Below are 57,671 nucleotides of genomic sequence, written 5' to 3' on the forward strand. Positions count from 1 at the left end.
CACCTGGCGATCCGGATACCGTTGAGACCTGGAACAACCTTGTTCGAATGCATGCAGAACTGAATAAAGCCCGCCATCCGCCCGTTGCCATGATGATCTGCTGGGACTCCATCATTGATAAAAAGACCTATGAAACACAGATCATCTTCAAACCGTCGTTACGTGAAATCATGCTGACCCCGACAGGAAAAGACAGAAAAGGAGAAACCGCCTGGTATAAAACGATGCTGTTCGGTCTTGCGCCGGAGGGGAAGGTGAAGATCTGGCTTCAGAACAGTGCCGGAGGGAAAAATGTCCCTGTAGAGCCAAAACGCATGGTGACGCTTTCAGGCGATCGGCTGGATATCTGTAAGGGAGTGCCCACCCGAATTGATTTTAATTACAGCATTCCAGATGGATATGATCAGTTCATAAAGGATTTTATCAAGGGTAAAACTTATCCTTACGGCAACTGGTAATTGTTATCAGACCACCAGCCGAAGCGGCTGGTGGTTTTCGCTACTCCTTGTAGCGTCCAGGAACTTAGCGCGTCCGCGCCCGCGTAGCATACCAACACAACAACGACCCCGCGCACACCATCATCGCCCCCTGCCAGAAGCTAAACGACAGGGGCGCATTCAGTAACACCGCCGCCAGCGCCGCTGACAGTACCGGCGTAAAATAGGACGCCACCGCCAGCAGCGTCACGTTGCCGTGCAGAATGCCGATGTTCCATGAGGCATAGCCAAACCCCAGCGCCACGCCGCACATCAGGAGTTTAATCACCACCGGCACGCTGAAGACCATTTCCGGTTGATCGCTGAAGGCATATTTCACCCACAGAGTCAGGGCCGTCAGCAGCACAAACAGGGTGATGCCATTCTGGCCCCTGGCATATTTACTGGTCACGGTGCAGTAAGCGGCCCAGATAAAGGCCCCGACAAAGGCCAGGCCGTAACTCAGCGGATTCGAGATAACGTTTTGGGCAATGTCCGCCAGACTAAGCCCCTTATCGCCCCCGACGACCCAACTGACACCCAGCAGCGAGATAAGCAGCCCCGGGATCACCCACAGCGTCGATTTCTGGCGATTAAACAGAATGGCAAACACAATGGTCAGGCTTGGCCAGAGGTAGTTGACCATCCCCACCTCAATGGCCTGGTGACGGGTGGTGGCGTAGCCTAACGACAGGGCCAGACAGATCTCATAGCTGACAAACAGCACGCTACCCGCCATCAGGTAGCGGGGCGAAAAACGCCGCAGGTTGGGCAGCCCGACCGTGACCAGACAAAGTAAACCGCTGAGCGTGTAGATCATCGCCGCGCCCCCTACCGGGCCTAGCCCCTCGCTGACGCCTCGGATCAGGCCTACCATCGTGCTCCAGAGCACAATGGCCGCCAGCCCTGTCAACGTCGCTTTTTTTCTGTCCATCATTTTTCCATTGCCATGACATTTTCCGGGGCAAATTTATAGCACTGTTTCAGTACCTTCCGCGAATTAATCTCCCCGCGGTTACCCCCTTAGCGGTAACAAAACCGCGACCCGCTGACTATTAAGAGGGCGAAAAATAGCGATATTGATTTGCCGCAAAAAAAACAGGGGCTTTGCTGTTAGTTTTCCGCCGGAATTCTCATTGAGTTAACGAGGACAACGATGGACGTCAGTCGCAGACAGTTTTTTAAAATCTGCGCGGGCGGTATGGCCGGAACCACAGTGGCTGCTTTAGGGTTCGCTCCTAAAATGGCGCTGGCTCAGGCGCGCAACTATAAATTGCTGCGTGCGAAAGAGATCCGTAACACCTGCACATACTGTTCCGTGGGATGCGGGCTATTGATGTATAGCCTGGGAGATGGCGCGAAGAACGCCAAAGAGTCGATTTATCATATTGAAGGCGACGCGGATCATCCGGTCAGCCGTGGGGCGTTATGCCCGAAAGGGGCGGGCCTGCTGGACTATGTTCACAGCGAAAACCGCCTGCGTTACCCGGAGTACCGCGCACCGGGTTCCGACAAATGGCAGCGACTCTCCTGGGATGAGGCCTTCTCCCGGATTGCGAAACTAATGAAAGCCGACCGCGACGCCAACTTCGTCGAGACCAATGCGCAGGGCGTGACGGTAAACCGCTGGACCTCCACCGGGATGCTGTGCGCCTCGGCGGCCAGTAATGAGACCGGCATGCTGACGCAGAAATTTGTGCGCTCCCTCGGCATGCTGGCGGTAGATAACCAGGCGCGCGTCTGACACGGACCAACGGTAGCAAGTCTTGCTCCAACATTTGGTCGCGGTGCGATGACCAACCACTGGGTTGATATCAAAAACGCCAACGTCGTTATGGTCATGGGCGGTAACGCCGCTGAGGCCCATCCCGTGGGATTCCGCTGGGCGATGGAAGCGAAGAACAACAATGATGCGACGCTGATCGTCGTCGATCCGCGCTTTACGCGTACGGCATCGGTGGCCGATATCTATGCGCCAATCCGCTCCGGCACGGACATTACGTTCCTTTCCGGCGTGCTGCTGTACCTGATTGAAAACAACAAAATTAACGCTGAGTACGTTAAGCATTACACCAACGCCAATCTGCTGGTGCGGGAAGACTTTACCTTTGAAGACGGGCTGTTCAGCGGCTACGACGCGGAAAAACGCCAGTACGATAAGTCTTCCTGGAACTATCAGTTCGACGAAAATGGCTATGCGAAACGCGACGACACGCTCACCGATCCGCGCTGCGTGTGGAACCTGCTTAAACAGCACGTTTCCCGCTATACGCCGGAGGTGGTGGAAAACATTTGCGGTACGCCGAAAGCCGACTTCCTGAAAGTGTGCGAAGTGCTGGCCTCCACCAGTGCAGCAGACAGAACCACGACCTTCCTGTATGCGCTGGGCTGGACGCAACACACCGTCGGGGCGCAGAACATCCGTACCATGGCGATGATCCAGCTGCTGCTCGGCAACATGGGCATGGCCGGTGGCGGGGTGAACGCCCTGCGCGGGCACTCCAACATTCAGGGCTTAACCGACTTAGGCTTGCTGTCGACCAGCCTGACCGGCTACCTGACGCTGCCGTCCGAGAAACAGACGGTTCTGCAAAGCTATATGACGGCGAACACGCCAAAAGCGACGCTGCCTGATCAGGTGAACTACTGGAGTAATTATCCGAAGTTCTTCGTCAGCCTGATGAAGTCCTTCTATGGCGATGCGGCGCAGAAGGAGAACGACTGGGGCTTTAACTGGCTGCCGAAATGGGATCAGTCCTACGACGTCATTAAGTATTTCAACATGATGGCGAAGGGCGAGGTCACAGGTTACATCTGCCAGGGCTTTAACCCGGTGGCGTCGTTCCCGGATAAGAACAAGATTGTCGCCAGTCTCAGCAAGCTGAAGTACATGGTGGTGATCGATCCGCTGGTGACGGAAACCTCTAACTTCTGGCAGAACCACGGCGAAATGAATGACGTGGATACCGCCTCGATTCAGACCGAAGTGTTCCGTCTGCCGTCCACCTGTTTTGCCGAAGAGGATGGCTCCATCGCCAACTCCGGCCGCTGGCTGCAGTGGCACTGGAAGGGGCAGGATGCGCCGGGCGAAGCGCGTAACGACGGCGAGATCCTGGCGGGGATTTACCATCGTCTGCGTGAGATGTACCGCACGGAAGGCGGCAAAGGCGCTGAGCCGCTGCTGCGGATGAGCTGGGATTACAAACAGCCGGATCACCCGGAATCGGAAGAGGTGGCGAAAGAGAACAACGGCTATGCGCTGGCGGATCTCTATGACGCCAATGGCGTGCTCATCGCGAAGAAAGGCCAGTTGCTGAGCAGCTTTGCCCAACTGCGTGATGACGGTACCACGGCATCCTCGTGCTGGATCTACACCGGCAGCTGGACCGAGCAGGGTAACCAGATGGCTAACCGCGATAACGCCGACCCGTCAGGGCTGGGCAATACGCTGGGCTGGGCCTGGGCGTGGCCATTGAACCGTCGCGTGCTTTACAACCGCGCGTCGGCGGATATCAACGGCAAGCCGTGGGATCCGAAACGGATGCTGATCCAGTGGAACGGCACGAAGTGGGCTGGCAACGATATCCCGGACTTCAACACCGCCGCACCGGGCAGCAACACCGGGCCGTTTATCATGCAGCCGGAAGGGCTGGGACGTCTGTTTGCCATCGACAAGCTGGCGGAAGGGCCGTTCCCGGAACACTACGAGCCAATGGAAACGCCGCTCGGCACTAACCCGCTGCACCCCAACGTGGTCTCCAGTCCGGTGGTACGTGTTTACCAGGAAGATGCCGTGCGCATGGGCAAGAAAGATAAGTTCCCGTACGTCGGTACGACCTATCGCCTGACCGAGCATTTCCATACCTGGACCAAACATGCGCGACTGAACGCCATCGCCCAGCCGGAACAGTTTGTCGAGATCAGCGAGACCCTGGCGAAGGCCAAAGGCATCGCTAACGGCGATCGTGTCAAGGTCAGCAGCCAGCGCGGGTTTATTCGCGCCGTGGCGGTGGTCACCCGTCGCCTGCAGGCCCTGAACGTTCACGGCCAACAGGTGGAAACCGTCGGGATCCCGCTGCACTGGGGCTTTGAAGGGGTGGCGCAGAAAGGTTATATCGCCAACACCCTGACGCCTGCAGTGGGGGATTCCAACTCGCAAACGCCAGAGTACAAGGCGTTCCTGGTCAACATCGAGAAAGCATAAGGAGCGAATCAATGTCGATGGAAACACAAGACGTCATCAAACGCTCCGCCACCAACGACTTTACCCCCGCGCCTCGTGCGCGGGATTACAAAGCGGAAGTGGCAAAGCTTATCGATGTCTCCTCCTGCGTGGGCTGTAAAGCCTGCCAGGTGGCCTGTTCCGAGTGGAACGATATCCGCGACGAGGTGGGGCACTGCGTCGGGGTTTACGATAACCCGGCGGACCTGAGCGCCAAATCCTGGACGGTGATGCGCTTTAGCGAAACCGATCAGAACGGCAAGCTGGAGTGGCTGATCCGCAAAGATGGCTGTATGCACTGCGAGGATCCGGGCTGTCTGAAAGCCTGCCCATCAGCCGGGGCGATTATTCAGTACGCCAACGGCATCGTCGATTTCCAGCAGGATAACTGCATCGGCTGCGGATACTGCATCGCGGGCTGTCCGTTCAACGTGCCGCGTCTCAATAAAGAGGACAACCGGGTCTACAAATGCACCCTGTGCGTGGATCGCGTCAGCGTTGGTCAGGAGCCAGCCTGCGTGAAGACCTGTCCGACCGGGGCCATTCACTTTGGCACCAAGAAGGAGATGCTGGAGGTTGCCCAGCAGCGGGTCGATAAGCTGAAAGCGCGTGGCTATGCCAACGCGGGTGTCTACAACCCGCAAGGGGTGGGCGGGACGCATGTCATGTACGTGCTGCACCACAACGACCAGCCGGAGCTGTATCACAATCTGCCGAAGGATCCGGCGATCGATACGTCCATTAACCTGTGGAAAGGGGCGCTTAAACCGCTCTCCGCGGCAGGCTTTATCGCCACCTTTGCCGGGTTGATTTATCACTACATTGGTATCGGGCCGAACAAAGAGGTGGATGACGACGAGGAGGAACACCATGAATAAGTCAAAGATGATCGTGCGCACGAAGTTTATTGACCGTGCCTGTCACTGGACAGTGGTGATCTGCTTCTTCCTGGTGTCCTTATCCGGGATCTCGTTCTTCTTCCCGACGCTACAATGGCTGACCGAAACCTTCGGTACTCCGCAGATGGGGCGCATTCTGCATCCGTTCTTTGGGGTGCTGATTTTCTTGGCGCTGATGTTTATGTTCGTGCGTTTCGTCCATCACAACATCCCGGACAAGCAGGATATTCCGTGGCTGAAGGGCATTGTTGAGGTACTGAAAGGCAACGAGCACAAAGTCGCGAAGGTGGGGAAATACAACGCCGGACAGAAAATGATGTTCTGGACCATCATGAGCATGATTTTCGTGCTGCTGGTGACCGGGGTGATTATCTGGCGTCCCTATTTTGCCCACTATTTCCCGATGCAGGTCGTGCGCTACAGTCTGCTGATCCACGCGACATCGGCCATTATTTTGATCCATGCCATTCTGATCCATATGTATATGGCGTTCTGGGTCAAAGGTTCGATTAAAGGGATGATCGAAGGAAAAGTGAGCCGCCGCTGGGCGCAGAAACACCACCCGCGCTGGTATCGGGATGTGGAGCGTCTGGAAGCGCAGAACGAGAGTCGGGAAGGGATGAAGTAATCTCGTCGCTTGTGACACCCGGTGGCGCTGCGCTTACGCGGCTCTGAGGGTGAAGTACCCGCTCCGGGAAGGGATCCGGAGCGGGTTTTATAGGATGTCAGGTGTTCTCATGTTCTTTCCGGGGGATTACGGTAACCGTTATATTGAAAGCATGACCGGGTCGCCTGGTAATACAGGTATTGCGAGCACGCTTCCAGATAAAAGCAATCGGATGAAATCAGGTGAAATTACGCTGAACCGCCCTCGCAATAAATAATTAAGAGGGCGGTAATCGTCAGAACTTCTCGTCAATATAACGGAACGGGTAAGCAGTCGGTTTAACTTTGCCGATTTTACGTTTCGGTAATTTAACCTCTTCTTCCGGCAGGTCTTTATAGGGAATTTGGGACAGCAGATGAGAGATAATATTCAGCCGCGCGCGCTTTTTATCCTCGGAACGGGCAACAAACCAGGGTGCCCAGGCGGTGTCGGTGGCGGCAAACATCGCATCACGGGCCTTGGTATAGTCATCCCAGCGGTTGAAGGATTTCACGTCCATTGGTGACAGTTTCCAGGTTTTGCGCCCGTCGTTAATGCGGTCGCGCAGGCGACGCTCCTGCTCTTTGGGGGTGACTTCCAGCCAGTATTTGATCAGGATAATGCCCGCATCGACCATCGCCTTTTCGATGATAGGTGCCCCGTCGAGAAACTTCTCTACCTGTTCTTCCGTACAAAATCCCATGACGCGCTCGACGCCCGCGCGGTTGTACCAGCTGCGGTCGAAGATGACAATTTCCCCGGCGGAGGGCAGATGTGGAACATAGCGCTGGAAGTAGAGCTGGCTTTTCTCTTTCTCGGTCGGGGCTGGCAGCGCCACTACCCGGAACACACGCGGGCTGACGCGTTCGGTCAGGGCCTTGATGGTGCCCCCTTTACCGGCGCCGTCGCGCCCTTCAAAGACGACGCACACTTTCAGGCCCTTGCTGACCACCCACCGCTGCAACTTAACCAGCTCCACATGCAGGCGGTGCAGCTCTTTTTCGTACTCCGTGCGCTTAAGCGGGGCGGGGGGCGCGATCTTCGTAACGGGTTTGCTTTTCTTCTTATCTTTATCTGCCATGATGCCTTCCTTTACGGGGTGATTCTGATAGTACGGTGAGACATAACACTTTGAAGTGTAATCAGGCCTGAGCATCCTGGCGGAAAATATTCACAGCCTGCCCGAATTGATGGAGGAATCGGCCAGCGGCGCGATTTGAACTGGCTCACCATACCAGTTTGGTCGATAATGGCTGTTGCAATTATTTAACAAGTGGTCGCGGTATGAAAAAGACGGTGTTTTCGTTAGCACTTGGCACCTTTGGCCTGGGCATGGCCGAATTTGGCATTATGGGCGTGTTAACCGAGCTGGCACGGGACGTGGGGATCACCATTCCTTCTGCCGGCAATATGATTTCGTTTTATGCCTTTGGGGTAGTGATTGGGGCACCGATCATCGCTATTTTTTCCGGGAAGTTCTCTTTAAAGTCGATCCTGCTGTTCCTGGTGACGCTGTGCCTCATCGGCAACGCCATTTTTACTTTCTCCACGTCGTACACCATGCTGGCGATCGGGCGGCTGGTATCTGGCTTTCCGCACGGCGCGTTTTTCGGCGTCGGCACCATTATCCTCTCGCGTATTGCGCCGCCGGGTAAGGTTACGCTGGCGGTGGCTGGCATGATTGCCGGGATGACGGTGGCTAACCTCGCGGGTGTGCCCCTCGGCACCTGGCTGGGGCATGAGTTCAGCTGGCGTTATACCTTCTTCCTGATCGCTGCGTTTAACCTGCTGGTCATGGTGTCGATTGCCCTCTGGGTGCCGCAGACATTTGATAAATCCCAGACACGCCTGAGCGAGCAATTTCATTTCCTGAAAAAGCCGGAACCCTGGTTTATCTTCGCCGCCACCATGTTCGGCAACGCCGGAGTCTTTGCCTGGTTCAGCTTCGTCAAACCCTTCATGATCAACGTATCGGGCTTCTCCGAAGGGGTGATGACCGCGATCATGATGTTAATGGGACTCGGCATGGTGCTGGGCAACCTGTTCAGCGGCAAACTTTCCGGGCGCTACAGTCCGCTGCGAATTGCGGCACTCACCGATCTGGTGATTGTTTTGTCGCTGCTGCTGTTGTTTGCCTTCGGTGCGCTGCCTGTGGCCTCGCTGGTGATGGGCTTTATCTGCTGCGCCGGGTTGTTTGCGCTGTCGGCCCCGTTGCAGATCCTGCTTCTGCAAAATGCCCAGGGTGGGGAGATGCTCGGTGCAGCGGGGGGCCAGGTGGCCTTTAACCTCGGCAGCGCCATTGGGGCGTACTTTGGCGGGATGATGATTACCCTTGGCTTTAGCTGGAGTTACGTGACCCTGCCTGCGGCGGTACTGTCGTTCTGCGCGATGTCGTCGCTTCTGATCTACGGTTATCTGAAAGCCCGCCGGACACAGGCTAACGCACAGGCGCTAGCCTGAAAAAAACCGCGCCGGGGGCGCGGTAAGCAAACGCTAGACAAATTTCGCCAGCGGATCGGCGGCAGCAAAAGCGACGGCGCGATCGGCAGCGGGTGGGTAGATTAACTCGTTGGTGATGGCGATTTTGATTTTCTTTGCGTCATCGCGAACGGATTTCACCTTCTGATCCCAGCCTTCGCTGTAGACCGCGCCCCAGCCGCCCAAATCGAGACAGGTGACATAGTTCACCTGGCGATAGGGATAAGGCGCCACGTCTAACAGGCTGGCCGCGGCGTTATGTCCCGCAAACTTGCCCAACTGAATGGCGTGCTGACAGGTCATGAGCGCCGTATTGCCGCGGTCGTCAGTGTGGGCATGAGCCATATCCCCGGTGGCATACACGTCCGGGTGCGCCGGTACTTGCAGGCTTTCGTTGACCTTTAAGCGCCCCTGGGGATCTCGCTCGCCCGCAATCTGTTGGCTGAGGGGATGGGCTTCCACGCCTGCCGTCCAGACAACGGTGGCGGCCGCAATGCGCTCGCCATTTTTAAGCGTGACGCCGTGGGGATCGATGGCGCTGATTTCACTGTTCAGACGCCACTCCACACCCAGCGCGAGGCTTGCCTCTTCAATGGTGCCACGCAGTTCTTCACTGTAACGACCGCCAATGACCGATCCGCGTTCAACTACGATAACTTTTGTCTGTGTATCATCACCAAAACGGGTACGCAGACGCGCAGGGAGTTCGGTAGCCAGTTCTATGCCGGTGAAACCGCCACCGCACACCACCACGGTATTACGTTCCGGCGTCGAAGGGCGTGTCGCCAGTGAATCAAGGTGATTTTCGAAATGTTGGGCGGATTCCAGTTGGTCGATATCAAAGGCAAATTCTGCCAGACCAGGGATCGCCGGGCGGCGCGTCTGACTGCCTGTTGCCACAATCAGACGGTCGTAAGCGACCAGCGTCACGTTGCCCTGGCTGTCGCGATACCAGACGCTTTTCTGTTTCGCGTCAATACGTTCAGCGGTTCCGGCAATAAAGTGAACATTCAGTTCAGCAAAGAGATCGCTTAGCGGGGCGGCAAAGGTTGCTACCTGCTCTTCATAAAAGCGCGGGCGGATACGCAACTCCGGGCGGGGAGCCAGAACGGTGATCTGCAGGTCGTCACTTCCCGTTAAATCGGCCAGACGTGCCGCACTCACCGCTGCCCACATACCCGCAAAACCGCTGCCTACAATTAAAATTTGCTTCTTCATCTTCGATCCTTTTTCGCATCAGGCCCTGTGGCTGACGTGACTGCAACTATACTTGTCGGAGTTAACTGCGACAACTTCTTTCTGAGTTTGTTTGCTGCGGGTCGTAAAAACAGAAGGTTAGTGGCACAGAGGATTGCGGCTGTCTTTCTGTCGCGGAACGCGGCTATAATGACCTGGAATAATAACTTCGGAGTTAAGCATGGCTTTTTACAGTTCCGGTGTGGAGTACGGCATTCATAGCCTGATGACCATGGTGGATGCGAAAGGTAACGACCGTGAGATGAGCGTTAGAGAAATGGCGGCCTTGCAGGGCGTTCCCTATGACTACCTGGGCAAGATCTTCACACGTCTGTCACGCGCCGGGCTGGTGAGCAGCACCGAAGGAAAGGGCGGCGGTTTTCGTCTGGCACGGCCTGCTGAACTGATCACCGTGCTGGATGTGGCGCATGCTATCGATGGCGAGAAGAACATGTTCGAGTGTCGGGAAGTGCGTCAGCGGCTGGCCGTGTTTGATGAAACGCCGCCTGCCTGGGTTTGCGACGGGCCGTGCGGTGTGCGCTCGGTGATGGACAGCGCCCAGCAGCGAATGGAAGAGGAGCTGGCGCGGCATACGATCCTCGACCTGGCGCGCAAAATGTACCGTAAAGCGCCAGATACTTTTCAGATTGAGGTGCAGGAGTGGATTGCGGATCGGCGGAACGCGTAGGCCCGACAGCGCAGCGCCGCCGGGCGTTCAACCTATGAGCGGAAATCAATTACCATGCGGCCGCGGATCTGGCCTTGCTCCATCTCTTTAAAGATGGCGTTGATATCCCCCAGCGGACGCAGCGCCACTTTCGGCACCACCTTACCCTCAGCGGCAAACTGGAAGGCTTCGGTCAGGTCCTGACGGGTGCCCACCAGCGAACCCACCACCTGAATCCCGTCCAATACCAGACGCGGAATATCCAGACTCATTGCTTCTGGCGGCAGACCGACCGCCACCACGCGGCCCCCGGCACGAACGGCATCTACCGCAGAGTTAAAGGCCACTTTCGCCACCGCCGTCACGACCGCGGCGTGGGCGCCACCGGTTTTATCCTGAATAAATTTCGCGGCATCGTCGCTGCGGGAGTTAACCACCAGATCGGCCCCCATACTTGAGGCCAGTTTCAGCTGTTCATCGTTAACGTCAACGGCGATCACTTTCGCGTTAAAGACATTTTTGGCGTATTGCAGGGCCAGGTTACCCAGTCCGCCCAGGCCATAAATAGCAATCCACTGGCCAGGTTTGATCTCTGATACTTTCACCGCTTTGTAGGTGGTCACCCCGGCGCAGGTGATGCTGCTGGCGGCGGCGGATTCCAGTCCATCCGGCACTTTTACCGCGTAATCGGCGGTGACAATACACTCTTCCGCCATACCGCCGTCCACGGAATAGCCGGCGTTTTTCACGGTGCGGCACAGGGTTTCATTGCCGGAGTTACAGTATTCACAGTGGCCACAGCCTTCGAAGAACCAGGCTACGCTTGCCCGATCGCCCGGTTTCAGCGAGGTCACGCCCGGCCCGATCTCCTTGACCACGCCAATCCCTTCATGGCCGAGGATAACCCCGGTCTTATCACCAAAATCGCCGTTCTTCACGTGAAGATCGGTGTGGCAAACGCCACAGCACTCCATCTTCAGCAGCGCTTCACCGTGCTTCAGCGGGCGCAGGGTTCTCTCGGTTACTTCTACCTGATGGTCTTTGGTCACGACAGCAGCTTTCATATGTTTCTCCATTTTCATAATGAGGGATCTGCGAGGCAGGTATGGCGCTTGATGGGGCACGGCATACCCCTTAAGGATTAAAGTTTTTGAACTGTCTGGCAAGTCTGTTGCAATACAATTTATTCATTTATTTGATATTTAAGGCGTATTGATTGCCGAAAATATCAATAACCATGATGATTAAGGGTGGAATATTTCTGTAGGAAATTTGTCATTATTCTGACATTTCAGCCCCGTAAGGTGTGGTCTTCTTAAAAACCGAAGAGTTAACAAGACAATGCATCTGGTAAAAAAACTTCTCGCAGTGAGCGTCCTCCTGTCAGCTTCTGTGCAGGCGCAAAATATCCTCGAATTCCCACAGCCTGATAACAACCCGGAAGAGTTTTACGCCGTCACCGAAATTCCGGCGGGCGGGATTATTAAGTATGAAACGGATGCCAAAACCGGCTTTATCGTGGCCGATCGCTTCCAGTCGATGCCGGTAGCCTACCCGGCAAACTACGGCTCGCTTACCCAGTCTCTGGCGGGGGATGGCGATCCGCTGGACGTCATTTTCTACACCCGCGCCCCGATGGCACCGGGCACCCTGATTAAACTGCGCGCCATTGGCGTGCTGAAGATGATCGACGGCGGTGAAAAAGACGACAAAATCGTGGCGGTGCCAGCCAGTAAAATTGACCCGACCTATGACGACATCAAAGAGCTGAGCGATCTGCCGAAGATTGAACAGCAGCGTCTGGAGTCGTTCTTCCGCGTTTACAAACAGCTGCCGGAAGGGCGCAAGTCGGTGGAACTGAACGGCTTTAACGATGCCGCCACCGCTAAACAGGAAATCAAACAGGCATGGGATGCCTGGAAAACGAACCAGCCGAAGTAAAAAGATGCCCGGCGGCGGCTACCCGCCGGGCATTTTCCTACAGCTGCGCCGTCAGCGCGGCAATCTCCTCCTGCCACTGTGCCTGAAGCTGCGGCTTCTGATGTTTCGGCTTACGCAGCCGATCTTCTTCCAGCAACCTCTCCAGCAGCACCAGCCGCTCCAAAAGATCTTCCGCGGGGTTTGCCCGATCGTCATCCTGTGCAACGGGCGCGGGGTGAGTGCTCTGGCCATTGCCGTCGCGAAGACGGGCAAACACCGCGTCGGCGTCATGCCATTCGCTGAGCAGGCCATTTTCAATCAGCCAGAAGCGGTTACAGCTCTGACTGATTAACTGCCGGTCATGGCTGACCAGCAGCACACCGCCCTCGAACTGTTGCAAGGTGTCGGCCAGTGCCTCTTTACCTTCCATGTCCAGATGGTTGGTCGGTTCATCGAGCATCAGCAGGCTGAAGCGGGCCAGGGTCAGGCCGATAAACAGCAGCCGTGAACGTTCCCCGCCGCTGAGCGTACTGACCTTTTGCCCGTGCCGCGCCCAGGCGAACCCGGCAGAAATCAGCGCCATTTTGCGATCCTGCGGGTTGGGTGCGAATGGCTCCAGGGCATCAATCAGCGTGGCGTCATCCGCCAGCTGATGCAGGGTCTGGTCGTAATACCCCATTGCCACACGCGGATGGATCTTCAGCCCCGCATGCAGTTCCCGGGCGATGAATTGCTGCCAGATAAGCCGCATCAGAGAGGATTTGCCGCAGCCGTTACGCCCGACAATCGCCACCCGGTCGCTGCTTTTAAGCCGGACATTTTCTATCGCGAACAGTGGCGCAAGGCCGGGTGCAGGCGGAACGCCAAGCGCGTCAATCTCCAGCAGTCGGTCGGCCCTCAGCGCATCGCCGCGCAGGGTTAAAGTCCAGGGACTGCCGGTGGTCAGCGCCGTCTGGCTCTCCTTCAGCCGCTCCACCTGGCGTTCCATCTGTTTGGCTTTGCGGGCCAGATCTTCGTTATCGTAGACCTTACCCCAGGTCGCCAGCCGTTTTGCGCTAGCGGTGACCCGGTCGATCTCCTTTTGCTCGGCTTTATGGCGCAGGGCGTCGCTTTCGTCTTTCTCTACCAGCGCCTGACGCGCGCGGGTACAGGGAAGGGCGAAGTAGTGCAACGTTTTGTCCCGCAGGATCCAGCTGCCATTGGTGACGGCATCCAGTAACTGCCTGTCGTGCGAGACCAGCACAAAGCTGCCGGACCAGTTTTGTAGAAACTGCTCCAGCCACAGCAGCGTCGGCAGGTCGAGGTGGTTACTGGGTTCATCCAGCAGCAACAGATCCGGCTCGTTTATCAACGCCCGCGCCAGCAACAGACGGGTGTGCTGCCCGCCGCTGAGGGTGGCCGATTGCAGAACCGTGTCCTGCGGGGTAAACCCCATACCCGCCAGCAGAGTTTCTGCCCGCCAGCGCAGGCTTTCGCGCTCGGCCACAGGCAGCTGCGCCAGAACCGCGTCGATCATGGTCAACGGATAAACAGATTCAGGAAGATGTTGCTCCACCCGCGCCATCAGACAGTGCCCGGCCAGCGCTACCGTGCCGGAGAGGGGCGTGTCAGTGCCGTCGAGGATCTTCAGCAGGGTACTTTTGCCGCAGCCGTTATCGCCCAGCAGACCAATGCGGTCGCCTTTTTTGAGGCTAAAGGTGAGATCGTTGAACAGCGTGTCAAAGGCAGTATCAACACGAAGAGAAAGTGCAGTCAGTAATGTGCTCATTTGCTTACTCAAGAGTTACAGGCATGAAAATGCCTCGTCAAACATCGCTGACGATAACCCGGTAAGCCCGAGAGAAGGGATTCAGTCTTGGGTGTCTTCGCTCAAGCCAAAGTTATCGCAGCACGAAACCGATAACGCTTGAGCTGACGCGATCGCCAAGGTGAAGTGAAATATCAAAGATTTCACAGCACAGCATAATTAGCCTCCTTTTATATTCAGTGGGTTGATGGATGAAAGGAGTGTAGCGGGGTTTGGTATCTCCGGCAAGCAGGCGTGATTTTCGCCGGGTAGCGCTGCGTTCACCAGGGGGAAAATCCTCACCCTGAGTATGTGGTTGCATTTTAAAACCATCTGACCTACCCTCTAAATGGTTTTATTATGGAACCACATCGAGAGAGGCTGACAGCATGAATGTGCAACTGAGAACGGGTGTATCAACCAGCCTGGCGTGGCTCTTCGCCATCGCCAGCGGCCTGAGCGTGGCAAATGTCTATTACGCCCAGCCGCTCCTCGACGCCCTGGCCCGGGATTTCGGTATCAGTCACGCGGCGGTCGGCGGGGTTATCACCGCCACACAGTTGGGATGCGCGCTGGCGCTGCTGTTTCTGGTACCGCTGGGTGACAGGGTGGATCGCCGTCGTCTGATGGCGATGCAAATGCTGGCCCTGACGTTCGCACTGGTTGCAGTCGGCATGGCGCAGTCCACGCTTGCCTTGCTGGCGGGAATGCTCGCCGTCGGGCTGCTGGGCACGGCGATGACCCAGGGGCTGATCGCCTATGCTGCCAGCGCCGCGGCCCCTCATGAACAGGGGCAGGTAGTGGGCACGGCGCAGGGTGGCGTCTTTATCGGTCTGCTGTTGGCACGGGTTTTTGCCGGGGGCGTCAGCGACCTGGCGGGCTGGCGCGGGGTCTATTTTTGCGCCGCGCTCCTAATGCTGGGGATTGCGATCCCGCTGTGGCGACGACTGCCCATCTTGCCGCCGGCCTCACGCACGCTCAGTTATCCGCGCCTGCTGGCCTCCATGCTGACGTTGCTGCGTCAGGAGAAAGTCCTGCAGGTCAGAGGAATGCTGGCGCTGTTGATGTTTGCCGCTTTTAACATCTTCTGGAGTGCGCTGGTGCTGCCCCTGAGCGCACCGCCTTACAACTTTTCCCATACCCTGATTGGCGCATTTGGCCTGGCGGGAGTGGTGGGTGCGCTGGCCGCCGCGCGGGCCGGGCAGTGGGCCGACAGGGGGTATGCCCGGCAAACCAGCGGATTAGCGCTCCTGGTGCTGCTGTTGGCCTGGTGGCCGCTGTCGCTGATGGACGTTTCACTCTGGGCGCTGGTGATGGGGATTGTGCTGCTGGACCTGGGCGGCCAGGCGCTGCACGTCACCAATCAGAGCCTGATTTTCCGCACCCGCCCGGACGCGCATAGCCGGCTGGTGGGGCTGTACATGATGTTTTATGCCGTCGGCAGCGGACTGGGCGCCATCAGTACCACCGTCACCTATGCCCGTTTCGGCTGGCAAGGGGTATGCCTACTTGGCGCATCGGTCAGTTTGCTGGCGCTGGTGTTCTGGTGGGTGACGCAGCGCCAGCACGCAGAAACACGGGATTGCGCCAGTGAACGCAGGTGAATTCTCACGCGCACTGTCGTAAAATCAGGTTTTTGCCACAGGTAACTTCACAATGGCTCTGATCCCTAAAAACTACGCGCGGCTGGAAAGCGGCTACCGCGAGAAAGCATTAAAAATCTATCCGTGGGTATGTGGGCGCTGCTCCCGTGAGTTCGTTTATTCAAACCTGCGTGAGTTAACGGTTCACCATATCGATCACGACCATACCAATAACCCGGAAGATGGCAGTAACTGGGAACTGTTGTGTCTGTTTTGCCACGATCATGAGCATTCCAAATACACGGAAGCGGATCAGTACGGCACCACCGTGGTGGCTGGCGAAGACGCGCAAAAAGACGTGGGCGTGGCGACCTATAATCCGTTTGCCGATTTACAGGCGATGCTGAATAAGAAGAAGTAATTTGCGAGAGAGGGGATGTGCGGTTTGATGCCCTCATCCCAACCTGAACGCGCAAATAGAGCAAAAAAAGCAATTTACGTTGTAATGCCAGTCAGTTAAACACTTCGTTATTTCTCAATGACTGAAGTGGAAAAGTTCCGTTCACTAAAGCCCCTCTGCTTTATGCCCCCTCCGCTGCGGTGAACGTGCCAGGGGGGCTCGCCGCCTCCCCCCTGGCGACCCCGGCTCCCGGCCAGGAAAATCGCCGCTTCGCGGTGCCCTCAGCTTATTCCTTCAGGCTTTCGGGTCGGGCGCGATCCTACATCCATGTAGGTCGCGCCCTCTCGGCGCGTCCCTGCGCCTCGCCCCGGCCTTACGGAAACGCTTCGGCGATTTTCAGCCGGATTCACGCTCCCTCAAGCTTCTCTGCGGTTTGAATGTGGCACGGGGGTGGAGTCCCCGCTGAAACCGGCGAACCGGAGACCGGATGACAAGGGCTGGACGCCAGGGATGGCGGCCAGAAGTGAATCGAGACAGGATGTCGAGGTGAGCGCAGTGCGAAGCACCGGTTTCATTGCGGGGCCGCGGGGATTGACAAGGGGGGCCGGTGGCCCCCCTTGTCACGTTCACGGGTGGTGTAATGCCATGTTCTAATGAACATGAGGTGAACGGAACAATCCGCCGGGCTTAACTGACTGGCATTACAACTTACGTTGCCTTTTTGCTTTTAGATTGAGGTCCTGCGGTAGCTGCGGTATTCCGGCTGCCAGAAGTTCTCGTCAATCGCCTGCTGCAACGCATCGGCAGAGGTTTTCACCGCCACCCCTTGCTGCTGCGCCATTTTACCTACGGCAAAGGCAATCGCCTTTGACACCACGTGAATATCTTTCAGCTCCGGCAGAACCAGGCCTTCACCGTTATTCACCAGCGGCGAGTGTTTAGCCAGGGTTTCGCTTGCAGACATCAGCATCTCATCGGTAATGCGCGAGGCGCCCGAGGCGATCACCCCCAGACCAATCCCCGGGAAGATGTAGGAGTTGTTGCACTGGGCGATGGGGTAGGTTTTATCCTTCCACACGACCGGGGCGAACGGGCTGCCGGTAGCGACCAGCGCATTGCCCTCGGTCCAGGCGATGATGTCCTGCGGGGTGGCTTCCACGCGGGAGGTCGGGTTCGACAGCGGCATCACGATAGGACGCGCGCAGTATTTATGCATCTCGCGGATGATCTCTTCGGTGAACAAGCCGGTCTGCCCGGAGACGCCGATCAGAATGTCCGGCTTCACGTTGCGCACCACATCCAGCAGAGACAGCACTTCGTTGTCGGTATCCCAGTTTTTCAGGTTCTCGCGCTTTTGCACCAGTTTGGTCTGGAACGGCAGCAGGTTCGGCATGGCATCAGTCAGCAGGCCGAAGCGATCCACCATAAAGACGCGCGAGCGGGCCAGCTCTTCGCTTAACCCTTCCCGCTGGGTCTGGGCGATGATCTGCTCTGCGATGCCGCATCCGGCAGAACCGGCACCCAGGAAAACAATCTTCTGATAGCTTAACTGGTTGCCTGCCGCGCGGCTGGCGGCAATCAGAGTGCCGACGGTGACCGCAGCGGTGCCCTGAATATCATCGTTAAAGGAGCAGATTTCGTCGCGATAGCGATTCAGCAGCGGCATGGCGTTTTTCTGGGCAAAATCTTCAAACTGCAACAGCACGTCCGGCCAGCGATGTTTCACCGCCTGGATGAAGTCGTCCACGAACTGGTAATACTCGTCGTCCGTGATGCGCGGGTGACGCCAGCCCATATACAGCGGATCGTTAAGCAGCTGCTGGTTATTCGTACCGACATCCAGCACAACCGGCAGGGTGTAGGCCGGGCTGATGCCGCCGCAGGCGGTGTACAGCGACAGCTTACCGATTGGAATGCCCATCCCGCCGATACCCTGGTCGCCAAGACCAAGAATACGCTCGCCGTCGGTCACCACGATCACCTTGATGTTGTGGTTTGAGACGTTCTGCAGAATGTCATCCATGTTGTGGCGGTTCTGATACGAGATAAACACGCCGCGTGAGCGACGGTAAATTTCAGAGAAGCGTTCGCAGGCAGCACCGACCGTCGGGGTGTAAATCACCGGCATCATCTCGTCGAGATGGTTTTGCACCAGTCGGTAGAAGAGGGTTTCGTTGGTATCCTGAATATTGCGCAGGTAGATGTGCTTATCAATTTCGGTTTTGAAACCCTGATACTGGATCCACGCCCGCTCGGCCTGTTCTTCGATGGTTTCGACCACTTCTGGCAGCAGGCCCAGCAGGTTGAAGTTGCTGCGCTCTTCCATGCTGAACGCGCTGCCCTTGTTCAGCAGGGGGAATTCCAGCAGAACCGGTCCAGCATAAGGGATATAAAGGGAACGATGTCGGGTTGATTTGTTGTCCATGTCACTCACTTAATTTTGGGAAATCCGTCCCTGGCACTGGTATTGATCATTGTCGCTATTGTGCCCGCAGGGGATGTCAGGGGCATAGTATAAAGGAGGTGAATGTTAAAAACCGCAACGTACAAATAAAAACACCACCGGCAATGCCGATGGTGTCGGGGATCCTGTAGCGAACTTACTTAGGTTCGTGGCGTTTTCTGCCAGTAGCGTGGGTGACCTGCGTTTCGCTGTCGCCCTCAATCACCACTTTACGCTGGTTAGAGAGTTTGTAGTTCAGTCCCAGAATATGGCGTGCCTGACGGTTCGATTTCATAGTAGCTCCTCATTCCTGTTGATAGTGATAAGGCGAACGAAATGTAACCCCTAAGGTTGCAGATCCAGCATAGCAGGTTTTCAGAAACTGGCGTGCTGACCGCTGACGACGTAATTAATGGTCTGCTGGTAGATGTCACTGAGGATGTCATTGTCTGAGGCTTCAACCCACTTGGTGAGTTCCATCAAAATGTCATCTTCGGTGACAGCGCCCAACTCTGCGCGTAAACCCTGTGCAATTGCATTCACCAGCTCTGGCTGTGCGGATGGGGTAGTTGCTGATGTATAAGTAAACATAGTGCCTCCGTGTCGTTTTCTGTTTAATGTTCCGGTTCGCAATGACTTAACGCACATTCAGAATGGCAAAATTTTATTGCGCTGTGTGTAAGACTCGTCCTGGAAATAAAAATATCATAATCCTCGTCTTTTTAAGGATATATCACGGCTTCCAGCGACGCCGGTCTGTATATTTCTCATAAGGCATGGGTGAGGGCCAGGATATCAGTTCAATGACGCTACCCCAGGGCGTTTTCCCGTAGCAAAAAGCATTGCCTTCTCCCTGCTCGGCCGGAAAGGAGAGCGCCTTAGGCTCGGTAAACATCTCGCCACCTGCCGCCGTAAAGCGTGCTATCGCCTGTGCGAAATCATCAACATAGACGGCAAAGTGTTGAAGACCAAAGTCGCTTGCTCGCGCGGGTGGTTGCTGTTCCGGCCCATGCATTTCGAAAAGCTCAATCCCCGGCCCATGTGGCATGGCCAGCATACGTATTGCGCGAACTTCTGTGCCGGGTACCAGGCGTAATGTCTTCTGCTGGGCATCGGGATCAATATTTCCGTCGCCAGGCTCTACGGATCGATATATTTCTTTGGCGTGAAAGGCCTGCTCAAAAAATAGCGTGGCCTGATTAATGTCCGGTACGGTAATACCAATGTGGTCGATACCTCGGGCGGGTGAATTCATGCGCGACTCCTTTTTAGAAAAACAAAATATAGCAGGCTGACAGAGGACGTTATATTTTTGCGGCGGGTGAATAACTGCACAATGTCATGAGACTCTTCTGTCTTTGAGGCAATACTGAATCTCTCTTCTATACTTAACCCCTTGTAAGCCAAAAGGAGAACACTTATGACAATTCACAAACACGGTTCGGCACATTGGTCTGGCGATATTAAACGCGGCAAGGGTACGGTTTCTACCGAAAGCGGCGTCCTGAATCAGCAACCTTATGGTTTCAATACCCGCTTTGAAGGGGAGAAAGGCACTAACCCGGAAGAGTTGATCGGCGCAGCGCATGCAGCCTGTTTCTCAATGGCCCTGTCCCTGATGCTGGGCGAGGCGGGTTACACGGCCGACAGCATTGATACCACCGCCGATGTGTCGCTGGATAAAACTGATAGTGGCTTTGCGATCAGCAAAATTGCCCTGAAGAGTAAAGTGACCGTCCCGGGCATTGATCCCCAGCAGTTTGACGGCGTTATCCAGAAGGCCAAAGCCGGCTGTCCGGTTTCACAGGTGCTGAATGCCGAGATTACGCTCGACTATACCCTGAACTGATCCTTCCGCCGGGCATTATGCCCGGCTATCCCTTCACCGCCTCTGGAAACACCTCCACCAGCCACTCAATAAAGACTCTTAAACGCTGCGTCACATGCCGGTTTTGTGGATACACGACATAAAACGGATAGTGCGGTGGCCGCCACTTTGCCAGAATCTCCACCAGCGTCCCTGACTCCAGTAAGGCCCCCGCGGCGTAACGAAAGGTCTGGATAATGCCCATCCCGGCAACCGCTGCCGCCAGATGCGCGTTGCTCTCATTTACCCCGATATGGTGGCGCAGGGTGATTTCGTGGGTTTCATCGTTGTACGTAAAGCGGAAAGGGAACGCGCGACCGGTCGCCGGGGAGAGATAACTCACCAGCTTATGACCATTACGTAGCTCCTCCGGGTAGGCGGGGATCCCGTGCTGCTTCAGATAGTCCGGGGTGGCGCAGGTGACCATCTCTGCATTGCCGATATGCCGGGCAATAAGCGTGGAGTCCCCCAGCGCGCCGCCGCGGATCACGCAGTCTACATTGCCACTGATCAAATCCACCGGACGGTCGGCCACCCCCAGGTCGATGCGGATGTCGGGATAACGGCGCATGAAGTCTGGCAGCAGCGGGATCAGCACGTCCCGCGCCGTCGAACCACCCACATCAATACGCAAATGACCCTGCGGCTGTTGTTTGATCGCGCTGAAGGAGGTGTCGATATCTTCGATGTCAATTAATACCCGCCGGGCTTTTTCGTAATAGTCCTGTCCTTCCGGGGTGGGCGTCACCCGTCGGGTGGTGCGCTGTAACAACCGCACGCCCAGATGCGCCTCCAGCGCCTTGACCAGTTTACTGAGCGTGGCGATGGGCATGTTCAGCGAGTCTGCTGCCCGGGTAAAACTGCCGGTTTCCACGACGCGCGTAAAGGCGCGCATTGCCATTAACTGATCCATCGGGAGGCGCTCACGAACGGGTGGATTATTGCCACAGGGAAAAAGTGATTTCCATTTTTGCTGATTTTTCCCTAATCCCGCAAGCGGTACAGTGCATCCACACCCACAACAGACAAGGTAAATCAGATGAACAGAGTATTAGCAGGTAAAGTCGCTCTCGTCACCGGTGGTACCAGCGGTATCGGTCTGGCAACCGCCAAAGAGCTGGCCGCTCAGGGCGCGAAGGTATACATCACCGGGCGTCGCCAGGCAGAGCTGGATAACGCCGTCGCCAGCCTGGGCGGGCAGGTCACCGGCATCCGCGCCGACGCCTCACGCCTTGAGGATCTCGATACCGTTTATGCGCAGATCGCGGAACATGCCGGGCGGCTGGATGTGTTGTACGCCAATGCAGGGGGTGGCGATATGCTGCCGCTGGGTGCCATCACAGAAGAACATTTTGACCGTATCTTTGCCACCAACGTACGCGGTGTGCTCTTTACCGTGCAGAAGGCTCTGCCGCTGCTGGTTTCCGGGTCGTCGGTGATCCTTACCGGCTCGACTGTCTCCATTAAAGGCACCGCTAACTTCAGCGTCTACAGTGCCAGCAAGGCGGCAGTGAGGAATTTTGCCCGCTCCTGGGCGCTGGATTTACAGGGGCGCGGGATCCGGGTCAACGTGGTCAGCCCTGGCCCGATTAAAACCCCGGGTCTGGGAGAGCTGGTGCCGGAAGATCAGCGCCAGGGGTTGTTTGATGCGTTAGCCGCGACTGTCCCATTGGGACGCATTGGCGAAGCGGAAGAGGTAGCAAAAGTGGTGGCGTTCCTCGCCTCCGATGCCGCCAGCTTTATCAACGCCGCCGAGCTGTTTGTGGATGGCGGGATGGCGCAGATTTAACGCTGATAAAGTAGGGTAAGGTTGCCGCCGAGGCGGCGATCCTGTAACGGACGGCTGGCATCCAGGCGTGACAGTGTCACTGAACTGCAGTGAGACAGGGCGCACCAGGGTTCCAGCCATTCGAGATCGGCATCCTTCTGCTGCAACACATAGTTCACCAGCCGCGCCAGCGCGCCATGGTTCTCCTGCATTACATCCACCTTATTCGCCGCGGCAAAACTGGCGATCATCACCAGCGGCTGCAGGGCATAATTATGATAGGCCAGCGCCCGCTCGCGACGGCGTTGTTCGTTTGCCAGCGTGCCGTCGGCGGCAATCTGTCCGGCGGCGATGCGGTACTCTTTCAACGACCAGGCGAACAGATCCCGACGGTCGAGCGCCACGGCGCTGGCCATGACCGCCCATGCCGCCCAGTAGCTGTGGTTATTGGTGCTTTTGAGCGGCAGGCCATCCCACTCCTGTACCACCCGATCCGCCAGCTGGCCCAGCCAGCGTTCAGTGGTCTGCTGCCCGGCAAGGGAAGTTCCGGGGGTAAACTTCAGCTCCAGCCAGCTGCTGGCCAGCGTCGCCAGCGCCCATTTACGCATTGCACGGCCGGTGTGGCTGGTTTGCCCGGAGAGTAACGCCCCGGCGTTGGCCCATGTCGCGTAGCCCTCCAGAATACATCGCAAGGTTCGCGGATCCCCGCTCTGTTTATAGCGCCAGACCATGTTCGAGATCCCACGTTCAAAGCCGACGATGGGCTTAGTCGCGGCACGGAATGCCTGTTCGGCCTGCGGATTGAGCGTGGCGCGGGCGCTGTCAGACCCTTCATATTTACTGCGCAACGTCAGGGGGGCGGTGTAGGGCGCGGGCAGGGTCACGCAGCCGCCCGATGCCGTGTGCGGTAACGGCTGGGTAAAACCAACGGGAGGCACCAGCGGAGCGGCCAGCGCATACCCCGGCAAACAGAGCAGCAGCCACAATGTTCGTTTCATCAACACCTCCGCCGACATTTAACCGGCACTTTGATTATTTTTGAGCCGAATCGTTTCTTTGCTGATATATCTTTTTAATACTATTAGTCCATGAATGTAATGTATGCTAAACAAGTGTTTAAAAAGCCTAACCATCTTTCGGGAACAATAGCTGTGCTGACCACTCTCATCTACAAAAGCCAGTTAAATCCGTCCTGTAAATCCTTATCCCTCCTCGCACTTGTTGAAAAGGCCAAACAGAGCAATACCTTGTTGGATGTCACGGGCATTCTGCTGTTTAACGGGAGCGATTTCCTGCAGATCCTCGAAGGGTCTGAAGAGGTCATTGAGACGTTATTCGCACGCATCAGCAAGGACAAGCGTCACGACAGCGTGGTGGAGCTGATGCGTGATTACGGCCCGCGCCGACGCTTCGAAAACGTCGGTATGCTGCTGTTCGATCTGCGGGTTGACACGCCAAAATCGGTCCTGTCTTCGGTATTGCGCTACAGCAAGCTGGACAATTATCTGGCGGCGCAAGACCGGGTATTTAAATTCATTCAGACTTTTATTATCCAGCCCAAAAAGACGGCGGGTGAGTTGAACTTCCGGCCTGAAAAATGGACGATGGTCCCGGAGCATATGCCTTTCGGCAAAACCATCAACGGGCTGATTGAGAATCAAATTTGCCAGTTTGCCCTGCAGCCGATCGTGGAACCTACCGAGGGAAAAATCTCCTCGCTCGAGGCGCTTATTCGCGGTAACGACGGCGGCAGCCCGGAGCGGTTCTTCAACGCTCTGGATCAGGACAAAGTGTACGAGGTCGATCTGCTGACCAAAGCCTATGCCTTTGCGCTGGCAGAGAAGATCGACATTGGCGATCATAAAATTGCCATTAACCTGCTGCCGATGTCGCTGGTGAATGTGCCCCACGCCGTCGATTTTCTGATGGATCAGATCCTCGCCCACGGTTTGCAGCCGGAGCAGGTGGTGATTGAAGTGACCGAAAACGAAATGATCTCCGGGTTTAACCAGTTTAATAGCGCCATCAAGCAATTAAGGGCGGCGGGGATCGGCCTGGCCATTGACGATTTTGGGTCAGGCTATGCCGGGCTGTCGCTGCTGACCCGTTTCCAGCCGGATAAGCTAAAAATCGATCGCGAGATTGTCAGCAACATTCATTTAAGCGGCCCGAAGCAGGCGATTGTGAAGTCGATCATCAGCTGCTGTACCGATATGGAGATAGCGCTGGTGGCAGAAGGCATCGAGAAAATCGAAGAGTGGTGCTGGCTGGAGTCGGCAGGCATCAAGCGTTTTCAGGGCTTTTTATTCGCCCGGCCTAAATTAAATGGTGTGGGAGAAATTCACTGGCCGCAATTTACCCGTGATGAATATTTGAGCGATTAACGCTGCAAAAGATAATCAAGCGCTAAACAGATAAAAAATCTCAATGTTTAACAGGGCCGAAATATCCGGCCCTGTTGCGCAATATAATGATTTAAATAAGTATTAACGACATTATTGATGTTCGCATAAATAAATAACTTTAATTCAATATTAAGGGGTAAATGCCGATAACACTTCAGACCGTTTTATTTCTGAGGTAGTTATGTCGTTAAAAAAGTCGTCCCTTGCCATTCTTCTTGCCTTACTGTTTTTCTTTGTTGCCAGTGCCGCAACCAACGTCTGGCTGGCCATTAAAAGCAATGATTCTCTGGATAACGTGAATAAAGAGATTCAGGTGGTGTTATCCATCATCGATCCCATTAACCACAGCCGTACCCTGCGCGTGCGGGTGATGGAGTACATGAAGCAGGTCGAGAGTGGCGATACTGCGGGTCTTGCGGAGAAGCTGGACTCGGTAAAACTCGCGCTGACCAAAGCGGATGGCGCTTTCGCCGCCTTTAACGACGCGCCGCGCCTGGCAGATGAGGCCCCGTTAGTGAAGGACTATGACGATGCCTGGCTCGCCTATCGCAATGAAGGCCTGTCCCCGCTGATCGACGCGGCCTCAGCGCACGATGCGGCAAAATTCAATGCCCTGATCCCGCAGATTTCCCGGCTCGACCGCCAGTATGAAATCGTTCTCGATCAGGTACTGTCTGTGCATCAGAAATATGCGAAGCAGCTGAATGACGATGCGCGCACTCATTTTGCATCCGGCTTAACCATTATTGCCGCCTTTGCCGCGCTCTTTGTGGTGGTGATTATCGGGGTGAGCGTCCTGATGAAGCGGTATGTGTTTGCTCCAATCAACCTCGCCCGGGAACACTGCAGCCAGATTGCCGCCGGGCAACTGACGGAAGCCGTGCCGCAAAAGGCGGGTTCGAATAACGAAATCGACCTGCTGATGGGGTCGATGGAGCAGATGCGTCTGGCCCTGCTGGAGACCATCTCTCAGGTGCGCGAAGCCTGCCGTACCGTTAACTACGCCTCGCAGGAAATCGCCTCGGGCAACATCGACCTGGCCTCACGTACCGAGCAACAAGCTTCAGCCCTGACGGAAACCGCCGCCAGCATGGAGCAGTTGAGCGCCACCGTTGCCAATAACACCGACAATGTGTATCAGGCTGGTAAGCTGGTGCAGGATGCGGTGAACAACGCCCGCACCGGGGAGGCGGTAACCCGCGAGGTGATCGAGACCATGAACACCATCGCGGCCAACTCCCAGCGTATCGAAGACATCACCAGCGTGATCAACAGCATTGCCTTCCAGACCAATATCCTGGCGCTGAATGCCGCGGTTGAAGCCGCCCGGGCCGGCACACAAGGGCGCGGTTTTGCAGTGGTCGCGACCGAAGTCCGTACCCTGGCGCAGAAGAGCGCCGTGGCGGCGAAGGACATTGAAAACCTGATCGCCCAGTCGGTCTCCAGCGTGAAAAACGGTTCTCAGCTGGTGAATCGCTCAGGGGAAGTGATTCATGCCATCATTAACTCGGTCAATAAAGTGAACGCGCTGATGGAGCAGATCTCGGTGGCCTCGGAAGAGCAAAGCCGTGGGATTGGCCAGGTCGGCCAGGCGGTGACCGAGATGGATGGCGTGACCCAGCAAAACGCCGCCCTGGTGCAGGAGTCTGCGGCCGCTGCTGCCTCGCTGGAAGAGCAGGCGAAGCATCTTACCCAGAGCATCGCCAGCTTCAGACTGCCGGAACCGGCATAACATAAGAGCACTGCTTCCGGCTTGCGGGTGCGGCCGGTTCTCCCTCGCCCTGACCCTCTCCTCAACGGGGAGAGGGGATTTATCTCCCTCCTTCTGTTCCTGTCGAAGTGACTCATCTCACATTACTTTCCTGGTCTATGCTTGAAGTTCATGCGCGGCGTCATGCCTGCGCATTTTCTCTTTTTCCCTCTGCTTAGTGATAAACGCAGGTAACCCGAGGATCACGGGTCAAACGAGGTGATGGAATGACTGCTAAATCTATTAGGTATTGGGGTTGTGAATATAGCGATGCGAACAACGTTCGCTTTCATCTGTGGGCCAGCGGTCAGCAGCACGTAACCCTGCGCCTGAATGACGAAACGCTGCCGATGAACCCGACCGGCGACGGCGGATTTGAACTGACGGTCAACAACGTTGCCCCAGGTTCTGCGTACAGTTTTATCCTGCCTGACGGCTCCGCAGTACCCGATCCGGCCTCCCGCGCGCAGCAAGGGGATGTCAACGGCCCTTCGCTGGTGTGCGATCCTCACAGCTATGTCTGGCGCAATACCCACTGGCAAGGCCGCCCCTGGGAAGAGAGCGTGGTCTATGAGCTTCATATCGGGACCTTTACCCCTGAGGGCACCTTCCGCGCGGCCGCCGACAAACTGCCGTACCTGGCCTCGCTCGGCATTACCATGATTGAGATGATGCCGGTCTCCCAGGCCGGAGGCAACCGTGGCTGGGGGTACGACGGCGTACTGCTGTATGCCCCGCACAGTGCCTACGGTACGCCGGATGAGCTGAAAGCCTTTGTCGATACCGCCCACGGTCTGGGGCTGTCGGTGGTGCTGGATATTGTCCTTAACCATTTCGGACCGGAGGGTAACTACCTGCCGAAGCTGGCCCCGGACTTCTTCCACCCGGAACGCATGACCCCGTGGGGAAATGGCATTGCCTATGACGTGGCCCCGGTGCGTCAGTTTATTGTTGATGCGCCTCTGTACTGGCTGACGGAGTTCCGCTTCGACGGCCTGCGCTTTGACGCCATCGACCAGATCGAAGACACCTCCGAGCCGCACGTGTTAATTGAGATCGCCACCCGCATTCGCGCTGCCATTACCGACCGGCCGGTGCATCTGACCACCGAAGACAGCCGCAACGTGGTGTTTCTTCATCCGCGCGAGGAGGACGGCAGCGTGCCGTTGTTCACCGGGGAGTGGAATGACGATCTGCATAATGCCGTCCACGTCATGGCCAGCGGTGAAACCCACGCCTGGTACCAGGATTTTGCTGAAAAACCCGAACAATGGGTGGCGCGGGCGCTGGCGGAAGGCTTTGCTTATCAGGGGGAACGTTCCCCGCAAACCGGTGAAATCCGGGGTGTGAAAAGTACCGCTCAACCGCCAGCGGCCTTCGTCGATTTCATCCAGAATCACGATCAGGTTGGTAATCGTGCTCAGGGCGATCGCCTGTTGAGTCTCATCGGGGAAGAGCGTACCCGGGTACTGATGGCTGCGCTGCTGCTGTCGCCGCATATCCCGCTGATGTTCATGGGTGAGGAGTTCGGTGAAACCCAGCCGTTCCTGTTCTTTACCGATTTTCACGGAGACCTGGCGCGGGCGGTGCGGGAAGGGCGCGCGAAAGAGTTCAGCGATCACGATGAGACCGTACCGGATCCCAATGCCCCTGAGACCTTTGCCCGTTCGAAACTCGACTGGGACAAACTCAACCAGCCTGACGGCCAGAACTGGCTGCGCTTTACCCAGCAGCTGTTGCAGCTGCGCCAGCGGGCTATTGTGCCGTTGCTGGCCGGCGCGCAGGGCGGGAATGGCAGGGTGATAAAAACGGCCCCGGGTTGCGTGGTGGTGAGCTGGACATTTATACAGGGTACGCTGTCGCTGGCACTTAATACGGGTGATCAGCCGCAGACGATGCCCGAGATAGCGGGTGAAACATTGTTTGCCTGGCCTGAAGGCCGCACGGAACTGCTCGCGAACACCGTTATTGTACGTTTTGCACAAGGAGAACCGACCTGATGATCCCCACAGCGACCTGGCGTATTCAGTTTCGTAACGGCATGACCTTTGATCGTGCCGCCAGTCTGGTGCCGTATCTGCAACAGCTCGGCATCAGCCATCTGTATGCTTCGCCAATATTTACTGCCGCCCGGGATTCGACGCACGGTTATGACGTCACCGATGCTAACGAGATTGACCCCTCCATCGGAGGCCGGGCCGGTTTTGAGCGGCTGGTCAGCGCCCTGAAGGCGGCCGGGCTGGGTTTGATCCTTGATATTGTGCCGAACCACATGTCCACCTCGCTGGAAAATGCCTGGTGGCGTGATGTGATTGAGCATGGGGAAAAGAGTCGCTACGCCCGTCATTTTGATATCGACTGGTCGCGCCGTCTGACGCTGCCGTTTCTGGGGGATGATTTTGAAGTGGTGCTGGCGAACGGTGAGCTCAGCGTGCAGCGCGATCCCAACACCGGCAAACCCGCGCTGGCCTATTTCGACAACTTCTACCCGCTCACGCCCGACAGCTGGCAAGGGCGCGAAGAGGAGGTGTTGAGCCTCAGCGATCCCGCGGCTATCAGCCGGTTGCACGACCAGCAGCCGTGGCGGCTTACCAGCTGGCGAGATGCGCCGAACGAACTCTCCTGGCGTCGCTTCTTCGAAATCACTGGCCTGGTGGGCGTGCGGGTTGAAGACGACGCGGTGTTTGATGACAGCCATGCCCTGATCCTCGCCCTGGTGCGTTCGGGAGCGGTGGACGGGCTGCGTATTGACCACGTGGACGGGCTGGCCGACCCGCGAGCCTACCTGCAACGTCTGCGTCAGGAGGCAGGTGCCGACTGCTATATCACGGTGGAGAAGATCCTCAGTAAGGGCGAGAACCTGCCCACCGACTGGCCGATCTCCGGGACCACCGGCTACGAATTTATCGCCTCGCTGTCAGAGGTGCTGATAGATGACGACAAAATCGACAGTCTGCGTCTGGCCTATGACAAGGTGATGGGCCGCCCGGTCGATATGCACGACGAACTGCGCGACGCGCGGTTGCTGATGGTGGACAGAAACTTCGCCGGGGAATTTTCCACTCTGCTGAAGCTGGCGAAAACCCTTTCCGAAACGGAAGGCGTCCAGGTGGAAGAGGAGCCTCTGCGGCTGGCATTGCGCGAGCTGCTGGTGGCCTTCCCGGTGTACCGCACCTATGGCACGGCGCAGGGAATGTCAGTCGCGGATGTGCGCCTGCTGAACAGCGTGGTCGCCACAATCAGCGCCGATCCTGACGCCATCGCACTGCTGATGCGTATTTTGACCGGCGAGGTCTCTGAGGAGGCCCGCGATACCGCCACGCATTTCCGCACCCGTTTCCAGCAGCTGACCGGGCCGCTGATGGCGAAGTCGGTGGAAGATACGCTGTTTTTCCGTCAGCACATGGATCTGGCGCTCAACGAGGTGGGAGCCGAGCCGGTACCGCAGGCTTTCTCGCTGACGCGCTTCCACACCGAGATGACCGCGCGACGTGACCGTCAGCCGGATGCGCTTTCCGGCACCTCGACCCACGACACCAAGCGTGGAGAAGATGCCCGCGCCCGGCTCTATTCTTTGACCGAAGCGCCGGAGGTGTGGGCGGAATGCGTGGCCCGCTGGCAGCAGTTGAACCAGACCCACGTTCGCTTTCTGAATGATGGCACGGCGCCGCGCGGTGCCGATACCTGGATGCTTTATCAGGCGCTGGCGGGTGTCTGGCCGCCGGAGCTGGACCCGCAGGATGCGGCGGGGCTGAATGCCCTGGAAGAGCGCTTCCTGGCTTTTGTCGAGAAGGCGCTGCGCGAGGCCAAGCTGCGCACCGACTGGGTGGACAGCAACGAAGCCTATGAAACGGTGGTACTGGAGTATGCCCGCCATCTGTTGTCCCCGGACAATCAGGACTTCCTGCAGGACTTCAGTTCCTCGTTACGTCCGTTTATTCGCGCCGGGCTGGTGAACAGCCTGAGCCAGACGGTGATCAAACTTACCGCACCGGGGGTGCCGGATGTTTATCAGGGCAGCGAGGGGCTTAATTTTAGCCTTGTCGATCCTGATAACCGCCGCGAGCCAGATTTCGACCAGCTTCGTCAGCAGCTGGATACGGCAGACCCTCATATTGCCGCCCAGGAGGCGAGCTGGCTGGACGGGCAGTTGAAGCTGTCGGTCACCCGCACGCTACTGCATCTGCGCCAGCGCAAACCGGCGCTGTTCCGCCTGGGCAGCTATGTTGCGCTGCTGACCCGTGGCGAACGGGCGGATAAGGCGATTGCCTACGCCCGCGTCGATGACGATGACGTGCTGATTGTGGTGGCACCGCGGCTGGCGCTGGCGAACGCCGCACAGACGTTTCCTGTTACCGGGGCGGCCCTGTGGGGCGCGACAGAGGTGGTTCTTCCTCCCGAACTGGCCGGGCGCCGCTACCGGGATTGTTTCAGTGGTGAAACCCTGACCTTAGGCGAAAGCCTGCATTTGAATGAAGCACAGGATTGCTGGCGGGTGTTACTGGCCTGCGGCTGATGATTATTACTGTTCGAGGGAGAGACTCTATGGCATATGACAAAATTTATGAAATTCAGGCGGGGCAAAGTTATCCCCTTGGGGCGAATTACGATGACAAAGGGGTGAATTTTGCCCTCTTTTCCGCCTGCGCCGAACGTGTTGAGCTGTGTCTGTTTGACCCGAGTGGTAAATCTGAAATAGCCCGTCTCGAGTTACCGGAATACACCGATGAAGTCTGGCATGGCTATGTCCCGGATCTGAAACCGGGTGCGTTGTACGGCTACCGCGTCTATGGCCCTTACGATCCTGAAAATGGCCACCGCTTTAACCCGCATAAGTTACTGATTGACCCTTATGCCCGGGCGTTGACCGGGGAGCTTATCTGGAACCCCGCCCATTTTGGTTATGAGCTGGGGCATGACGAGCTTGATCTTAGCTTTGATACCCGCGACAGCGCGCCTTATACCCCAAAATGCCGGGTTGTTGACCCGCGGGTGTTCGACGGTCAGGACCCGCACCGCCCGGCGGTGCCCTGGTCCAGCACCATTTTGTACGAAACCCATGTGAAAGGTTTTACCCAGCTTAACCCGGCGATCCCGCCTGAATTGCGCGGCACCTTCGAAGGGATGGGGCACAAAGCGACGGTGGATTACATCAAGAGTCTTGGCATTACGTCGGTTGAACTGTTGCCGGTGCATGCTTTCCCGGACGATCAGCATCTGCTGGATCGCGGGCTGAAGAACTTCTGGGGCTATAACACCCTTAACTTCTTCGCTCCGGCGTCACGCTATGGCGGCCCGAACGGCATCAAGGGCTTCCGCGACATGGTGCGCGCCTTCCACGATGCCGGTATCGAGGTGATCCTCGACGTGGTGTATAACCACACCGCCGAGGGTAACGAGCTTGGCCCGACGCTGTCATTCAAGGGGATCGACAACTTCTCTTACTACCGCACGATTGCCGGTCAGCACCGTTACTATGTGAACGACACCGGTACAGGTAACACGGTGAATACCTCGCACCCACGGGTGCTGCAGATGGTGATGGATTCCCTGCGTTACTGGGCAGAGTCGATGCACATTGACGGCTTCCGTTTTGACCTCGGCACCATTCTTGGCCGCGAGCCAGAAGGGTTCGATCAGCGCGGCGGCTTTTTCGATGCCATGATGCAGGATCCGCTCCTCTCACGGTTGAAGTTGATTGGCGAGCCGTGGGACATCGGCCCTGGTGGCTATCAGGTCGGGGGCTTCCCGCCGGGCTGGGGCGAGTGGAATGATAAATACCGCGACACCGTGCGCGAATACTGGCGCGGCGATAACGTCTCGTCCGATTTTGCCGCACGCCTGCTCGGCTCCGGGGATCTGTATGACCAGCGCGGGCGTCGCCCGTGGGCCAGCATCAACTTCATTACCGCTCACGACGGGTTTACCCTGAACGACCTGGTCTCCTTCAACGAGAAGCACAACGAAGCCAACGGCGAGGACAATAACGACGGCCACAATGATAACCGGTCATCGAATTATGGCGTTGAAGGGCCAACCGACGATGAGCAGATCAACGCCCTGCGTGAACAGCAGAAACGTAACTTCCTGACCACGCTGCTGTTCTCTCACGGCACGCCGATGCTGCTGGCGGGAGACGAGTTTGGCCGTAGCCAGTTGGGTAACAACAACGGCTACTGTCAGGACAGTGAGATCAGCTGGGTACACTGGGAAAACCTCCCGGAAAGCGCCGAGGCGCTGCGCAAGTTCACCCGACATCTGATTGAGCTGCGCACCAGCCAGCCGCTGTTACGCCGCGAAAGCTGGCGTGACGGAATGGAGATCCAGTGGTTTAACGCGGGTGGCGGGCCACAGTTGCCGGAGCACTGGGACGAGGGGACGACCCTTGGGCTGTATCTCACCCGGCCCGATCTGCACGATCAGCCGGGAATTTGGCAGGAGGTGCTGCTGTTAATCAACCCCTACGAGGGGTCGGTGCCGTTCCGAATCCCGGAATGCGGTCAGGATGGCTGGGTGCTGGAGCTGAGTACGGCAGGGGATGAGCAGATGGGGCAGGCAGTGCTCCCGGATACTGATTTCCCGCTGCCAGGCCGCAGCATCGTGCTGTTACGGCGGCCTTAACGCGCGGGGTTACTTGCCAGCCCGTGCTCTTTCCCACGGGCTGGTGGTCTCGTCGTCGACGTCGGTCGGCGCGGGATCGTCCAGGGAGTCAAGATAGAGGGCTTCGACTTCGGCGCGTGCCCACGGGGTGCGGCGCAAAAATTTGAGGCTGGATTTGACGCTGGGATCGCTGTTAAAGCAGTTGATTTTAATCAGCTTTCCCAGCTGCGCCCAACCGTAGCGTGCCACAAGGGCATTGATCTGCATCTCCAGCGTGACGCCATGCAAAGGATCTTTAGAAGGGTGTGCTGTCACAGGCATCCTTTTATTTTCTGGCAAGGGGTTAAAAGCGGGGAGGGTACAAGAAAAGCAGGGGGCCAGCAAGCGCCTTGACGGGTTCCCTGGCTTAAGGAAAACGCGATGTTGATAGCCCAGATTTCAGATATTCACGCCGCTCCCGATAACGATCATCTGGCCCGCTTTGACCGGGTACTCAGGTGGCTGAGACAACTCCAGCCTGACGCGCTGGTGCTTTCCGGGGATTTAACCGACAACGATTGGCTTGAGGGGTATCAACAGATCGCCGCCCGTCTGGCTGAGGAGCATTATCCTTCTTTAATACTGCCGGGTAACTCAGACAATCGTCGCCTTATGCGCGCGGTATGGCGTGATGAGACAGGGGCTAACGATACCTGTGATGGCGCGCTGCATGCTGTTCTGGAGGTTGGTGGTCTGCGTCTGATGGGTCTTGATACAACGGTGGAGGGACACGATCACGGCTCTGTGACGGCGCATCTGGGCTGGCTGGAGAAGCAGCTCAACCGGGCCGACGCTTTACCATCCATTCTGTTCCTGCATCATCATGTTTTTCCCTCCGGCATACCGACCCTGGATCAGACCCTGTGCAGGGGGCTGGATCGGCTGGAGGCCCTGATTCACCGCGCGGCGACCAGACCGCTTGCGATGGCTTCAGGACACGTACACAGACCGGTGGCCGGGATGTTTGCGGGCATACCAGCACATATTTGTGCCTCCGTGTGTCCGGCTAATCCGGTCTGGTTTAGTAGCGACCGGGTTCCTCCCGCCGAGGACGCGCCGGGGCTGATGATCCATCGCTACGTCAATGGCGCACTGACCAGCCATCATGTGAGGGTATAACCGCGAACGGATGTTTTTGAAACGCTGTTCCGTTATAATGCCTTTCCCGAACCCGATGCCATTGACTCCATGAAAACGCCTCATAAAAACGTCCGTGCCTTTCATTTCTCCGCCTTTCGCTATCTGTTTTCTGCTCGCTTCCTCACCGTGCTGGGGAATGGTATCGCTCCTATCGCCCTGGCTTTTGCGGTGCTGGATATCGGGGGGTCGGTCTCCGATCTGGGTATCGTTGTCGCGTCCCGGTCGATCTTCAACGTACTTTTCCTGCTGCTGGGCGGGGTGTTAGCAGACCGCTATTCCCGTAGCCGGGTGTTAGTTGCCTCTTCCGTGGTTGCGGCCCTTTCACAGGCTATTGTGGCCTGGTCGGTAATGGACGGGTCTGCGACGGTCATCGGACTGGCCTTGCTTGGCGCCATCAATGGCGCTGCTGCCGGCATTGCTTTACCGGCCTCATCCGCGCTCATCCCCCAGACGGTTCCCGCCCGGAACCTGCGTCAGGCCAACGCCTTTCTTCAGGCCGGTATTTATGGCGGGACGGTAATCGGCGCGTCGCTGGGCGGTATCTTAATCAGCGCTGTCGGTCCCGGCTGGGGACTGGCCATTGATGCGCTGGGCTTCGCCGCCGCGGCACCGCTCTATCATTTCATTCGCGTGCAGGCCGTCGAAACGGGTTCAACGCAAAGCAATATCCTGCAAGACCTGAAAGAGGGATGGAAGGAGTTCGTTAGCCGGGCCTGGGTCTGGGCTATCGTCGTCCAGTTCACCATTATTAATGCGGCCTTCAGCGGCGTGATGATGGTGCTGGGGCCAGTGATTGCGGATGCTTCATTTGGGCGGGCACACTGGGGATTTATCATTGCCGCCCAAAGTATCGGCCTGATCGTCGGATCATCCCTCGCGCTGCGCTGGCGTCCCCGCCGCGACCTCTTCATTGGGGTGATGCTGATGTCGTTTTGCGCCTTACCCATTTTCATGCTGAGCCAGCTGGCTACCACGCCCTGGCTTATCGCCGCGTTCTTTATGGCTGGCGTCACCTTTGGGCTGTTTGGCGTCGCCTGGGCGCAGTCTCTGCAAACCCACATTCCCCCGGAAAAACTGGCGCGGGTCTATGCCTATGACGCGGTGGGGTCGTTTGTGGCCATTCCCTTTGGTGAACTTATCGCTGGCCCGCTGGCGATTCAGTACGGCACCAGCAACGTGCTGCTGGTTTCAGCCCTGGCGGTGGTGATCGCCACGGCAGGGGCCAGTCTGGTACCGGCAATCCGGCGGCTGGAGAGTGGTTCTCAGCCTGAAACGCATACTCTGCCTGGGGAACGCAGCCTGTAAGACGGGTAAATCCCTTTGCTCCCCGTTTGGATAGGGGCGTAAAGGGAGCCTTTCAATGAATAAACGCGACAGGTACATTGGAAGAAAATTATAAATAAGGGAAATATACTCATGTGCAGAGCCTTCGCGGTTTTTGCTTTCCTGTTAGCCCCAACGATTGTCCACGCGGCATCGCATGAAGAGGTATTGCGCTTAAATGCCGTACAACAGCCGGGTGCTCAGGTTATTTGTCATGTTCCGATAACGATCGTGGCGGATAATAAGCCCGTCATCCTGGATTACAAAAACAGCATGACCGTGATCGCTAATCAGGGTGACACCCGGGTATTTCAGGTCATCACAACCTTTATAGCCAAAGGCAAAACCACCTCTTACATCACACAACGCTATCGGCTCAGTATCACCACAGACGAAACGGGGCAGCTACATACCGTTGATCCGAACAGCATCAGTGTGACCAGCCCCTTTTCAGCGGAGTTGGCCCGGGAAAATGAAGCCCAGCTCCGCAATAATGCTCCCCCGAGTTATCAGTCTGACAGCATGGTCACGGTGACTGATTTCCCGAACTTCACCGTTCAGGGATATGATTACGGTCCCGTTACGGAATGCACCGTTTTGCCTGCAAAGGGACATTAACACCGGCGCGAATAACAGAGATACCCGGCATCAGGCGCTAGGACCCCCAGCGGGTTCTCAGATACCGCACCGCCTCCTGCGCCTGAGGCTGATTGAGGTTGTTCTCGCGGAACAAAATCGTGCCGTCGATGTGCGGCTCGGATTCGTTCAGGTCAAGCTGCTTTTTCAACTCCGGCACGCCGCCTTTCACCGTCCAGTCTGGCTCTTTGCTTGACGGCTCGCCCACCTTATACAGCGCAACGCCAATGTAGAGGCGGGTATGGGTTGGTTTCACCACCCCGGCCCACCATTTCGCCAGCACGTCATACCGCGCTGCATCCCGGGAAAACGGCCAGTAGATCTGCGGGGCGATATAGTCCAGAAAACCCTGCTGCACCCAGCGGCGGGTATCGGCAAAGGACTCGTCATACGCCGCGGCACCCCGTGTGTCGGACCCGGCCGGATCGTGGGAGCGGTTACGCCATACTCCTGCCGGGCTGACGCCGAACTCGACGTTAGGGTTGAGCTGTTTAATGGTACGCGAGACCTGAGCAATCAACTTCTGGGTATTATCACGGCGCCAGTCGGCTTTCGAGTCAAAACCCTGGCCATACTGGCGGTACGTCTGGCTGTCATTCAGCATCGAGCCGGGAGTTTCGGTATAGAAGTAGTCATCAAACTGCACGCCGTCCACCGGGTAACGCGACACCACTTCGGCCACGATACTGGTGATCCAGTCCCGCGCTTCAGGAATGCCCGGGTCGAGAACATAGCGATCCCCTGCGGTGCGGATCCACTCCCGATGCAGAACAAACACGCTCGGCGGATTTAGCGACAGCGTACGGTTCAGCTCCGTGACCGTGCCGGGGCGTGTATTGGTGGAGACGCGATAAGGGTTAAACCAGGCGTGGACCTTCATCCCGCGCTTGTGCGCTTCATCGAGCATAAACTGCAGCGGGTCATAGCCGGGATCTTCACCGATTTTGCCGGTAAGCATATCGGACCACGGCAAAATCTTTGACGGCCACAGGGCTGTACCGTCCGGTTTGACCTGGAAGAATACGGTATTAATCCCGAGACTTTTCAGGTTATCCAGCTTATCGGTCAGCGCCTTTTGTTGCATAGCGATCCGCGATCCGGCAGGGCGACCGTTTACCGACTCCAGGGGCGGCCAGTCGAGGCGGGAAACGGTAGCCAGCCAGACGCCACGCACCGGCTCATGTCGGCCTGTTTTATCCGGCAGGGGATGTTTAGCCACCGGCGGCAGCGGAGTAACCAGCGATTTTGGCGGCGTAGAGCTGCAACTGATCAGCAATAATGCCCCCGCGATCAGGGCACCTGAACGTTTAAGCCGGGTCGTAAGCTGAAAATGACGTGAGCAGGCGATGATAGACTCCATTTCTATAGTGTGTCGCCGGGAACGTTTATTTTCGTTCTATTCGGAGGCAAGTCAATTTTTAACGATGAGTGCTACTCGCGTGAGTGTTGGTCGCCGCTATCTCTGTCAGCTATGACATCAGCCGATAGTGCGACTGCACCAGACCTGAAGGGAAGCTGCGGCTGGATAACAATGTCAGATTGATATCCCGGGACAGGGAACCGAACAGCGGTTTTCCCGAACCCAGCAGGACCGGAACGGTAGTGATAACGATATCGGCGACTAATCCTTCACGCAGAAACGACTGAATCACTTGCCCGCCATCGAGATAGACGCGCTGTACATTCTGCGCTGCCAGGTCATTAAGCACTTCCTTTGGCGTGTGGCGTGAGAACTGCACTTTGCCCTTCAGCGCCTCGGGCACCGGGGTATCGGCCAGCTGTCGGGAGAGTACCAGCACTGGGCGGTCATAAGGCCATTCCTTAAAGGTCAGCACCTTCTCATAGCTCCCCCGACCCATAACGATCCACTCTTTGTCCGCAATGAACGCTGTATAGCCATGATCTTCTGTCGGATCATCGCGCTGCAACAGCCAGTCGATATCGCCATCCTGGCGGGCAATGTAACCATCAAGACTGACCGCGATAAAAACATGTGTGCTAACCATCCGCTGCTCCGTATTCAGGTGGCCTGTCGCCAGTTAAGTGTAGTGATGTTAGCAATTTCTTCATTAAAACACGGCACGCCTGTTTATTCGTTTGCCTGCCCGTCGATTGCTTTATTGCCTGAGTTAAGAAAAGAGGAGGGCAATGCTACAGACAAGAGCTCGTCTGCGGGCCGTGTTGAGCGGCTCACTGGTTGTTCTGGCATACAGTATTCCCGGCGGCTGGCTGATATTTGTTGGCGGGCACGCGGTCTATATCCTGTTTGGGAGCGGCTTTTTTCTCAGCGGCGTACTGCTGTTACGTCTGCGGCTAAGCGAGCTCTGGTTCTGCCTGATTGACGGGCGTTTGATCCAGACGATCCCAATGACTTGGCTCCGGCCGGGAGTGGCTCAGCCTGTTTCCGCTCTTTTGCATACTGTCGCTGGTGGCCGCATATTATTCTGGTCCGCGCATACACAAGAGACGTGGCCTCTGCATCTGCAACATCCCCGATTCTTGCTGTCCATTACCGGGGCTGTGCTGGTGGGGCAGCTTAAGCGCGAGTATCACTTTCTGTCGTAGGCGGGGAGGCTGGTGAGTTCTCGTTCTGGTGCGCGGTGTTACGTTGTATGTGTGGATCGTCCTGTCTACGATCGGGATGTATCAGGCGACAGCATCACCGGAGACACCACGCGCTCAGCTGATAAGCGTTGCGCTTCTGGCTCCGGTGACGCTGCTGTATAACCCTCATGGTTCCCGGCTGTTTAGCAGGAGAATTCGCGACTTGCTACTGCCCCAAAATCCGCTCCAGCGTGGCACCTGTCGCCAGAATCTGCGCATCGCAGCCTGGCAAGCCGTCTATCTCCAGCCCCACAGGTAGCCCGCTGGTGGCACCAAACCCGACCGGCAGGGTCAGTCCCGGCAGTCGTGCATTGCTGCCAGGATCCACATTGCGGATCAAACGGGCAAAGTTTTCTGTTGAACTCACCTCATCATTCGCCAGCGGGGCGACGACCGGCGAGGTGGGGAAAATCAGCGCGTCGAGATGATGGTCGCTAAAGGTCTGTTCATATAGGGCGAGTAACCGCCCGAGCCCCTGCGAAATCGCCTCCTGATACAGCGGCGGCAGCGGGATGGGATCCCCGTTACTGTCCGGGATCAGCGCCGGTACAATCCCGTGCTCAAAGATGGCGCGGACATCCGGGCTGGCGATGTGCGCCACGATATCCTCCAGCGTCAGCCCGGTTTCGTGCGCCTGCAGATAATCAATCAAATCGTGTTTGCCCTCGTGCATCACCACCGGGAAGGAGACGGCGGCGTTGGCCTCTTCAAGCCCGGGCATATCCACACTAACCAGCGTGACCCCGGCAGCGCGCAGCCTGTCGACCGCGGCGTGGGCCAGTTGGCTGACCTCTTCATCCAGCGCTTGCCAGAAATAGTGCGCAATTCCGAGGCGAAGGGTCCCGGCGGGTTTAGGGGCTAACACGTCGCCACCGGCTATCAGGCTGTCGAGCAGGGCAATGTCTGCCACGTTGCGGGCCATGGGGCCTGCGGTATCCCGGGTGTGGGAGATAGGGGTGATCCCTACCTGCGAATAGCGCCCGGTGGTGGGGCGAAAACCGACGCAGCCATTCAGGGCGCAGGGCTGGCGCACCGATGCCCCGGTATCTGTGCCAATTGCCACCGGAGCCATTCCGGCGGCTACGGCCACCGCGCTGCCTGACGAGGAGCCGCCCGCAATGCGGCTGACATCGTGGGCGTTGCGCACGCCCTTAATCCCAGGCGTGTGATACGCCGCGTTATAACCGGTGACGCCGAAGGCCAGCTCATGCATGTTGCATTTGCCAATAATAATCGCGCCCGCATCGATAAGACGTTGGATCACCGGGGCGGTGGTGTTGGGCACGAAATTTTTCAGCGCAGGTGTACCCGCCGTATTGGGCAAACCGGCGACGTGAATATTGTCTTTCACCGCGACGGGAACGCCACCCAGCGGCAAGGGGGCACCGCCGTCCGAGAGGTGTTGATCCCAGGCTCTGGCCTGGGCCAGCGCCTGTTCCGCATTGACCGTAATAAAGGCGTTGAGGTTCTCATGGGCATCGATGCGGGCTAAGCAGGCGCGAACCAGGGCTTCGCTCGTTATCTTTCGGTCGTTGATGAGCTGCGCCGCATCGGTGGCGGAGAGGGTATCCAGTGGTACAGGGGTTGCGGGTGTTATTATTTTCATGGGCTGTTTCCTGGCTGTAGGTATCCGCAACATTTAGGCAAATCCCAAACCCGCCCGCCATCCTCAGGATTGAGGAGGCATTAATGCCGGAACCGTGAGGCCAACTCCGTGCGGTTGGCGCAATCCAGCTTTTTGAGCGCGTGATTGAGATGAGTGCGAACGGTAGTGAAGCTGATGTTCAGCAGTCGGGCGACCTCTTTATCCCCCAGGCCTTTACTGACCAGATTGACAACCTCCTGCTCGCGGGCGGTTAAAGCCGGTGACGCGTCATCTTTGGGTAAGGCTCTGGCAAACCAGGGCTCCAGCAACTGCAGCAGCGCGATCTCGCGTTGCCCGAACGGCGGGGCACCTTTGGCCCGCCAGATGCGCAGATCGCCCACATCTTCACCTTCACGTATAAAGTAGACATTCACCCCGTGATGCATCCCGCAGGGTTTCAGGAAGTGCTGGTAAAAGGGCGTTTTGTATAATTCGCGGGCTGGCATCACCTCATCAACCAACGTTGGGCGCTGTTTTGCGCGCAGAAGTGGGGTGATGGGATCGATATATTGCCAGGTGCTGGCATGCTCGCGCATCGCTTTGTCGTCAATGTTCCAGCTGACGCCATGGCGTGAGGTGTTAGAGAGGGAAGACCAGATGCAGGATGCCGCAAAATCGGCCTGTAACAAGGCGCAGACATTTTCCAGCGTCTCCTGACGCAGGGTGCGGCTGCCCTGACCCGAGCCGAGTTGCCACAGGATGTGCGAGAAGAGATGAAGCTCGTGGGGGGTTAATGGAGTCTCCATATCTGATCTTCTCCCGATGGTGTTGTGTAAGTGAGTGTAGAACAGACCAGGCGCAGCGGCAGAATTGTCTGTAGTTACAACATACAATAAGCTTATACGAATAAGATACCTCAACATTGTGCCCGTTTGTCTTGGTTCTACAGCGATTGGAGGGCCGATCGTCGCCGTTTGCGAACAATACGTTAGCGCAAACGGCGACAGCTGAACAGTTAATGATTTAGCCGTCAGGAAACAGAATGCCGGTAGGCCGATCCGCGGACTTTCTCGACCGCCACTTTCCCGGCGATAAACGCATGGTCTGAGTTATAGTATTCCCATTCGCTGTAACGTCCGGCCAGCGTGATGCCATGCAGCAGCAGCCATTTGCGGATCGTTTCCACGTTCTCCTTCCTGTTCTGATCGTAGATCACGTAGGCATACGGGATATCTATCTGATTGGCGGTGATAATCTCATCGTCTGCCGAAATGATCCCGCATTCGATGCACTCCTTAATGCATCGGTCGATTAACGCCTGGCCGTCAACCGGCAGCGGCTTATCCGGTGAATAACTGATTTCGCAGGTCAGGCCGCAACCGCCCGGCGGGCTGCAGAAGGGGCTGGCATTACCCTGGACGAATATGCGGTGGAAGATCGTTTTCCCGGCGTAGTAGATCCAGTGTTTGTCAGTCAGATTGTCGCGACCAATCCCCAGATTCACGCAGCGAACGGAGACGTGGCGCAGGCCTTTCGCCGCTTTACGGACCTCAGGCGGCACTTCATCGCCCATCAGACGAATCAGTTCCGGCAACACCAGGGTGCTGATCATCCGTTCATAACGGTATTGCCGTCCATCTGCGAGGGCAACTATGCGCTGATTGGCATATATTTTACTTACTTCAGCCCCGGTCTCGATCCGGCCTTTGATATGCGGCAGGAACCCGTTCATCAGCGCCTGGAAACCGCCCCGTAACGGATACCCGAAGCGGGCGTTAGGCCCCATCGGTTTTGCGGTCTCATTCAGGGCGCCGTCGATAATTTGCTCCAGGTCGGGCAGGGGAACGCGGCCTCCCAGCCAGGACGTCTCCATCTCCGACAGCGGCACCGTCCACAATTTTTTATTGTAGGGGATGGCAAAGTGCCGGGCGATCCCCTTGCCCCAGGTCTCGTAGATAAAGGCTTCAAAGCTGTCTTTTCGCGGCGCTTTTTCTGCCGCGTCTGCGCTGATGTAGTCCGGCACCGCGCCATCGGCACAGCAGTCGTGGTGATGTTTACCCTGAGCGGTTTTCTCTGTGCAGGTCGTCATGCTTTGCACATCAGACCCTGTCCCGTAGCGCGCCTCGATGGCACCCAGAATGCACTCTTTGACGATTGTGGCAGGCAGTCCGTAAAGCGATCCCTGGAACGGATAGCGGGTATAAACCCCGTCGGTATAAACCCAGGCTTCGCGGATCTGCCAGTGAATATTGTCACCCAGCAACGTCTTGTACAGCGCCAGCACGTCTTCGTCTGCGGAAAACATAATGTGGCCCGCATAATCGAAGGTAAATCCTTTGTCCTGAATGGAGCGACAAAGCCCGCCGACCGTGGCATTGCGCTCAAGTAACGTTGCGCCTTCGCCATAGTGATAGGCTGCGCTCAGCCCGGTTGGCCCGGCGCCGAGGATTAAACACTCCTCAACTTCGCTATGGGCCAGTTTTGGTGGAACCAGCCGTAAAACCGGCTCGGAAGAGGCCTCGTCAGAGGGGCTATCCCCGGGCGCGACCGACCCGGCGGAGGCATCCAGATAGCGTGAAAACGCGCTCTCAATCAGCGCATGCATGCTCTGCACGGTCTTATCCCACGAGGTGCTGGCCACAATGCTCTGCATTGTCTGCTGCTGCGCTTTTCGGGTCTCTTCCGGCAGCGCCAGGGCCTGGTCACAGGCGGCAATAAAGGCGGCGTGATCCTGGGCGACGGCAACAACGTGGCTATAAGGTTTTTCGACATCGGCAATGGCGGTGCTGACCACCGGCAGCTGCGCGGCCATGTACTCCAGCACCTTTGTCGGGCTAATGAATCGTGTGGATTCATTCAGCGCGAAAGGCATCAGGCACACATCCCAGCCGGCAAGAAACTGTGGCAGGGCCTGATAAGGCTGCATGCCGCAATAATGAATGTTGCTGCGTTGAGGCAGGGTTGCGGGATCGATCTTCACTACCGGGCCGACCATCACGATTTGCCACTCCGGATGCGAGTCCGCCAGGGCGGCTATCAGCGATAAATCCATGCGTTCATCAATGACGCCGTAGTACCCCAGCCGTGGATGAGGAATGTCGTCCTGCAGCGGGTGATGATTCCCCCGATCCAGCGCCTGTTCAAAATGAACCGCATCGACGCTACTGGCAAAACAGTGAATATTCGGGTGACGGCCTTTTCTGGCCTCATACAGGCTGGGGCCACCGGTAAAGACAATATCTGCCCGTGTCAGCAGGGCAGACTCGCGCTGCAACAGCTGGCGAGGCGCTTTCTCAAAGGCGGCAAGTTCATCCATGCAGTCGTAGATGACGATCGCAGGGGTAAAGACTTTTAACAGCGGCAGCGCCATCGGCGTGTAGAACCAGACCACCGGGGTTTCGTCCGGCTCCCGTAGCTCTGTCAGGAGCGTTTCCAGAAAAGCTATCTGCTCGTCATGGAATCCGGGCGCTTTTGATGGCGTGTGGGGCTGAACCACAGTGACGTTCGGGGCAGGCCGGGAGAGTTTCAGCTCCGGTTTATCCGCTGAATAGAGCGGCTCTTCGATAAAGACGATGTGATAGTGCTGGGCAAGACGTGTCATCAGATGCTGTGGACGCTGAAAGACAAAGTCCCAGCGCAGGTGACTAAATACATATATTTTATTCATATCTGATTCCTCTGTGCCGGTGAAGGTCAAAGCGCCGGATGGCCGTTGAAAATGTTCCAGCCGCGCCTGGGTTTGCTTAAGGGCATGTGCATAAACGGTATTCAGATGTCGTGCTTTATCGGGCGCGATGTCCCATAAACCGCAGTGATGCCAGACAGCGTTATTTTCCCAGTCGGGGCGATCAATAATGGGATAAAGGCATATCCCGGTCAGCTCAACGCCTGCCAGTTGAGCCTGAGCGACTTCAGAGGCGACGTCGTTAATCCAGGCGCCACGTCCACTGCCAACATGGCTTGTTTCGGCAAGCAGAATAGGGCGGTGATAGCGTTCATAAAGCTCCTGTAACATCGTATGTAATCGTCGTCGGCGGCCATCACCAAGATGCCAGGCGAGGCGCTGGTTGTTTCCCGTCATCCATTGGTTGTCGTGGTAATAATTGGCCCCAATCAGATCCAGATAGCGTGGATGGCCCCCCAGTTCCGGCTCCAGCCGTCCTGCTAACATGTCCCACGCCTGAAACTGCGCAGTGCGCAACGCCTCAGTTTCCTGTTCGACCGTTGGGTCGTTATCGGGAGAAATCAGATGGATAATGGGATCGCAGTGCAACATTCTGGCGCGGGGATCGGCAGCCCATATAGCGTCGCAGGCCGCTATCGCGGCACGAACCAGCTGCCGTTTGATTTGCATGCCGTCCATGTCTTGCCCAAGGGAGGCGGGAAACAGACCTACCGCGATCCCCCAGGCGGTGAAGGAGATTTCATTGATCGGGGAATAGACCGGCGGCTCCTGATACCAGGGGCGTAAAAAAGCCGCCAGCGCGCCGCACAGACGGGCGAAACGCGTTACAAATTCATCTGAGAAAAAATCGGTATCGTCCGGCCAGCCGTAATGGCAAATTGTCCAGCAAATCTGGACGCCATTCTCCTTTGCTGACACCATTTTTGCGGCCACGGCGCTAAAGTCGTAACCACCTGATTTATCAGCGAGTCTCCAGCCAACACTCTCTCTTACCGTGGCAATGTTAAAGAGGCTAAGCGCCCTGTAATCCTCGAGATGTCTGCTGCCGTGGCCCGTAATATCATCCATTGAAAGGGCATGACCCTGCCGTGTAACAAAATCTGCACCCTCAAACCCCGCCTGCCAGAATGAGTTGAAAATCGGCATCTCACTGCTCCCGTATGGATAGTATTTCTCAATAAAAAAGCAAACCAGCATGGTTTTAAAAAGGAGAAATAAATAAGCACTTCTATGGGTCAAATCCTGGTAAAATAACCTGGCTTTCACTCATATTTAGATCGTATTCAGGCATGCCTACCCCCTCGCCGTATTTCATTAAAGGCTAAACAGAGTCAAAAAAAAACCACCCGGAAGTACCAGGTTTGTTTTAACATCCCTTGCAAAAATAAAGGCGAACCAGATCTACTGTTCTCTTATCTTTAAATGATAGACGGGAACCCTGATGAGCAGCGGGTTCTTTTCATGGAGCACCTGCTTCGCTTTGCTAAAAAATGATTAAAATCATCGGGAGGTAAGGGTGTTTTTTTTACGCAATACGCTTCGTTTAAGCGAAATTATTTTATATTGGACGCATAAATTATCCGAAGCCGCTACGTTAGTTAGTCGCAAAACAGGTTTACAGACTCTAATTAACGAAACGGGAGCTTGTTTTATATTTTGGATTATATTTGGGCAGTTTTTCATTAACGCGGGAATATTAAACTGCGCACCTTTAAAATGTATTAAATAGAGGTCGCTATAATAATTCACTCTGTAGTTACAACATACAATGCTACTCTTTTATCAATTACCTCAGCATCGTGCACATTAACACAGTCTGGCAAAACAAGATGGGGGGCGATTATCCGTTAAAGGGGATAATTTGCACTTATCCCCTGTAGGGGGTATTCTCATTTTATCCCCTACAGGGGATTTTTCTAAAATATCCGCTATGGGGGATAAACATGAAAGTTACATCGGCAGACGCACTGGCTCAGGCTGTCCGGGATCAGCGTAAGGTCAATAAGTTAACCCAAACGGCAACGGCTGAACAGGTGGGGATTAAACAAACCACGGTATCAGAATTCGAGAACAAACCAGGCTCTACCAAACTGGAAACCTTGTTCAAAATCCTCTCGGCGCTGGATCTGGAGCTGCACGTGGTGAAACGAGGCGGCACGCTGCCGGATAACAATGCCTGGAAGAAGGAGTGGTAAGCGATGCGCGCACAACGACTAACTGTCGCGATGAATGGCGACGTAGTGGGTACGCTGCATCGTGACGGCAGCGGGGCAATGTCCTTCCAGTATGCCCCGGAGTGGCTGGCCGAGCCGGGTTCGCGCGCGATTTCGCTCTCTTTACCGCTACAGCATGCCAGGATCAGAGGCGTGCAGGTCTTTAATTTCTTCAGTAATCTGCTGCCTGACTCCGAAGCGATTATTGCCCGCATGCAGGCCCGATTCCAGGTTGAAACCGCTCATCCCTTTGATCTGCTGGCCAGTGTCGGGCGTGACTGTGTGGGCGCCATTCAGCTCTATCCGCCAGGACAGGAGATCCCCCCGGTAACAGATATCGTGGCCGAACCGCTGGATGACGATCAGATTGCCGCGCTGCTCGACGGGTATCAGATGGCACCGCTGGGGATGACCGAGGAGGATGCCGACTTTCGCATTTCGCTGGCCGGCGCGCAGGAAAAGACGGCGCTGCTATGGTACCAGGCACGCTGGCAGCGGCCCCAGGGTAGCACCCCAACCAGTCACATCTTTAAGCTGCCGATCGGCAGAATAGAACAAAACAATATCGACCTGAGCGAAAGTTGTGAAAACGAATGGCTGTGTTTGCGCATTGCCAAAGCCTTTGGTTTCCCAGTGGCACAGGCGGAGATGGCAACCTTTGGCCGCAAGAAAGTGCTGATTATCGAGCGTTTCGACCGTCGTTGGTCCAGCAGCGGGTGGCTGATGCGCCTGCCGCAGGAAGATTTTTGCCAGGCCCTGGGCGTGTCGCCAGCGCTGAAATATGAATCTCACGGTGGTCCCGGGATTGCCGACGCCATGAAGCTGCTGCTCGGTTCCCGCCTGGCGGGGCAGGATCGCGAGCTGTTCTTTAAGGCGCAGATCCTGTTCTGGATGCTGGCCGCAATTGATGGTCACGGGAAGAATTTCAGCCTGTTTATCGAGGCGGATTCCGCCTTTCGCATGGCCCCGCTGTACGACGTGATTTCCGCGTTTCCGCTGTTCGACGCAGGGGGGATCCCGGTCAAAAAAGCGAAGATGGCGATGGCGTTACAGGGCAAGAACCGGCAGTACCATTTTGCGATGATCCAACCGCGTCACTTCATCAGCACCGCTGCTTTTGCAGGTTATTCCCAGGAGGCCGCTCGCCGTTTGCTGGCCGAGATGGCGGAGCGAACAGACGACGTTATTGCCTCCGTCAGGGCAGAATTGCCATCGGATTTCCCCATGCAGGTCAGTGAGGCCATTTTTAAAGGTTTAGCCAGCCAGGCGGCAAGAATAGGGCGGTTCGTGAGTTAAGGGGTTGTTAATTGCGCAATATAACCGGACTTCAATACTAAAAATGGTAGGTGGTTGAGAATTCTTTACAATTGTAAATGATATTTATTTTCATTATCATTTTCTTTACGTAAGCAACTGTAAAGAATAATGACATGAAAAATACCTCTGCCGGAAAGAACAAAACCCTGTGTGCGCTTGCCGTTTGCCTGGCGGTGCAATCTGGTTCGCTATTCGCGAAAGAATTTACCGAAAAGGATTTCGTTGTACAGTCGCTTGGACATGGCGTTTATGAGCTGGCCTATGATAAAGCCCAGAATGCCCTCTATGCGGCATCCGCGCCCTCTTTTGATAAAGACAAAACGGCCGGACTGGTCTTCCAGCTGTCGGCACCCACGCTAAAAATTGAACACCAAATCCCGACAGAGCGCCGCACTTTTGCCGTCGCGCTGGATCAGGAGCAGCACATTCTTTATCTGGGCAACGCTCTGGAAGGGTCGGTCACGCTGCTTAATACGCACAACAACGACGTCATCAAAACCATCCAACTGAGCGACGATGCCGATCCGGATAAGAAAGCCCACGTTCGTGAAGTTGTGCTGGATAAGAAGCACCAGCGTCTGTATGTGTCGGGGATTGGTCGTAAAGATAAAGGCTTGCTCTGGGTAGTGGATACGCAGAAGCAAGAGCTTGTACACACCCTCCAGAAGCTGGAGCCTGTAGGTTTTGCGGTGGATGAAGCGGGCGATAAAGTTTACGTCGTCTCCGGTACCGGGGAGCTGATCACCCTTGATGGCAAAACGTCGCAGCCGCTGAGCCGCGTGAAGGTCGATCCTGCCGACCCGGAACATTACTTCCTCAACATCGCCCTGAACACCGCGAAAGGGGTGGGTTATATCGCTGACACAAACACCCGCGATGTGCTGGTTGTGCAGCTGGATTCCGGCAAGCTCCTGCACCGTGTCCCGACGCCTAACTCCGTTGGCGTGCTCTATAACCCTGCACGGGAAGAAGTCTATGTCACGCATCGCAACGATCGCCAGATTAGCGTGATCGACGCGACCAGCAACCGCCTGAAACACACCGTTAAAACCGCGGCGATGCCAAACAGTCTGGCGCTTTCTGCCGATGCCAACACGCTCTATGCCAGCGTGAAGCAGGATGAAAAAGCCAATAAAGCTGACTACGTGCTCAAGATTGATTTAACCCAGTTCTAAGGATCCCGTTGTGATAAAGCAAACACGTATGGCCGTGGCGGTCTCGCTCGCTCTGGCTAACCTGCCGCTGGCCGTTGTCGCCGCAGAAACGACCACCGCAAACGAAGATGAACTGGTGGTGACCGCGACCGGTTTTAGCCAGGAACGCCGCGAAGCACCGGCGACAATTTCGGTGGTGAATGAAAAGGAGCTGAACACCCGCTCGAATCAGAACGTCACCGAAGCGCTGCGCGAGATGCCGGGTGTCCTGGTGGGTAACGGTCACGGCAGCCTGGCAACGGGCGATGTCCAGATGCGCGGGATGGATTCTACCTATACCTCGTACATGGTGAACGGCATCAAACAGGCGACCCGTGAATCTCGCCCTTATGGACACCATATCGGCACCGAAGCGGCCTTCATGCCGCCGCTGGCCGCCATCGAGCGGATCGAAGTGATCCGCGGGCCGATGTCTTCGCTCTATGGTTCTGACTCCATCGGTGGCGTGGTCAACGTTATTACCAAAAAGGCCTATAACCTGGAGAAATGGACCGGGGTTCTGGAGGATAACTACTTCCTGCAGGAGAAGAGCGAATACGGCAATACCAACCAGACCAATGCCTTTGTGATGGGGCCGGTGATCCCGGGCAAGCTCGGGGTGAGCGTGGCCGCGGATTATCTCGATCGTCGTGACGATGACAGCATCAACGATGAGCGTTTTGTGAAGCATCAGTCCGGGAATCTGGATGCGACCATCTCTATGTCGCCGACCGATACCCAGCTCTGGGATCTGAATGCCACCAAAGGCAACCAGGAGAAGACCCATAACGATAAGCAGTGGTACTGGGGCTTTGACCGCGATGCGGCATCACTGTCGCAACACGCCTGGTATGGCGACGATCTGCTGGAAGTGAAGAACTTCATCAGTTACGAAAAAGCCAAAACCGAGTACCGCGTTCCGGGGATGTCTTCGCAGTTTATTACTCAGAAAAACTACGAAGCCAACAGCGCCAACACCTTTACGCTGGGCGATCACAAACTGACGTTGGGCGTGAACTTTACGCGTAACGAACTGGATGATGAGTTCGGCATTAAAGATAAGGAAGCGCCGGGCGTAACGCCGGTCAGCGAAATTACCCGTGACGGCTGGGCGGTGTTTGCTGAAGATGCCTGGATGATTGTGCCGGACTTTACGCTGACCACCTCAGCGCGTCTGGATCATGACAGCTACTTTGGTTACCACGTCACGCCTAAGCTCTACGGCAACTGGACCATTGATGAACGCTGGGCACTGAAAGGTGGCGTCTCTGCGGGCTATAAGAAACCGGATCTGCGGCAGAATAACGAAGGCTTTACCAGCGTGTATGGCGCTTATCCTTACTCGGAAATCGGCATTGGTAATGACGATCTGAAGCCGGAGGAGAGCGTCAACACCGAGCTGGGCCTGTACTGGCAGCAGGACGCGCTGGCGCTGGATGCGACGATCTTCTACACCAAATTCAAGGACAAAATCAGCGACCATCTCATTTGTACCGCGTCGGACACGCAGAAGTGTACCTACAACGGTTATGTCGCCGATACCGTCTTCCAGTACGCCAACGTCAGCGATGCGGAGATCTATGGTCTGGAGCTGAACGGCGACTGGCAGGTAACGTCATCCTTAAGAGCCAACGCCAACTATACCTATACCCACAGCGAGCAGAAAAGCGGGGACTATAAAGGGTATGCCCTGAGCGATTTCCCGGAAAGTATGGCGAACGTCTCTCTGACCTGGAACGCGGTAAATGACCTCGAGCTATGGACCAAGGCCAGCTGGCGCAGTAATTCGCCGGACATCGGGAAATCCAGCGAAACGGAAGCCTACGCGCTGGTTGACCTGGGGGCGCGTTATCATCTGAACAAGAACGTCACGCTGATGACCGGCATCTATAACCTGTTCGATGCGAACCCGATCTACCGCACCTCGTACAACCAGTCGTCGATGCTGGAAGGACGCAGGTATAACTTCGGCGCCCGTATCGAGTTCTGATCCCACTGCCGGAGCCTGCTGGCTCCGGTCTCTTCTCTTGTTATTCCTCGCTTTTCTTCTACAGAAAGTGATTATCAAAGCGGCCGACATGTGATACTTAAACTGGGATACAACAAACCAGGATAATAAAAGATGTCGCAGAACAAAATTGCCCACAAAGTACAGAACCTCCAGTCATCGGCGATCAGAGAACTATTAAAACACAGCAAGATGGAAGGGGTGATTTCACTCGGCGGGGGCATTCCTAACCCGGATCTTTTCGATCGTGAAGGGCTGGAGCTGGCTATGGAGAAGGTGCTCTCCAGCACCTGGAAAGAGGCTTTTCAGTACGGTCTGAGCGAGGGCAGCCCGGAGCTACGCGACGCAATCTGCCAGCTGCTGAGCGGCAGGGGAATTCACTGCGGTGTGGATGACGTGGTCGTCACCTCCGGCTCCCAGCAATCGTTGGATATTCTGGCGCGTGCGCTGATCAATCCGGGCGACATTGTGGTTGTCGAACGCCCCACCTATCTGGCTGCGCTGCAGGTTCTACAGTTAGCGGAAGCTAACTTAATGTCGGTGGGTACAGACGGCGAAGGGATGATCATTGATGAGCTGGAAGCGCTGGTTAAGACCACGCCGGTGAAAGCCGTCTATATTGTTCCGACGTTCGGCAACCCGGGCGGTGTCACTCTGGCGGAGCAGCGCCGTAAGCAACTGGTGGAATTATCCCAGCGCTACGATTTCGTTATCATCGAGGACGATCCCTATGGCGAAATCAACTTCACCGACAAAACCTTCACGCCACTTAAAGCCTGGGCGGCAGAGATGGGCTGCGGCGATAACGTCATTTATACCTCCACCTTTTCAAAAATCCTCGCGCCAGGCGCAAGGGTAGGCTGGTTAGTGCTGCCGGATTGGGTGAAGCGTCAGGTGGTGATCCTGAAGCAGGCGACCGATCTGCACACCAGCTCGCTGTCGCAATCGCTGACGTACCACTACCTGGAGAGCGGCCGTCTGGCCGGGCAGATCGATCTGATTCGGGAGGCCTATAAACACAAATGCCAGATCCTGTGCCAGCACATTGAAAGCGAGCTGGGCGAGCATCTGACATTCCATAAACCGATGGGCGGCATGTTCCTGTGGGCGAAATTCAAATATGAAATGAACACCACGGAATGGCTGAAAAAGACGCTGAACAACGGCGTGGTCTATGTGCCAGGGGAGTTCTTCTACTGCAACGAGCCGGATCATGCCACGCTGCGCATGTCTTACGTTAGCGTGACGGATGAAAACCTGAAAGAAGCGGTGGCGCGTTTAAAAGCGTCGTTGTAAGTTCCCGGTAAAGCAAAACGGGTGGCCTTTGCCACCCGTTTTGTTGCCGTCAGCGACGGATAAATTCCAGTAGATCCTGGTTAATCGCATCGGCGTGCGTCGTGTGCATCCCATGAGGATAGCCCGGATACACTTTCAACGTGCTGTTGCTGAGCAGTTCATCCTGCAGCAGGCTGGCATTCTTATAAGGCACAACCTGATCGTCATCGCCCTGCAAGATAAGGACCGGCAGGGTGATCGCTTTCAGATCGTCGGTCTGGTCAGTTTCTGAAAACGCCTTAATACCTTCATAGTGCGCCTTCGCGCTGCCAATCATCCCTTGTCGCCACCAGTTCTGGATCGTGCCCTGTGAAATTTCAGCTCCGTCACGGTTAAAGCCGTAGAAAGGACCTGTCGCCACATCCAGATAAAATTGCGCCCGGTTTGCGGCCAGGGCTTTACGGAATCCATCAAACACCTCAATCGGCGTACCGCCCGGGTTATCCGGTGTTTTCACCATCAATGGCGGTACGGCGCTGATTAAAACGGCTTTCGCCACGCGGCCCTGAGGTTGGCCATACTTCGCCACGTATCGCGCCACCTGGCCACCGCCGGTTGAGTGGCCGACATGCACCACATTGTGCAGATCCAGATGCTCAACCACGGCAGAGACATCGGCGGCGTAATGGTCCATATCATGCCCGTCGCTGACCTGATCGGAGCGGCCATGTCCACGACGATCCGAGGCGATGACCCGGAAGCCTTCCGCTAAAAAGAACAGTAACTGGTTATCCCAGTCATCCGCACTTAGTGGCCAGCCGTGGTGGAAGAAGATAGGTTGTGCATCTTTGGGACCCCAATCTTTATAGAAGATACGGACATTATCTTTTGTGGTGACAAATGACATGGTAGACCTCTCGGGGAGTAACAACACCTGGGTGAAATGGATGAATCTACACGTGGCGATTTACAGCCGCTTAGAAGTCTAGTTGAGATCATTAGCGTCCGCCTCCCAGCGAGAACGTCACCGTTTTGCGCAGCCGGCTCAGGCTGAATAACACCGACGCGACAGAGGCGGCGACGGCGATCCACAGGGCAACATGCACAGCCTGCTCATGTAATGTCTGGCCGCTATCGTTCGATATGACGGTGAGCAGAATACCCACAACGGCGGCGCCAAGGCATTGTCCAAAGGTCCGCGCGATGGACAGGATCCCGGAGGCATAGCTGGCATATTCACGCGAAACGTTAGACAGCATCTCCCTGTTATTTGGGCTTTGAAAACAGCCAAATCCAATACCGCACACCAGGCTTCGCAGGCAGATATCCCACATGGCAGGGGTGGCGGGCAGCGTCGCCAGCAGGATCAACCCCACGGCAAAAATAACCAGCCCAACGGTGGAGATCAGCGGCGCTGAGAACGTATCGGCCCAACGTCCCGCATGGGGCGCAATCAGCACAATTCCCACCGGCCACGGGACAAACAGCAGCGCCGACACGACAGGGCTATAGCCATATACGCTTTGAAACAGAAAAGGTAGCGCAATAAAAGTGATCCCCTGGCTGATAAAAGAGGCCAGCGAGGTTAATGCAGCGAGGGAAAAACGGCCATTGTTGAAAATAGCAGGGGGCAGCAACGGCTCCCGGGCGCGGCGGATATGCAAGATAAACGCAACGGTGCTGACCATCGCGAGCAGACCCCAACAGGTTGCCTCGAGATGGGAGTGTTGAGCCACGGTCTGAGGGCTGGAAAAGCTGTTCGCCGCCATGATCGTCGCCCCCAGCAGCGTCGCCGATAACACCGCCCCGGGGGTATCGAACGCCGTATTGCCGGCCATGCGTTTTGCGGGTAATGCTTTACCCGCCAGCACCAGGGCGAGGGTACCCGGGATCAGGTTAATGGCGAACAGCCATTGCCAGCTCAGCGTATCAAGGATCGTGCCGCCCAGTACGGGCGCAACTGCAGTACTGGAGGCAATAAGCAGGGCATGCAGCCCGAGGACGCGTCCAAGCAGCCGTCCCGGAAAGACCGATCGCAGGATGGCCGGGGCGATACTCAGTGTGGCCGCGCCGCCGATCCCCTGGATAATACGCATACCAATGAGCATCTCAGGGGTTGTTGCCAGCGCACAGCCCAGTGATGTCAGGACAAACGTGCCGAGGCCAGCCATAAAAACCGTCCGAAATCCGTAGCGGGCCGCCAGCGAGGCAAAAATAAGCAACGTCATCGCAGCGGAAAGCAGGTAACCGTTGGCGAACCAGACGGCGATATTTGCAGGCACCTGCATGGCTTTCGCCATAGAGGGCAGGGCAATATTGATCATCGTGCCATCAAACACGCCCATCAGCGTGGTAATCATGACGGCGATCATAACCCGGGCACGCGCCTGCCCTGGCAACCCCTCATCGCCGGGTTGGTTTGAAAATAGCGTATTCATCTTGACTCCTGGGGATGGTGTTTTGATGAAGAAACTATAATCATGAGGTATACAGTGCGGAAGATGCAGCATTTACACTTAATCATTGCACCAAACGCCTTATCTGATATCGCTTAGAGGTTCACTATGTCCGATCCTGATTTTAACCTGCTCGTCGCGCTCGATATCCTGCTGGCAGAAGCGAGCGTTGCAGGTGCCGCGCGCCGCTTAAACCTGAGTACATCCGCCATGAGCCGTACCCTTAGCAGGCTACGGGAAGTGACGGGCGATCCGATCCTGGTGCGGGCAGGTCGTAACATGGTGCTGACTCCCTGGGCTGAAGCCTCCCGGGATCGCGCCAAAAACGCGGTGCATGAGGCGAGGGCGGTGCTGCAGCCGTCCATGGAGACGCTCAAGGTGGAAAATCTGGCGCGGTTTTTCACCCTCCGGGCAAATGATGGATTTGTCGTTGCGTTTGGCCCGGCACTGATTGCCGCCGTGGCTGAGGCCGCGCCTGATGTCTGCATCCGCTTTGCGCCAAAACCTGAAAAAACGTCACGCTATCTGCGTGAGGGGCTGGTTGACCTGGAAATTGGTGTGCAGAGCAATATGGGTCCAGAGATCCGACTTCAGAGGCTGTTCCAGGACAGGTTTGTGGGTGCGGTTCGTAAGACGCATCCGCTGGCATCGTTACCGACAATCGGTCTAAAGGATTATGTCGCATGGGGCCATGTGGTCGCGGCACCCAACGGTTCCTTGCATGGGTTTGCGGATGATGCGCTGGCAGAATCAGGGATGACACGTAAGATTGCCAGCGTAGTGCCTGGTTTTCCGACTGCGTTATCCGTGGCCCTGGCGTCCGATCTGATTGCCATGGTGCCCGCACTCTATTTGCGGAACCAGCAGATGACAGAGCAACTGCATGTTTTTGAATTGCCATTTAAAACCCGGACTATTACGGTCTCGCAGATGTGGCATCCCCGCATGGAAAATGATCCCGGACATCGCTGGCTAAGAGAAAAGGTCAGGGCAGTGTGTCGGACGGCGGGAGAGTGAAGCGATGAAGGTAATATTGGTGCGGCATGCGGAAACAGAGTGGAATATGCGAGGCATTATTCAGGGGCACAGCGATAGCCCGTTAACTCATCGGGGTTTGCGCGAAACATCTGCCTTACTGGCGGCGCTTGCTGCAAGTGATCACCAGATAGAATATGTTTATGCCTCTCCGCTTGGACGTGCCTGGCAAATGGGTCAGCGCCTGGCTGAGCACTTTCGCTGCTCGTTGACGGCTGAACCCGCTCTTAAAGAACAGGCATTTGGTGAATTTGAAGGCATGTCCACAGACCTGTTCGGACAAAATCATCAAAACGAAGCCCATGCATTATTTGAGCGGGATGCAGATTACTGCCCACCAGGTGGAGAGACTCTCGCACATGCGTCACAGCGGGTTATGGATTTTTTATATCGCCTGGAAGTAACTTCGCGTCATCAAACAGTTTGCATTGTGTCTCACGGGCATGTCAGTCAGGGCGTGCTTGCGAGGCTTAACGAAGGGGCTATAACTAATTTCCCACGGTACGCGCAACCCAACGCGAGTTACTCTGTGTTCGATCTGATCAATGGGCAGTGCAGCGCTGTCAGATGGGGAATTGCCACGCACTTGCTTAAACTTGCCTGACCAACAATATGGGGTGCGGCGAGCCGTGACAGAAATCCGGGAACCAGACCCATGACAAAAAGCGACCGTATTGCCAGTGATGCGCTCACTGCTAGAACCTTGACTGAAATGCTTCGACTTATGAAAAGAAGAGGGAAGTTTGTGATGCGAGATGGATAAGAGACAGGACGCTATCAACTCACAGATCGAATTTAACATAATATACATTATGCGCACCAAGGTGCTGAAGGACTTGTCAGCCGCAAACTTGGCCAGCTCAGCATCCGCCGGTTGACCGAATCTCTCATACTACGCGTGCTCAAACTGATACGTGAAAACTACAGCGATTTTGGACCCACGCTGGCCGCTGAAAAACTCAGAGAGCGCCATGATATCCGGCTTTCAATCGAGACCGTCCGCAACTGGATGACGTCTGACGGACTCTGGGTTCCGCATCATGACGGCTCTCGCAGCGGAATTTTTCTCAATGAGCGATGTAAACCGGCTCAGGATCCTTCAGGACGTTATCGACCACCGTCTTATCACACGTCTTGCTGCAACCCAACCCGGCTTAAGATATCTGACAGACACTGTTAACGGTTACTGGAGCGCTATCGTGATTTAGAGCGTAAAGACAGACATCGACCCGTTACATGCTTTTGATGCAATGGGCTAAACTCGTTAACGCAACGGCATCTGATATTCAATCATGCCGCTTTTCTTTGCCACCCAGTCATAGAGACGCTGGCCACGCAGATTGGTTTCATGGGTATGCCAGTAAAGACGCGAAGCATGTCGTTTTCGAGCCTGTTGTTGTACATACTCAATAAGCTGTCTGCCAATCTGTTTGCCACGGACATCCGGGTTAACATAGAGGTCTTCAAGATAACAATAATCCCTCTCCTCCCAGGTTGAGCGATGAAACAGGTAATGAACCAGACCAATAATGTTTCCCTCATATTTAGCCACCGCGCAATAAATCGGCTCATGCGGTGTGAGAAAGCGTGTCCAGGTGTTCTGTGTAGCGTTGTCTGAAATATCTACACGATAAAATTCCTGATAACGCTTCCAGAGTGGTAACCATTGCATGTAGTCGCTCTCTGTAGCGGGCTGAATGCTTATTTTTGCTGATTCTTCATTTAGATATTCATTGTTCATCGGTTTCTATCCTTAATTATATAAACCACATTCTCTTGGTTAACATAATTCTATCTACCGTAATGGTTCCATGTAAGTGACACTTTTTGTATATTTATAGGATCCACTTTTATTGCTGAGCTTCTGGATTGTGCATGAAGAGAGTTATTGCGCCGCTGTTCCACGATTTGTTACTCCCTAAAGGCGTGATAAAGGATGCACTGTACAGTGTGCTCCGTAATGCCATTCTGGAAGGTCGCCTTGCCGCGAATTCACGGGTCCCCTCAAGCCGGGCG

48 protein-coding genes and 1 pseudogene (1 of these 49 running past the window's edge) are annotated in these 57,671 nt (G+C 56.1%); 29 read left to right on the forward strand and 20 right to left on the reverse strand.

Annotated elements, in window-relative coordinates:
- The coding region (locus ABIE02_RS00005; RefSeq protein ID WP_429211103.1) for a DUF2931 family protein at positions 1-458 on the forward strand (458 nt) is incomplete at its 5' end.
- Between the two features lie 64 nt (positions 459-522).
- On the opposite strand, the gene yddG is transcribed toward ABIE02_RS00005, so the two are convergent.
- A complete protein-coding gene (gene yddG / locus ABIE02_RS00010; protein WP_032618203.1) occupies positions 523-1,410 on the reverse strand; it encodes an aromatic amino acid DMT transporter YddG in 888 nt (295 codons plus the stop codon).
- 222 nt (positions 1,411-1,632) lie between these two features.
- Here yddG and fdnG point away from each other — a divergent pair, with 222 nt between their 5' ends.
- From fdnG to fdnI, 3 genes are read left to right on the forward strand one after another with little or no spacing between them, the layout of a single operon-like run.
- Complete coding sequence (gene fdnG / locus ABIE02_RS00015) at positions 1,633-4,680, forward strand: formate dehydrogenase-N subunit alpha (RefSeq protein WP_429211104.1); 3,048 nt, start codon at positions 1,633-1,635, stop codon at positions 4,678-4,680.
- A gap of 11 nt (positions 4,681-4,691) precedes the next feature.
- Complete coding sequence (gene fdxH / locus ABIE02_RS00020; protein ID WP_191152671.1) at positions 4,692-5,576, forward strand: formate dehydrogenase subunit beta; 885 nt, start codon at positions 4,692-4,694, stop codon at positions 5,574-5,576.
- On the forward strand, positions 5,569-6,225 hold the full coding sequence (gene fdnI, locus ABIE02_RS00025; protein ID WP_336994601.1) for a formate dehydrogenase-N subunit gamma: 657 nt from the start codon (positions 5,569-5,571) through the stop codon (positions 6,223-6,225). The genes fdxH and fdnI overlap by 8 nt, the downstream gene beginning before the upstream one ends.
- Positions 6,226-6,499: 274 nt before the next feature.
- Here fdnI and ppk2 read toward each other — a convergent pair whose 3' ends face one another.
- On the reverse strand, positions 6,500-7,324 hold the full coding sequence (gene ppk2 / locus ABIE02_RS00030; RefSeq protein ID WP_103792355.1) for a polyphosphate kinase 2: 825 nt from the start codon (positions 7,322-7,324) through the stop codon (positions 6,500-6,502).
- Positions 7,325-7,527: 203 nt separating this feature from the next.
- Between ppk2 and araJ the strand changes: the two genes are divergently transcribed.
- Entirely contained in the window at positions 7,528-8,703 is a 1,176-nt protein-coding gene (araJ, locus tag ABIE02_RS00035) for an MFS transporter AraJ (protein ID WP_164529823.1), read from the forward strand.
- Between the two features lie 33 nt (positions 8,704-8,736).
- On the opposite strand, the gene ABIE02_RS00040 is transcribed toward araJ, so the two are convergent.
- Positions 8,737-9,939, reverse strand: a complete 1,203-nt coding sequence (locus ABIE02_RS00040) for an NAD(P)/FAD-dependent oxidoreductase (RefSeq protein WP_032618138.1) — start codon at positions 9,937-9,939, stop codon at positions 8,737-8,739.
- Positions 9,940-10,138: 199 nt separating this feature from the next.
- Between ABIE02_RS00040 and ABIE02_RS00045 the strand changes: the two genes are divergently transcribed.
- Entirely contained in the window at positions 10,139-10,645 is a 507-nt protein-coding gene (locus tag ABIE02_RS00045; RefSeq protein WP_032618137.1) for an RrF2 family transcriptional regulator, read from the forward strand.
- A gap of 32 nt (positions 10,646-10,677) precedes the next feature.
- Here the strand turns inward: ABIE02_RS00045 and adhP are convergent, their stop codons facing one another.
- Positions 10,678-11,688: an alcohol dehydrogenase AdhP gene (gene adhP / locus ABIE02_RS00050; RefSeq protein ID WP_336994602.1), complete on the reverse strand. Its 1,011-nt coding sequence runs from the start codon at positions 11,686-11,688 to the stop codon at positions 10,678-10,680.
- A gap of 277 nt (positions 11,689-11,965) precedes the next feature.
- Between adhP and ABIE02_RS00055 the strand changes: the two genes are divergently transcribed.
- On the forward strand, positions 11,966-12,565 hold the full coding sequence (locus ABIE02_RS00055; protein WP_059307925.1) for an inorganic diphosphatase: 600 nt from the start codon (positions 11,966-11,968) through the stop codon (positions 12,563-12,565).
- 37 nt (positions 12,566-12,602) lie between these two features.
- On the opposite strand, the gene ABIE02_RS00060 is transcribed toward ABIE02_RS00055, so the two are convergent.
- Entirely contained in the window at positions 12,603-14,312 is a 1,710-nt protein-coding gene (locus ABIE02_RS00060) for an ABC-F family ATP-binding cassette domain-containing protein (RefSeq protein WP_336994603.1), read from the reverse strand.
- A 407-nt stretch (positions 14,313-14,719) separates the two neighbouring features.
- Between ABIE02_RS00060 and ABIE02_RS00065 the strand changes: the two genes are divergently transcribed.
- Together ABIE02_RS00065 and yajD are read left to right on the forward strand one after the other, a co-directional pair.
- A complete protein-coding gene (locus tag ABIE02_RS00065; protein ID WP_336994604.1) occupies positions 14,720-15,934 on the forward strand; it encodes an MFS transporter in 1,215 nt (404 codons plus the stop codon).
- Between the two features lie 52 nt (positions 15,935-15,986).
- Positions 15,987-16,334 (forward strand): HNH nuclease YajD, encoded by a 348-nt coding sequence (yajD, locus tag ABIE02_RS00070; RefSeq protein WP_032618133.1) that lies wholly within the window; start codon positions 15,987-15,989, stop codon positions 16,332-16,334.
- Positions 16,335-17,040: 706 nt separating this feature from the next.
- On the opposite strand, the gene ABIE02_RS00075 is transcribed toward yajD, so the two are convergent.
- From ABIE02_RS00075 to ABIE02_RS00090, 4 genes are all read right to left on the reverse strand, one after another.
- Entirely contained in the window at positions 17,041-18,738 is a 1,698-nt protein-coding gene (locus tag ABIE02_RS00075; protein ID WP_032618125.1) for an NAD-dependent malic enzyme, read from the reverse strand.
- Positions 18,739-18,913: 175 nt separating this feature from the next.
- Entirely contained in the window at positions 18,914-19,051 is a 138-nt protein-coding gene (sra, locus tag ABIE02_RS00080) for a stationary-phase-induced ribosome-associated protein (protein ID WP_032618124.1), read from the reverse strand.
- A gap of 80 nt (positions 19,052-19,131) precedes the next feature.
- Positions 19,132-19,347 (reverse strand): biofilm-dependent modulation protein, encoded by a 216-nt coding sequence (gene bdm / locus ABIE02_RS00085; RefSeq protein WP_106992870.1) that lies wholly within the window; start codon positions 19,345-19,347, stop codon positions 19,132-19,134.
- Positions 19,348-19,489: 142 nt separating this feature from the next.
- Positions 19,490-20,011 (reverse strand): VOC family protein, encoded by a 522-nt coding sequence (locus ABIE02_RS00090; RefSeq protein ID WP_117386513.1) that lies wholly within the window; start codon positions 20,009-20,011, stop codon positions 19,490-19,492.
- Positions 20,012-20,176: 165 nt separating this feature from the next.
- Between ABIE02_RS00090 and ABIE02_RS00095 the strand changes: the two genes are divergently transcribed.
- A complete protein-coding gene (locus ABIE02_RS00095; protein ID WP_032618121.1) occupies positions 20,177-20,605 on the forward strand; it encodes an OsmC family protein in 429 nt (142 codons plus the stop codon).
- Positions 20,606-20,630: 25 nt separating this feature from the next.
- Here ABIE02_RS00095 and ABIE02_RS00100 read toward each other — a convergent pair whose 3' ends face one another.
- On the reverse strand, positions 20,631-21,536 hold the full coding sequence (locus tag ABIE02_RS00100) for a LysR family transcriptional regulator (protein WP_200142516.1): 906 nt from the start codon (positions 21,534-21,536) through the stop codon (positions 20,631-20,633).
- A 126-nt stretch (positions 21,537-21,662) separates the two neighbouring features.
- Between ABIE02_RS00100 and ABIE02_RS00105 the strand changes: the two genes are divergently transcribed.
- A complete protein-coding gene (locus ABIE02_RS00105) occupies positions 21,663-22,412 on the forward strand; it encodes an SDR family oxidoreductase (protein ID WP_336994605.1) in 750 nt (249 codons plus the stop codon).
- On the opposite strand, the gene ABIE02_RS00110 is transcribed toward ABIE02_RS00105, so the two are convergent.
- Positions 22,409-23,389, reverse strand: coding sequence for a mannuronate-specific alginate lyase (locus tag ABIE02_RS00110; protein WP_336994606.1), 981 nt, complete (start codon positions 23,387-23,389; stop codon positions 22,409-22,411). The genes ABIE02_RS00105 and ABIE02_RS00110 overlap by 4 nt on opposite strands.
- A 153-nt stretch (positions 23,390-23,542) precedes the next feature.
- On the opposite strand from ABIE02_RS00110, the gene ABIE02_RS00115 reads away from it, so the two are divergent.
- From ABIE02_RS00115 to glgX, 5 genes are all read left to right on the forward strand, one after another.
- A complete protein-coding gene (locus tag ABIE02_RS00115) occupies positions 23,543-24,775 on the forward strand; it encodes a diguanylate phosphodiesterase (RefSeq protein WP_032618117.1) in 1,233 nt (410 codons plus the stop codon).
- Positions 24,776-24,977: 202 nt separating this feature from the next.
- A complete protein-coding gene (locus ABIE02_RS00120; protein ID WP_144837931.1) occupies positions 24,978-26,528 on the forward strand; it encodes a methyl-accepting chemotaxis protein in 1,551 nt (516 codons plus the stop codon).
- A 245-nt stretch (positions 26,529-26,773) separates the two neighbouring features.
- Positions 26,774-28,546 (forward strand): malto-oligosyltrehalose trehalohydrolase, encoded by a 1,773-nt coding sequence (gene treZ, locus ABIE02_RS00125; protein WP_336994607.1) that lies wholly within the window; start codon positions 26,774-26,776, stop codon positions 28,544-28,546.
- Entirely contained in the window at positions 28,546-31,062 is a 2,517-nt protein-coding gene (gene treY, locus ABIE02_RS00130) for a malto-oligosyltrehalose synthase (RefSeq protein WP_336994608.1), read from the forward strand. Before treZ ends, treY begins: the two co-directional genes overlap by 1 nt.
- A gap of 29 nt (positions 31,063-31,091) precedes the next feature.
- Positions 31,092-33,167, forward strand: coding sequence for a glycogen debranching protein GlgX (glgX, locus tag ABIE02_RS00135; protein WP_032618113.1), 2,076 nt, complete (start codon positions 31,092-31,094; stop codon positions 33,165-33,167).
- Positions 33,168-33,176: 9 nt separating this feature from the next.
- On the opposite strand, the gene ABIE02_RS00140 is transcribed toward glgX, so the two are convergent.
- Positions 33,177-33,461, reverse strand: coding sequence for a VF530 family DNA-binding protein (locus tag ABIE02_RS00140; protein WP_032618132.1), 285 nt, complete (start codon positions 33,459-33,461; stop codon positions 33,177-33,179).
- Positions 33,462-33,566: 105 nt separating this feature from the next.
- Here ABIE02_RS00140 and ABIE02_RS00145 point away from each other — a divergent pair, with 105 nt between their 5' ends.
- The 3 genes from ABIE02_RS00145 to ABIE02_RS00155 all read left to right on the forward strand — a co-directional run bounded on the left by ABIE02_RS00145 (position 33,567) and on the right by ABIE02_RS00155 (position 36,266).
- Complete coding sequence (locus ABIE02_RS00145; RefSeq protein ID WP_077227562.1) at positions 33,567-34,304, forward strand: metallophosphoesterase; 738 nt, start codon at positions 33,567-33,569, stop codon at positions 34,302-34,304.
- Between the two features lie 69 nt (positions 34,305-34,373).
- Positions 34,374-35,630: an MFS transporter gene (locus tag ABIE02_RS00150; protein ID WP_336994609.1), complete on the forward strand. Its 1,257-nt coding sequence runs from the start codon at positions 34,374-34,376 to the stop codon at positions 35,628-35,630.
- Positions 35,631-35,816: 186 nt separating this feature from the next.
- Positions 35,817-36,266, forward strand: coding sequence for a hypothetical protein (locus tag ABIE02_RS00155; RefSeq protein ID WP_143112063.1), 450 nt, complete (start codon positions 35,817-35,819; stop codon positions 36,264-36,266).
- 37 nt (positions 36,267-36,303) lie between these two features.
- On the opposite strand, the gene ABIE02_RS00160 is transcribed toward ABIE02_RS00155, so the two are convergent.
- Together ABIE02_RS00160 and ABIE02_RS00165 are read right to left on the reverse strand one after the other, a co-directional pair.
- Positions 36,304-37,644: a glycoside hydrolase family 10 protein gene (locus ABIE02_RS00160; RefSeq protein WP_336994610.1), complete on the reverse strand. Its 1,341-nt coding sequence runs from the start codon at positions 37,642-37,644 to the stop codon at positions 36,304-36,306.
- Positions 37,645-37,753: 109 nt separating this feature from the next.
- Positions 37,754-38,290: a dihydrofolate reductase family protein gene (locus ABIE02_RS00165; protein ID WP_151584541.1), complete on the reverse strand. Its 537-nt coding sequence runs from the start codon at positions 38,288-38,290 to the stop codon at positions 37,754-37,756.
- A 142-nt stretch (positions 38,291-38,432) separates the two neighbouring features.
- On the opposite strand from ABIE02_RS00165, the gene ABIE02_RS00170 reads away from it, so the two are divergent.
- Positions 38,433-38,849 carry a hypothetical protein gene (locus tag ABIE02_RS00170; RefSeq protein ID WP_164540346.1) on the forward strand — a complete coding sequence of 139 codons (417 nt, stop codon included), beginning with the start codon at positions 38,433-38,435 and terminating at the stop codon, positions 38,847-38,849.
- Positions 38,850-39,054: 205 nt separating this feature from the next.
- Here the strand turns inward: ABIE02_RS00170 and iaaH are convergent, their stop codons facing one another.
- The 3 genes from iaaH to ABIE02_RS00185 form a co-directional block, all read right to left on the reverse strand.
- Positions 39,055-40,494, reverse strand: coding sequence for an indoleacetamide hydrolase (iaaH, locus tag ABIE02_RS00175; RefSeq protein ID WP_336994611.1), 1,440 nt, complete (start codon positions 40,492-40,494; stop codon positions 39,055-39,057).
- Between the two features lie 80 nt (positions 40,495-40,574).
- Positions 40,575-41,279 (reverse strand): response regulator transcription factor, encoded by a 705-nt coding sequence (locus ABIE02_RS00180; RefSeq protein ID WP_032618100.1) that lies wholly within the window; start codon positions 41,277-41,279, stop codon positions 40,575-40,577.
- Between the two features lie 224 nt (positions 41,280-41,503).
- Positions 41,504-45,304 (reverse strand): NAD(P)-binding protein, encoded by a 3,801-nt coding sequence (locus tag ABIE02_RS00185; protein ID WP_336994612.1) that lies wholly within the window; start codon positions 45,302-45,304, stop codon positions 41,504-41,506.
- Between the two features lie 797 nt (positions 45,305-46,101).
- Here ABIE02_RS00185 and ABIE02_RS00190 point away from each other — a divergent pair.
- The 5 genes from ABIE02_RS00190 to ABIE02_RS00210 all read left to right on the forward strand — a co-directional run bounded on the left by ABIE02_RS00190 (position 46,102) and on the right by ABIE02_RS00210 (position 52,185).
- Positions 46,102-46,353, forward strand: a complete 252-nt coding sequence (locus ABIE02_RS00190) for a helix-turn-helix domain-containing protein (protein WP_032618098.1) — start codon at positions 46,102-46,104, stop codon at positions 46,351-46,353.
- Between the two features lie 3 nt (positions 46,354-46,356).
- Positions 46,357-47,667 carry a type II toxin-antitoxin system HipA family toxin gene (locus ABIE02_RS00195; RefSeq protein WP_336994613.1) on the forward strand — a complete coding sequence of 437 codons (1,311 nt, stop codon included), beginning with the start codon at positions 46,357-46,359 and terminating at the stop codon, positions 47,665-47,667.
- Positions 47,668-47,801: 134 nt separating this feature from the next.
- The gene (locus tag ABIE02_RS00200; RefSeq protein ID WP_077227569.1) at positions 47,802-48,863 is read left to right on the forward strand and encodes a YncE family protein; all 1,062 of its coding nucleotides are present in this window, start codon (positions 47,802-47,804) and stop codon (positions 48,861-48,863) included.
- A 10-nt stretch (positions 48,864-48,873) separates the two neighbouring features.
- Positions 48,874-50,871, forward strand: coding sequence for a TonB-dependent receptor domain-containing protein (locus ABIE02_RS00205; protein WP_117386533.1), 1,998 nt, complete (start codon positions 48,874-48,876; stop codon positions 50,869-50,871).
- Between the two features lie 132 nt (positions 50,872-51,003).
- Positions 51,004-52,185: a PLP-dependent aminotransferase family protein gene (locus ABIE02_RS00210; protein ID WP_336994614.1), complete on the forward strand. Its 1,182-nt coding sequence runs from the start codon at positions 51,004-51,006 to the stop codon at positions 52,183-52,185.
- Positions 52,186-52,234: 49 nt separating this feature from the next.
- On the opposite strand, the gene ABIE02_RS00215 is transcribed toward ABIE02_RS00210, so the two are convergent.
- Positions 52,235-53,071, reverse strand: a complete 837-nt coding sequence (locus ABIE02_RS00215) for an alpha/beta fold hydrolase (RefSeq protein WP_032618093.1) — start codon at positions 53,069-53,071, stop codon at positions 52,235-52,237.
- Between the two features lie 91 nt (positions 53,072-53,162).
- Positions 53,163-54,602 (reverse strand): MFS transporter, encoded by a 1,440-nt coding sequence (locus tag ABIE02_RS00220; RefSeq protein ID WP_336994615.1) that lies wholly within the window; start codon positions 54,600-54,602, stop codon positions 53,163-53,165.
- Positions 54,603-54,728: 126 nt separating this feature from the next.
- Here ABIE02_RS00220 and ABIE02_RS00225 point away from each other — a divergent pair, with 126 nt between their 5' ends.
- From ABIE02_RS00225 to ABIE02_RS00235, 3 genes and pseudogenes are all read left to right on the forward strand, one after another.
- On the forward strand, positions 54,729-55,637 hold the full coding sequence (locus ABIE02_RS00225) for a LysR family transcriptional regulator (protein ID WP_336994616.1): 909 nt from the start codon (positions 54,729-54,731) through the stop codon (positions 55,635-55,637).
- 4 nt (positions 55,638-55,641) lie between these two features.
- Complete coding sequence (locus tag ABIE02_RS00230; RefSeq protein ID WP_429211119.1) at positions 55,642-56,259, forward strand: histidine phosphatase family protein; 618 nt, start codon at positions 55,642-55,644, stop codon at positions 56,257-56,259.
- Between the two features lie 207 nt (positions 56,260-56,466).
- Positions 56,467-56,694 (forward strand): annotated as a pseudogene (locus tag ABIE02_RS00235) (helix-turn-helix domain-containing protein); the annotation flags it as partial.
- Between the two features lie 225 nt (positions 56,695-56,919).
- Here ABIE02_RS00235 and ABIE02_RS00240 read toward each other — a convergent pair.
- On the reverse strand, positions 56,920-57,396 hold the full coding sequence (locus tag ABIE02_RS00240; RefSeq protein ID WP_144837891.1) for a GNAT family N-acetyltransferase: 477 nt from the start codon (positions 57,394-57,396) through the stop codon (positions 56,920-56,922).
- A 134-nt stretch (positions 57,397-57,530) separates the two neighbouring features.
- Between ABIE02_RS00240 and ABIE02_RS00245 the strand changes: the two genes are divergently transcribed.
- A protein-coding gene (locus ABIE02_RS00245; protein ID WP_336994618.1) for a PLP-dependent aminotransferase family protein crosses the window boundary here: on the forward strand, positions 57,531-57,671 show its 5' end (the start). Its footprint extends 1,329 nt past the window's final position; only the first 141 of its 1,470 coding nucleotides appear in the window; the start codon lies at positions 57,531-57,533; its stop codon lies beyond the right edge, outside the window.

Source organism: Leclercia sp. 1548, assembly GCF_050435045.1.
Taxonomy (GTDB): domain Bacteria; phylum Pseudomonadota; class Gammaproteobacteria; order Enterobacterales; family Enterobacteriaceae; genus Enterobacter; species Enterobacter adecarboxylatus.

Bases quoted from the DNA above. Each gene is read 5' to 3' on its own strand.
- fdnI (WP_336994601.1), top strand. From the start codon at position 5,569: ATGAATAAGTCAAAGATGATCGTGCGCACGAAGTTTATTGACCGTGCC.
- ABIE02_RS00160 (WP_336994610.1), bottom strand. From the start codon at position 37,644: ATGGAGTCTATCATCGCCTGCTCACGTCATTTTCAGCTTACGACCCGG.
- bdm (WP_106992870.1), bottom strand. From the start codon at position 19,347: ATGTTTACTTATACATCAGCAACTACCCCATCCGCACAGCCAGAGCTG.
- ABIE02_RS00215 (WP_032618093.1), bottom strand. From the start codon at position 53,071: ATGTCATTTGTCACCACAAAAGATAATGTCCGTATCTTCTATAAAGAT.
- ABIE02_RS00195 (WP_336994613.1), top strand. From the start codon at position 46,357: ATGCGCGCACAACGACTAACTGTCGCGATGAATGGCGACGTAGTGGGT.
- ABIE02_RS00145 (WP_077227562.1), top strand. From the start codon at position 33,567: ATGTTGATAGCCCAGATTTCAGATATTCACGCCGCTCCCGATAACGAT.
- ABIE02_RS00120 (WP_144837931.1), top strand. From the start codon at position 24,978: ATGTCGTTAAAAAAGTCGTCCCTTGCCATTCTTCTTGCCTTACTGTTT.
- ABIE02_RS00220 (WP_336994615.1), bottom strand. From the start codon at position 54,602: ATGAATACGCTATTTTCAAACCAACCCGGCGATGAGGGGTTGCCAGGG.
- ABIE02_RS00225 (WP_336994616.1), top strand. From the start codon at position 54,729: ATGTCCGATCCTGATTTTAACCTGCTCGTCGCGCTCGATATCCTGCTG.
- ABIE02_RS00165 (WP_151584541.1), bottom strand. From the start codon at position 38,290: ATGGTTAGCACACATGTTTTTATCGCGGTCAGTCTTGATGGTTACATT.
- ABIE02_RS00240 (WP_144837891.1), bottom strand. From the start codon at position 57,396: ATGAACAATGAATATCTAAATGAAGAATCAGCAAAAATAAGCATTCAG.
- ABIE02_RS00105 (WP_336994605.1), top strand. From the start codon at position 21,663: ATGAACAGAGTATTAGCAGGTAAAGTCGCTCTCGTCACCGGTGGTACC.
- ABIE02_RS00180 (WP_032618100.1), bottom strand. From the start codon at position 41,279: ATGGAGACTCCATTAACCCCCCACGAGCTTCATCTCTTCTCGCACATC.
- ABIE02_RS00045 (WP_032618137.1), top strand. From the start codon at position 10,139: ATGGCTTTTTACAGTTCCGGTGTGGAGTACGGCATTCATAGCCTGATG.
- yddG (WP_032618203.1), bottom strand. From the start codon at position 1,410: ATGGACAGAAAAAAAGCGACGTTGACAGGGCTGGCGGCCATTGTGCTC.
- ABIE02_RS00095 (WP_032618121.1), top strand. From the start codon at position 20,177: ATGACAATTCACAAACACGGTTCGGCACATTGGTCTGGCGATATTAAA.
- fdxH (WP_191152671.1), top strand. From the start codon at position 4,692: ATGTCGATGGAAACACAAGACGTCATCAAACGCTCCGCCACCAACGAC.
- ABIE02_RS00055 (WP_059307925.1), top strand. From the start codon at position 11,966: ATGCATCTGGTAAAAAAACTTCTCGCAGTGAGCGTCCTCCTGTCAGCT.
- ABIE02_RS00110 (WP_336994606.1), bottom strand. From the start codon at position 23,389: ATGAAACGAACATTGTGGCTGCTGCTCTGTTTGCCGGGGTATGCGCTG.
- sra (WP_032618124.1), bottom strand. From the start codon at position 19,051: ATGAAATCGAACCGTCAGGCACGCCATATTCTGGGACTGAACTACAAA.
- ABIE02_RS00210 (WP_336994614.1), top strand. From the start codon at position 51,004: ATGTCGCAGAACAAAATTGCCCACAAAGTACAGAACCTCCAGTCATCG.
- ABIE02_RS00100 (WP_200142516.1), bottom strand. From the start codon at position 21,536: ATGGATCAGTTAATGGCAATGCGCGCCTTTACGCGCGTCGTGGAAACC.
- ppk2 (WP_103792355.1), bottom strand. From the start codon at position 7,324: ATGGCAGATAAAGATAAGAAGAAAAGCAAACCCGTTACGAAGATCGCG.
- ABIE02_RS00040 (WP_032618138.1), bottom strand. From the start codon at position 9,939: ATGAAGAAGCAAATTTTAATTGTAGGCAGCGGTTTTGCGGGTATGTGG.
- treZ (WP_336994607.1), top strand. From the start codon at position 26,774: ATGACTGCTAAATCTATTAGGTATTGGGGTTGTGAATATAGCGATGCG.
- ABIE02_RS00190 (WP_032618098.1), top strand. From the start codon at position 46,102: ATGAAAGTTACATCGGCAGACGCACTGGCTCAGGCTGTCCGGGATCAG.
- araJ (WP_164529823.1), top strand. From the start codon at position 7,528: ATGAAAAAGACGGTGTTTTCGTTAGCACTTGGCACCTTTGGCCTGGGC.
- ABIE02_RS00075 (WP_032618125.1), bottom strand. From the start codon at position 18,738: ATGGACAACAAATCAACCCGACATCGTTCCCTTTATATCCCTTATGCT.
- ABIE02_RS00090 (WP_117386513.1), bottom strand. From the start codon at position 20,011: ATGAATTCACCCGCCCGAGGTATCGACCACATTGGTATTACCGTACCG.
- ABIE02_RS00200 (WP_077227569.1), top strand. From the start codon at position 47,802: ATGAAAAATACCTCTGCCGGAAAGAACAAAACCCTGTGTGCGCTTGCC.
- ABIE02_RS00185 (WP_336994612.1), bottom strand. From the start codon at position 45,304: ATGCCGATTTTCAACTCATTCTGGCAGGCGGGGTTTGAGGGTGCAGAT.
- treY (WP_336994608.1), top strand. From the start codon at position 28,546: ATGATCCCCACAGCGACCTGGCGTATTCAGTTTCGTAACGGCATGACC.
- ABIE02_RS00170 (WP_164540346.1), top strand. From the start codon at position 38,433: ATGCTACAGACAAGAGCTCGTCTGCGGGCCGTGTTGAGCGGCTCACTG.
- ABIE02_RS00150 (WP_336994609.1), top strand. From the start codon at position 34,374: ATGAAAACGCCTCATAAAAACGTCCGTGCCTTTCATTTCTCCGCCTTT.
- adhP (WP_336994602.1), bottom strand. From the start codon at position 11,688: ATGAAAGCTGCTGTCGTGACCAAAGACCATCAGGTAGAAGTAACCGAG.
- ABIE02_RS00065 (WP_336994604.1), top strand. From the start codon at position 14,720: ATGAATGTGCAACTGAGAACGGGTGTATCAACCAGCCTGGCGTGGCTC.
- iaaH (WP_336994611.1), bottom strand. From the start codon at position 40,494: ATGAAAATAATAACACCCGCAACCCCTGTACCACTGGATACCCTCTCC.
- ABIE02_RS00230 (WP_429211119.1), top strand. From the start codon at position 55,642: ATGAAGGTAATATTGGTGCGGCATGCGGAAACAGAGTGGAATATGCGA.
- glgX (WP_032618113.1), top strand. From the start codon at position 31,092: ATGGCATATGACAAAATTTATGAAATTCAGGCGGGGCAAAGTTATCCC.
- ABIE02_RS00060 (WP_336994603.1), bottom strand. From the start codon at position 14,312: ATGAGCACATTACTGACTGCACTTTCTCTTCGTGTTGATACTGCCTTT.
- yajD (WP_032618133.1), top strand. From the start codon at position 15,987: ATGGCTCTGATCCCTAAAAACTACGCGCGGCTGGAAAGCGGCTACCGC.